Here is a 57,671-nt window from a genome sequence, read left to right as displayed (position 1 = left end):
GCATTGAGCGCTATTTGGCTTTGGCCAATGAAGCAGGCGCTCAGCCCGTGATTGTGCTGACAAAAGCCGATTTATGCCCTGATCCTGATGATATTCGTGAGCAAGTACAAAAGCTTGACCCGTTATTGAGCGTTCACTGTGTTAACGCGTTGGATAGCCAAGACGTTTCTGTATTGGAAAATTACTGTCAGAAAGGCAAGACCATTGCGTTTCTCGGCTCCTCAGGTGTCGGGAAATCAACACTGGTCAATAGCTTACTTGGCCACCATGAAATGGAAACTGGCCATATTCGTGAACAAGACAGCAAAGGTCGCCATACCACTACCCATCGTGCGATTAAATGGTTACCCAGAGGTGGTCTGTTAATGGACACGCCAGGAATGCGAGAATTACAACTGAGCGATGTCAAAGAAGGGATTCAACTCACCTTTGCCGATATTGAATCCCTCGCATCTCAATGTCGTTTTAGTGACTGCCTGCATGAGAATGAACCAAGTTGTGCGGTCAGAGAAGCAGTAGAAAGCGGAGAGCTATCCTCTAGGCGATTAGACAACTACAAAAAGCTACTGCGCGAAGAAGCCCATAACAGTGCGACATTGGCGGAGAGAAGAGCGAAAGATCGCGCGTTTACCAAGATGGTGAACTCCGTTCAAGAGAAAGCGCGATCGGCGAAAAAGTTTCGATAACCATTTAAAGAATCATCATTAATCACAAACCATTGGCTCTTTATTGATCATCTAATCAAAGTACTTCTATATACAGAAAAATATTACTTTTAGTAAGGCAAAATCGTATTAACAAAGTGTGAATGAGTATTTACCCTAAACAGCAACGGGGCACTTTTGAGTTAAGAAGTGCCAACTGTTAAAGTTCTTGATGTAATTATTTCAGCGCTTTTACTAAATTAGTAAATTATGAATAACTAAAGGTATGGATAATCGACAGAGATGAACAGTATTAGTGATACGAATCAATACTGCCTGTGAGCGCTTTAAAACGCTCACAGGATAATTGTATCTTGAATTAAGACATAACCCTTTAATCTAATATTTTAGCGCCAAGCTTAAGCGTGGCGGCGATATTGCGAGCGGTACGAGTCAGATTGTTACTCGCCTCGTTCAATACTTGTTCTAGAGACTGTGGTGATCGAACGGTTCCGAATGTGCTTGTGATGGTGCTGTATAAGTCTTCGATTTCATGACCAAGGGAACCTGCAATACCAATGGTTGGAATACCTTTGCTTTGTGCAAGCTTAGCAATACCAAAAGGCGTTTTACCTTGTAAAGTTTGGTTATCCATCTGACCTTCACCAGTAATCACAAGATCTGCTCCTTCTAGTACTTTGTCTGCCTCTAACACATCCAATACCATTTCAATGCCTCGTTTGATTTGAATATCAAACACCAGAGATAATCCCAACGGCGAACCTCCAGCCGCACCAAAACCTTGGGAATCTGATTGATTAATCTGAGTATGACTAGCGCTCACAGAGGCAAAATGAGAAATTGCGCTATCGAGTGATTGAACCAACTCAAGCGTAGCGCCTTTCTGCGGGCCGAAGACATAACTAGCTCCGTTCTCACCCACTAGCGGGTTTACCACATCACACGCCACGATAAACTCAACGTCTTTGCTACGTGGGTGGATGTCGGATAAATCAATAGTCGCGATTTCTGCTAGCGCTGCGCCACCACGATTAACTTCATTTCCTAGACTATCAAGCAGTTTAGCTCCAAGAGCTTGTGCAATACCCGCTCCTGCATCATTGGTTGCACTGCCACCTAAACCTAAGAGAACCTTAGTCACACCGAGATTTAAAGCCTCTTTAATCAGCTCACCGGTACCAAAACTGGTGGCAATAGCAGGGTTACGATCTTCTGAAGTGATCAAATCTAGACCAGATGCGGCGGCAAACTCAATCAATGCCGTTTGACCATTGTCCAAAAGCGCCCAAGTAGCCATAACAGACTCACCCAATGGCCCCATCACTTGTGATTGGCGTACTTCGCCTTCAAGCCCTTGCAGTAGCACTTCTACGGTACCTTCACCGCCATCTGCCAGTGGCAGATGAACATACTCAGCGTCAGGTAGCACCTGAGCAAAACCAGCCTCAATGCTTTCACATACTTGCTTGGCCGTTAGGGACTCTTTAAATGAATCAGGAGCAATAACAATCTTCATTGTTGTTCACCTTGTCCGTCCTATTGCGAAGACGGAACTCAGAATAATTAAAACTTAGCCTGAAATGACGTCACCAGACATAATGAATGCTCGTTGCCCCGTATATAAAAATACCCAAACGAATAAAGTACGTTTGGGTATTCGGAGCGAGTCAATGCGCTAACCGTAAGGGGGAAGTGAGCACATTGAGGAACTAATTACTAATACCAGTTTGTCTTATGCAAGTTCTGGCCAGTAACCTTTGTTTGCTTCAATCAGCGCATCGAGTACTTTACGTGCTTTTTTCGCATCGCCAACCGTGCGGTTTAGCGTTAGAGCTTGTAGTGCTTTGGTGTAAGAACCTTCAAACCAAGCTTCTACCGTTAGACGCTCGTAAGCGAATTGGTTTTCAATCATACCTTTGTAGAATGTAGGGATCTTACCCACACCGTATGGGCGAGGACCGTTGATGCCAAGCTCAGCAGTCACTTCAACCATAACATCGTTGTCTAGGTTTGCTACTAAACCGTTATTCTCAAGGATCACCACGAACTTACGCTTTTGGTTGAATGCGATTGACTCTGCGACTTCCACGATCATATCGCCGTGCGCATCGTTATGTACCACACTAGAGTTTTTGGTTGTACCATCAAGCACAGCTTGACGACACTCTTCAAATACACGCTTTTCACGACCATTCATTACTTCGTTTGCTCGAGTAAATTCAGGATCCAGTTTAGATAGCTTATACTCTGGGTATAGGTAGTACTGCAGGTATGTATTCGGTAGATAATCTGGGAAATCACGTAGCATGTCAGCAACTGCTGCGTAAGTGTCTAGCCAAGATTGATCGCGTTGCTCTGCATCAACAGGAATGAAGCCATTCTCTGCAATGTAGGCTTTTAGTTTAGGCGCAAGATCTTCACCTTGTTGATTGTATAGGTGAGTAAACCAACCAAAGTGGTTCAGGCCAAAGTACACTGGATCAAATTCGTTTGGATCAACGTTGAGTAGGCGACCGTATGAGCGCAGCAAGTTTACTGGTTGGTCACAGATGTTTAGAATGCGATCATCATGTGGGAAACGTTTTTTCAGTGCATCTGCAACGATAGCCGCTGGGTTGGTGTAGTTTAAGATCCAAGCCTGTGGTGAACGCTCACGTACATCTTCAACCATTTGGATCATGTCGCCAATCGAACGCATACCGTAAGCAAAGCCACCAGGACCACACGTTTCTTGACCGATAATGCCCATTGATAGTGGAATTTTTTCATCTTTCTCGCGCATTTCGTAGCCGCCTGTACGCATTTGGCAAAGTACGAAGTCAACATCTTTATACGCCACGTTCACATCAGTTGTGTATTCAAACTCTAACTCTGGGTAATCCTCAGAGAAAAGTAGTTTCGCATATTCACCAATCGTTTCTTGACGTTCTGCGTTTACATCAAACATGACTAGACGGTTTAATGGGAAGGTGTCTTTACGTTTACATAGTGCTTTTAATAGACCTGGAGTCCAAGTTGAACCACCACCGACAAGAACAATATTGAATGCTTTTTTCATCTTACTTCTACCTAAATCAAATCTGGGAAATGGCCCCTGCCATCAGGAGCGATAATTAAAATGGATTAAATTGCGAGCGCTTTTTTCACATTGTTAGCGATGCTTTCCACTTGTGGACCGTAGATAACTTGCACATCCACATCGCTTGCTCGCTTAACGCCTGATGCGCCGGTTGTTTTTAAAAAGTCATCTTGAACTTTGCTGATATCGTTCACTTTGACGCGTAGGCGAGTGAAGCAGTTATCAACCAGTTGGATGTTGCTTGAACCACCTAGACCTTCGATGATACGTGTCGCTTGTTCTGATGCATTACCCACTACTTCCGTGCTGCTTTCTTCTTTTTCACGACCTGGTGTCGCGACATTGAAGCGCGTGATCACCATGCGGAACACGAAGTAGTAAATTGGGAAGTAACAAGCGCCTACAAGTACTGCGAACCACCATTGAGTTTGCGCACCACCAAGAACACCGAATACAAATAGGTCAATCACACCACCTTGCACATTACCTATCATCACGCCAAAGAGATGCATCAGGGCGAAAGACAAACCCGTCATGATGGCGTGAAAAACAAACAGTAGTGGGCTAACAAAGATAAAGCTGAACTCTAATGGCTCGGTGATACCTGTTGTAAAAGAAGCTAGAGCGCCTGCAATCACTAGGGCTTTAACACGAGTTTTGTGTTCATCACGTGCGCAGTGGTACATCGCAAGCGCCGCACCCGGTAGAGCGAACATCATCACAGGGATCTTACCTTGTGCAAGGAAACGTGTTGCTTCTTTAACAATCTCATTGTCAATACTGCCTGGATGAGTTAAGGCATAGTTAAAGATGCTCAATGCACCTACTACGCTTTCACCGTCTGCGTTAGCAATACCACCGATAGGCGTAAAGCGTACCGTTTCATTTAGAATGTGGTGTAAGCCTGTCGGGATCAGTAAGCGCTCAGTAAAGGCAAATAAGAAAGTACCAAAACTGCCTGCTTGACCAATGAACTCACCAATTTTTGCAATTGCCGCACCAATGGTTGGCCAAATTAACGACATGGCAACACCAACAAGAGGTAGAACAACGACGGTAATGATCGGTACAAAGCGGCGACCACCAAAGAAGTTAATCGCCGTTGGTAACACAATGGTGTAGAAACGGTTATGCAGAGCGACAGTAACGAGACCTGCAATCACACCACCAAGAACGCTCATGTGGTAAGAAAAGATACCCAGTGTGTTACCAAATTCAGCGGCAAACATCATCGCAGCCGTCTTATCCATGCCTTGCGAGACAAGATAAGCAACAGATGTGGTTTGTGGTGTTAATCCCTGAGCCAATAGTGAGTAGTTCACCCCTACGTGCATTGAGATAAAACCAATAATTGCAGCAAATGCTGCGGTTGGTTTCTCTTGTTTCGCTAAGCCGATAGCAGCGGCTACAGCAAAGAAGAGTGGAAGGTTGCCGAACAGTGAGCCGGCAACCTTACGGATAAACCCCAATATCAATTGAACAACTTCAAGTTGGTTGAATGATTGTCCAGTGATGTTTGGGTTCTGTAAGGCGGCGGCTAAACCAAGGAAAATACCTGCGGCGGCGATAACCGAAATCGGCATCATCAACGCTTTTCCTAGGTCTTGTAGCTTAGGACCTAAGTGTTTCATCGTGTGATATCTCCATATCAACATTTTTATTATGGTGTTGATTAGATGTCCTTTATGTATAGTTGTCTATACAACCATGCCTTTTATGTGAGGTTAATCACTAACCATCTTTCAAGTGTCGATAATCACTAAATGATTAAGCTGTTATTAACATTTTCATTAATAGCAGTTGTATAGTTGTGTATTCAAGTTCAGCGAGATAGGATAAGCCGTCTTCAAACAAGGGGGAACGCATGATAGACAAAGAATCTCATGTTCCTATCTATCTACAAATTGAGCGCATTCTCACGCAGCAGATTGAACAAGGCATCTTACATACCGGAGATTCCATTCCATCGGAAACGGTACTCGCTGAGCAATACAAAGTATCACGAATGACAGCACGTAAAGCAGTCGACTATTTGGTTCGACAGGGCGTGGTTGAAAGGCAGCGTGGACGTGGCACATTTATTTGTCAGCCAACCCAAGAGCTTAAGATGGCTCTGCCACTAGATAGGCACTTAACCTCTAGTGAAGTTGCTACCTCGCTTAACTCACCGATTAGTAACAAACTGCTGCATCTTGAGAAGATTGAAGCGCCTAATCATATTGCCCAAGAGCTTGGTTTAGAGCCTGGTAGTTTGGTTTGGTATATGAAACGGTTGCGTTTGGTGGGGGAGATCCCTTTTGTATTTGAATCATCTTATATGCTCGCAGAACCCATGTTTGCCGATCTAGAATCGCGTCATTTAAATAGCTCTAAATACAGCTATCTTGCAGAGAAAGGGCAAAAGGTCGGCGGTAGCCAAAAACGTATTCGAGCCGAGTTACCATCTGAAGAAGTGCGCATGCTATTGGGATTGAAACGAGATGAGCCAGTGCTGTGCGCTCATAGTATTGCGCGCCTAGAATCAGGCCAAGTGTTTGAAGCTTCCGATATCTATTATAATCAAGAGCATTATACGTTTACTTTAGAAGCAACAAGATAACGAATAGCCCTTAAAACATTCTGTCAAAAATAAATCGCGAGATGAGACTGACCTATCCTAAAGATACTATTAGCTTACGAGGGCATAACATAACTCAAAGGTGATCAATTTGACCTTCCATGGATCACAACGAGTTGCCTGAGGTCGAGATATCCTTGAAAGCGCAGGCACAGACGTAAACTAATTGAATTGCCGCCGACTTGATAGACACGTTTTAGCTAGATGGATGTAAAAGGATTACTTTTAGTAGGGCAAGCACATATGATCAGCATGTGAATGAGTATTTACTCTGGCTGATAATGGGGCACTTCTGAGTTACGAAGTGCCAACCATGAAGGTTCTGGACAATTCCGAGTTACGACCCATTGAGCACTCTGTCTTAACAAATAATTGCTGGTATAGCAAAAATTTGCCAAATCAAATTTTAGTTAATGATCATATCTCGTTGACTAACTTCTACCAAATTATCAAACTCTGATACTCGTGCCAAAAATGCGGGTTTCTGGATGCTAGGAAGCGACTTCGCGATAGGTAAATCGGCTTTCATTGCATCCACAGGACGATTGCGAACTAAAACTTCAAAGTGTAAATGTGGTCCGGTTAAGCGGCCTGTCGCCCCGGCAAGAGCGATTTTTTGCCCACGTTTTACACGTTGACCTTTTTTCACCAAGATTTTATCCAAGTGTAAGTAACGCGTTTTGTACACGCTGTTATGTTCAATCACTAAATAGTTGCCGGCATAAGGGTGTTTACGAACCGCAATCACTTTTCCATCCCCTGTAGAATAAACCGGCGCACCAATTGGTGTCGCGAAATCCGTTCCGTTATGTGGAGCTATTCTTCCCGTTACTGGATGCTTACGCTTAGGATTAAATCCAGAGGTGACTCGGCGGTATGCCTTATCGACAGGATAGCGGTTAAATGCTCGCTCCAAACTGTTGCCAGCTCTATCATAGAACCGTCCATCCTCGGCTAAAAATGCGCTGACTTCACCCTTCGCTAACTTAAAAGAAATCGCCTTAATCTCACTGTTACCGGTGTTGTGTTCACCTAAATATTGCTGTTTCACTAATATATCGAAACGGTCACCGGCTCTAAGGGAACGAGAAAAATCAATCTTATCTTTCATCACCTGCGTGATATTTGCAACTTGGCTTGATGTCAATCCCACTCGATGGGCCGAAACCGAAAAGCTTCCGTTGATTTCTCCCGAAAATAAGATTTCACGCCATTCCCCTGAAATTTCCTGGAGTTCGTAAGAGAAGGAACCATCGTTTTCTCTAGTGTAGATAGCCTTCTCTACAAGACTCATATGATAAATTAGCTGGCTCAATTGCCCCATGTCATCCATCACTAATTCAAGTTCTTCTCCGGGCTGAATCATGTCTAGCTGGAGATGGTCAAGATCAACCGAGAGAATTTGCTGCAAAATACGATAAGGGACACCCAATTGAGCGAAGATATCACTAAGCGTGTCTCCCACTTTTACCATGTAGTGTATCCGTTTAGGTTGAGGTAACAGGGTCAAACTGGTATCTGAGGGCACTATCATCTCTGATGATGGCGGTTGCGATGTAGTAACGCTTTGATTGAGTGGAACGCTGTGACTATCTTGATTTGGCTCATACATGGTAGGGAGAAGCAAAGCGACCGAAAAACAAAGTACAGCAACGATTAAAGCAATAAATCTAAATTTACCCATGAGAAACTAAATATCAACACCTGTTTTGTTATGTTATAACATATCTCGTTTTAATTCTGCTTAGTTTTGTCAGCGTTTATTCAATTTATTCGATTGGCTTAGAACACACCTCAATCAACTCGTTCTCTTTGAAAGGGCTCAACAATGAACAAACTTAATTCAGTACTTATCGTTGCAGGAACACACGGAAACGAGCTTTCCGGTATCTATTTACATAAACTAATCAAAGAAAAACGTTACTCTGTCGAGAGATCAACTTTTTCTGCCGATTCGATCATCGCCAACTCCGAAGCGGTAAAGCGCAACGTTCGTTACATCGATACCGACTTAAATCGCGAGTTCTCAGTAACGAATAACAAATGTTGCTCCGATTTGCATGAAAGCAAGATTGCACATCAATTCATTGAGCAATACGCAAACCAAGAAAAACAGTTGATTGTTGACCTGCACAATACAACAAGCAATATGGGAGCGACGTTGATTCTGCTTTCTAACGATGTGTTCTATCGGAAATTGGGGGCGTACGTTAAACAGCGAATGCCGTCGGCACATATCCTTTTCGAAGAGCGAAAAGAATGGCAAGAGCAACCTTACCTTTGTACTGCTGGGCAATATGGGATAATGGTTGAAGTCGGGGCACAAGCACATGGTGCGCTAAAGTACGACACCTTAGAGTTGATGAAAAAGATGCTTACCGCAGTATTGGACTATGTTGAAAAACACAACCTCAACCAAATAGGCTTACTGAGCGAGTATGACGCCTTTTTTTACACCGAAGAAATCAAGATTCCACTTGACCAAGAGGGTATGCGACAAGCCTTAGTGCACCCTACTATTTGTGGCAGAGATTTTGAGGCGGTCAAGCCAGGAAACCCAATTTTAGCGACTTTCGCTGGTTACGATATTCATTGGAATGGACAAGGGGATATTTACCCGCACTTTATCAATGAGAGCGCCTACAACAAAGCCAACATTGCAATGGCTCTCGCGGAACAACGTCGTGTTTCTCCTGTATAACTCCAAGATGCATCTTGGCTGTTCTTGACTGTAGGTAGCGCCAACAAATTGAGTCTAGTGGGACGGTTCCTGAGCAACACCACAAACATGTAAGATAAGTAAATCCATGTAAGCAATACGGTTTTAAAACGTTCTTGCCTACATGGTCAAATTACAATATTGGAGAAATGCCGTAATATTGCCCACCAATAAATGTGAACCCCAGCATCATCAGCAATACACCACTGATAAATTGTAGAAAATAGCCTGCATTCGCCCAATTTGCTTTGTTATTCCCTTTCGATGGGGTCAAATAACGCTTGACCCATTGCTTACCGGTTAAGGTCATTACCGCAATGATGGATGTTGTAAATGCAGTACCTATTGCCATGACTATCGCGCTAGCAACTCCCATCCAGTACAACCCAACCATATTGGCAAACAGCAACACCATAATGGCGCCTGTACAAGGACGAATCCCAATACTTGCAACAATGCCAACATACTCTCGCCAAGTTGCAGCATTGTTGATCGCTTGTGCACTGGCAACATGTTTATGTCCACATCCACAACTTTCCAGAGTAGCTCTATGTGGATTGGTCAATGCAATCGGCGTTCGCAGAGTCGAAGAATAAACAACGGATTTTTTGTCGAGACGCGACTGTTCTGAAGAAGCACTCATCGTCAGTGGCATCATACGGACGAACTTAATTTTCGCAGGTCTCATCGTACGGTAAAGCTGGTTGGCAGCTTTCCAACAGATTGAACATCCAAGCATCACCACTAATGCAAAACTCAGTGACACAAAAAAATTTGCTTGTTGATTAACGACTCGCATTGAGGCATTGAAGCCCCACAACAGAATACTCACCAGCACAATCGCCACTAGTGCCTGACAAAATGCAGAGAGGATGGTTAAGGCTAAGCTAGTTTTGACTTTTGTGGGGTGGGTCGCTAAGTAAGTCGTGACAATCACTTTGCCATGCCCAGGGCCTAACGAATGAAGCATTCCATACAGAAAACTCACGCCAACCAAATAACCTCCGGCCAGCCACGGTTGAGTTTGTGCATCGTATAATAAATCTGCAAGTTCGCTATTCACTTCCCGTTGCCACTGTAAACTCGCTATTATCAGTGAAGGCCACGCTAGCCAGAATTGATACCCACTGATCATCACCAAGGCACAAGCCAAAAAGGAAAGAAGATAGCGGCGTCGGTTTCGCGTTAAACGGTTCATTTCATTACGCTGTGAATGTGAATTCATCAGTATCATTCCTATCTCTGATAGTTTATTGGTCATTGCGTTTAGGGGACACTTGTGCAGTGAAGGTTCGCTGTTTGAGTAAAGAGTTGACCCAACGCATAATCAGGATCTGCATCTGCTGGGAGAGACATCGCGTAGTTCATTTGCTCTGGCGTTGGATTGGGTTGTGCCAGAGTCAATCGGCATTGCCGCGAAAGCTCGTCAGACAATTGAATATCGCTGACAGATGTCCAAGCCATATCAACGTAATAACTCGGGTCAAAAATCAGTAAACGTAATGAATCGCTTGTAACGGGTTGGGGCTTGGAAAGTGGTAACTCAAAGTTCAGCACTAACTTTGCTCGATTACGCGTGAGCTTTTCACTGTGTGCGATACTATATTTGACAGGCGTATCCCCATCATAAAAATAAGTGAAGTAATGCTCATACAACATATTATCCAGTACCGAGACGGCTAACTTGCGCAGTGTCTCCTGTGCATGGTTAGGTGACATATCTTCACCATCAAGCATATAGGCGGATGTCATCGGGTCAAAAGTCCACTCCATCTTAAAACCCGTAATCATCCCATCGCGGCCTTGGATGTATGTTTTCATCTCAACCCATGAGTGAGGATGAGCCTGAACTGTACAGGCATAAAATGCGGTGACTAACCCTAGAAGGCGACATAAGTACCGTAAGCGCAGATCTAAAAGAAATCCCATTAACATATTTAGAAAGTAAGGCATGGTGGGTAGCAGGGATGTTTTTTCTTCTGGGTCATGATGTCTTCTCTAAACATCGAAATAATCGATCTTCAAATTGGTCATCTAGACCGGAAGAAATCAGTTCAATTCGGCTTTCTGAACACTCGTCTAGTTCAAACTCTGTGAGTCCATCTGAGGTTAGGTTGTAACCAAAAATACCGCTTCCCGTGATAAAAACCGCTTTCATTCGTTCGAGCTTGAGGTCGAGCAGCAACAATCTCAGCTTTTGATGATCAAACACTTTTTCAGCGGAGATACGCCAACCGATACTGTAGAAACCCTCTCCCTGGTTGGTTGCTTTTAGAATGCCGCTCTCGGGTATAAGCAACTCAGGAACAAGCGACTTTTTCTCTCGTTCACGGTAAACAACAGAGGGCGTTTTTTTCACATCAATACGAGTCGCTCCCTCAAATTCATGAAAAGGGATAGCGCCATGTTCAGCGAAAATCACTTTTGTTTCCCGCAGACCGAGCTTTGCTATATAAGCCGTCAGCTTTTGCTCATCTTCATCTTGATAGAGATCGCGCTTATTACCTACCACTGTATCTGCGATAGCGATTTGCTGGTTAAACGTTTCATACTCAGTGTACTTAGGATCCGATAGTTTACGTGCATCGACTAAAGTAATGTTTTTTTGCAACGCGAGAATTTGGCGATAGTACTCTGTCGATAGCACTTGAAGCACTTCTTTAGGATGACCAAGGCCTGTAGGCTCAATCAACAATCGATCTGGCCTTGCTTCAGACAATAATTGATTTAAGGCAATTTGCATCGGAAGACCTGCTGCACAGCACATACATCCCCCGGGGACCTCTCGAATAAACACTTGGTCTTGTTGTTTTTTTTGGCCTTGTAACAAGCTGCCATCAATACCAACTTCGCCAAATTCATTGACTAATACAGCCCAACGTTCATGACTTGGTTTATGGGCCAATAAGTGCATGATTGCCGATGTTTTCCCCACCCCGAGAAAGCCTGTGATGATGTTCGTCGGCACTCGCGAAATTAGAGGCTTATTAAAGTTCATTGGCAATTCTCCGATAGCCTTGGACTAGCTCATGGTTGGCAGAAACGACGGATTCGGAAAAAGCTGAATATTCTGGTGGCACTTTAGAGATACTCTCTAAATCAAAACCGACACCAATGTTGGTCATCGGCGGCACATGGAAACAAGCGGGTAAATCGAGGCCATCAACGACACAGTTATGACGAATAACGCACCTCTCACCGATGATGCTATTGAACACGACGGAGTTGAAGCCAATGAACACATCATCACAAACCTGGCAAGGACCATGAATAATCGAACGATGAGCGATGGATGAGCGCTCGCCAATGGTCACCGCAGCCCCTGCCTTAGAATGAATAACGACACCATCTTGGATATTGGTATCACGTTTGATGACGATAGCTTCCATGTCTCCATGGTTATTAACTTCGTCAGCTCGGATAACGGCATACGGTCCAATAAAAACGTTATCCTCAATAATGACTTTGCCACAGATAATAGCGGTTGGATCAATAAAGGCTGTTGAGGACACCTGTGGCATATGGCCCGTTGGGTTTCTTCTTAACATAGTGCTTCCAGTTTGTTCATGGTTCTTGCTTTGCGATAAGCCACTTAACGATTGAAGGATAAACGCATCGCTGCGGCTGGTTTATCGATGACTTTGTTATTGGCATAAACTAGCGCGCCATTGACCCAAGTCTTTTGAATTTGAGCTGAAAATTCATGTCCAGCAAAAGGCGACCAGCCACAGTGATATAAACTGTTTTCGTGGCTAACTCGTGTTGGGGTATGAGCATCAACTAACACCAAATCAGCGTAGTAACCTTCGCGAATAAAGCCTCTGCCTTGAATGCCATAGCGAATGGCTGGATTGTGCGCGGTTTTTTCGACGACTTGAGTCAAACTCATATGGCCCAAAAGAACATGATCGAAGAGTGTAAGTAACGCATGCTGAACCAACGGCAACCCCGCAGGCGCCTGCTCGTAAGGCACTTGTTTTTCTTGCCAAGTGTGAGGCGCGTGATCTGTTGCAATGATATCTATTAGACCTGTATTTAACGCTGCCAATAGCGCGTCGCGGTCATTAGGGGATTTGATTGAGGGATTGCATTTGATCAGGTTACCGAGCTGCGCATAATCTTTGCTACTGAACCAGAGGTGATGGACACAAGCTTCCGCGGTGATTGATTTGTCTCGAATATCACCCGCGTCAAACAGCGCCAGCTCCTTCGCCGTTGTGATGTGCAGCACATGCAGTTGGCTGTGGTATTTTTTGGCAAGTTCTACCGCATAAGAAGATGAGACGTAACACGCCTCTTCGTCACGCAAAATGGGATGGTCTTCAATGGTGAACTCTGACTTATTAAGTCGTTGCTTTTGCTGATTTTGTTTAATAACAGTCCCACTTTCACAGTGAGTAACAATGAGTACTGGAGAATCACGAAAAATTGGCTCTAAGGCTTGCGGGTCTTCGACCAGCAAATTTCCCGTCGATGCCCCCATAAACACTTTCACACCACAATGCTGTTTAGGGTTAAGCTGTTTGATTTGTTCTAGATTGTCTTCGGTTGCACCAAGGTAGAAAGAATAATTCGCAAACGAGCTGTCTTTAGCGAGAGCAAACTTGCGCTCTAACGCATCAATAGTCGTCGTGGCAGGACTAACATTAGGCATTTCCATGTAGCTTGTGATACCACCTGCTACCGCTGCCCGCGACTCGCTTGCAATTGTGCCTTTATGCGTCAGCCCTGGCTCTCGGAAATGCACCTGATCGTCAATCATGCCTGGCAGTAAATAAGCCCCTTGAGCATCAATGATGACGCCCCCTGACTGTGAGGTGATGTCGCGGCCAATGCGTTCGATATGCTCATCAACAATACGTAAGTCGGCTTCAATGATGGCACCCTCATTGACTATTCGGGCATTTTTAATCAATGTCGTTGGCATAAGTCCTCAAGCTTCCGGAATATTAGGGAAATAAAAGAAAGGGCATAAATGGTCGTCGTGAAAATGTCATTCACAACCAAGTTCCCTAGATTGTTTTATGGAACAGTCGTCGCAGACACAGGTAATTTCAAATTGAGGGTTGATGACGGTGTAGCCTTCTTGCCTTGCGTTTGCTCGTATGCTGGAAATAACCCGAGCATTAATTATTACTTCTCTGACCTTGCCACATTCCGCGCAGATCAAGAACTGAGTAGCACTATGCTCATGATTACGTTCGATATGAGAACAGACTATGTATTTGTTAGAGATATTGAGCTTATGAACGAAATGTTCAGCCACAAGAAAGTCCAATATCCGATAAACCGACATCGCTTGGATCTGCTGCGAAAAATGACAATTGCAATAATCAACTATTTCATAGGCGGAAAGCGGCTTATTAGCATGCAGCAATACGCTCAAGACCAACCTCCGTTTGGTCGTAAGTTGCTTACCTCGGACTAGGCAGATTTTCTCTGCCTGCTCCATAACGCCTTCGATATCTCGCATTTTTCTAGATAAAGTCCAGTGTAAGCAATAATCGCCGCTCGTCCTGTCCGACATGTGGAGAACGATGTATCAGCCCGCCATTTTCGTTGCCTTCCCAGCCACTGCCTTTGAGTAAGGCGACATCACCGGGCTGCATTTGTCGTATTGACCTGTCAGAATCGTACAGACCCGACAGATGATCAGGTTGACCAAGACTACCTGCACCAAGTTTAGTGCGATCAATAACGTCGTTAGTCAGCCACTCCGTCGCTCGGCCGGTATAAGTGGTGACCAGTCTGCAAGGCACGCGATCAAAGTGAAATTTCGGGCACATTGGGCTGTCTAAACGAGTTAACCTCAAACCGGCTTCTTTCACATCAAACAAACAGCAGAACATATCGACGATTAAGGCAATATCTTCACTCAATGCATCCGCGCACACATAGCCCTCTAACTTGCTTCGCACCCATTGTGCAGCATCATCTGGCGTGACACTTTGTACCAGTGCCAATCGAGGCTCCTGAGCCAACATCAGATCAATGTTTTTCGTCAGCTCTTTTGAGAGCGTTCGCTGCCATATGGCAATATTGTGCTCTGGTCTGTAGATGTCGCTAAGTATGTGCGCTGATGTTGATATCGCTATCGATGACGCACCTTGGACAGTGGCCGGATCCTCAAAGATATCAATGCTCATACCTCTTCCTCCCAGGCACTAAAAGGATCCGGTAAGGTTTGCCACAATGCTTTACCCGCAAGCAGTTCTTCTTCTGTCAGCAGGCATTGATCAAGTGCTTCAATCATGGCGGCCTTGTCTAGGCCTTGACCAATAAACACCAGTTCTTGGCGCATATCACCAAATGGCTCAACCCAGTTTTCTTCTATGGCTTTGAGATATTCAGGGTCAGTCGGCCATTGCTCTTTAGGGATGGCTTTCCAAAACATTCCGGCAAAACCATAATGAGCAATACCGCCCGCTTGATTCCACTGCCCGGCAAACTCAGGGCGAGAAGCCAACCAGAAATATCCTTTTGAGCGGATCAGCTTTCCAAAATGAGTGGTACTGTGTAGAAACTGATAAAATTTTTCAGGGTGAAATGGACGTCGTGCCTGATAGCTAAAACTGCTGATACCATACTCTTCGGTCTCCGGAACGTGTTCACCTCGCAGTTCTTTTAGCCAACCCGGTGCTTGCTGTGCGCGTTCAAAATTAAATAAGCCCGTATCCAATACATCAGATATATCCACTTGCCCATTTTGTATGGAAATAATGCGAGCATGTGTATTTAGCGTTCTCAAAATTGCTTTCAAACGCTCGACTTCTTCGGTAGGAGCGAGATCGGTTTTACTGATCAAAATGACATCCGCAAACTCAACTTGATCTATCAATAAGTCAGAAACACTGCGATGGTCTTCTTCGCCTAAATGCTCACCGGTCTCTTGAAGAGATTGCGCGGCTTCGTAGTCACGCAAAAAGTTCACTGCATCTACGACTGTCACCATGGTATCTAATGTGGCCACATCAGACAGTGATACGCCATTTTCGTCAGCAAAGGTAAAAGTTTCAGCCACGGGGAGTGGCTCAGAAATACCGGTAGATTCAATAACGAGATTATCGAAGCGGCCTTCTTGGGCCAGTTTGGTCACTTCTATCAACAGATCTTCACGAAGCGTGCAGCAAATACAGCCATTACTCATTTCCACCAATTTTTCTTCTTTGTGATTAAGCGATACTTCGTTTTTCACCGTCGCGGAATCAATATTGATTTCACTCATATCGTTAACAATCACCGCGACTCTCTTGCCTTCGCGATTATTGAGAATATGACTGAGCACAGTCGTTTTTCCTGCCCCAAGAAAGCCGGAAAGTACAGTCACAGTGATTTTTTTCTGACTCATTTTGCTCACTCCAAAATTGATATAATTATTTTATGTTTCTTGTCGACGCTCTGTGTTTGCTCGCAACTTATGGCGGACGATCCAAATAGTGCTCGATAAAATAAATAACACAGTTGCGACACAAACCATTGTTGGTCCCGTCGGGGTATCTAGAAGATAAGAGGCGCGTAGACCAATCACACTGGCACTACTGCCAATCAGCGCAGCCAGTATCACCATCATTTCAGGCGTTTGACTAAATGGCCGAGCTGTCGCTGCTGGAATGATAAGCATGGCGACAATCAGCAATACGCCCACTACTTTAATAGCCACAGCGACCACAATGGCGAGCGCGATAGTGAGAATCAGTTGCTCTCGTTTTGGTGAAAAACCACTCGCCAATGCCAGATCTTTATTTAGCGTCGATAGAAGAAGCCCAGACCAACGCAATCGAATCAAGCCAATCACTAATACCGTGCCTGTCCAGATAATCAGTAAATCCGTTTTACTCACGGCCAGAATGTCGCCAAACAAGTAGGCCATCAGATCCATTCGAATACCGGAGAGAAAAGAAACAGCCACCAGGCCAAACGCCAGTGCCGAATGCGCCATTACTCCTAACAGCGTATCCATCGCGAACCCTCGACCCGTGAATGAAGAAACCGTGATAGCCATGAGTAACGCAATAAACAATACGCCAGGGAAAATCGGCAGCGAAAAAGAGAGCGACAATGCGACACCCAGCATCGAAGCATGAGCCGTTGCATCACCGAAATAAGCCATGCGGCGCCAAACAATAAAGCACCCTAAAGGCGCCGCGGCCAACGCTACACCCACACCAGCCAAACCTGCGCGCCAAACAAAATCATCCAACATGTAATGAGCCTCTGCGAGAGGGGGGGGCGAAGTTCTGATGTCGATAGACGCCAAGGACATCATCGTCGTCTAGGCCAAAAAGTGCTTTGTATTCTGAAGATTGACTAACCGTTTCCGGAACGCCTTCACAACATACACGGCCGTTTAAACAGATAACGCGGTCGGTTCGTTTCATCACTACATGCAGATCATGGCTGACCATAATGACAGCGCAGCCGCTCTCCTGACGAATGGCATCGATTTGTTGATAAAAGCCCACAGTTCCACGTTGGTCGAGCCCTTGTGTCGCTTCATCCAGCAGCAGTAGAGACGGTTTATCTAGCAATGCTCTAGCTAGTAAAACTCTTTGTAATTGTCCGCCGGATAAGGAGATCAGTTGCTGTTTTTCTAAATCTTCGGCGCCTGCTTGTACTAGCGCCTCCTTAATAGCCTGTTTTGAATGACGCAATGGTAATGTTAAAAATCGGTTCACCGTCATCGGCAAAGTTTCATCAATGTGAAGTCTTTGTGGTACGTAACCTATCTTCAAGTTGTCAGCACGAATCACGTGACCACTCATTGGTAGCACTGACCCAATCAAAGTTTTCAATAACGTTGATTTCCCAGAACCATTGGGCCCTACAATCGTTACGATTTCGCCCTGAGTCACCGACATATTGACACTATCCAAAATCAGGTGTTGCCCAAACCGGACAGACAACGCTTGTGAAGAAATCAACATCTACTTTCTCTCATTGTGATGACTACTCGCTGCGCGATAAATTTTTAAACAGCAAAGTATAGGTTTCTCAAACCCACGGATACGTTATAACATAACAATTAATGTTTTCAATATGTACCATGTTTGATTAAAAATAATCAGGAGAAAATCATGCTCAAACAAGCCTTGTCTGGAATTGTCATCGCTTTAGCAACGGCCTCTCAGACTTATGCTCAAGTCCCGAAAGTGGCCGTAGACATCGCACCGTTACATTCTCTAGTGACACAAGTAATGTACGGTGTGGGTGAACCCGACTTGCTTATTCGTCCAGAAGCATCACCTCATGACTATCATCTACGCCCATCAGAAGCCAAAGCGCTTTCACAGGCAGACGTCGTGTTTTGGGTTGGAGAAGGGCTAACACCTTGGTTAGCAAAACCACTTTCAAGCCTAGCAAGTTCAGCGACTAAGGTTGAAATGATGGAAGTCGAAGGAACCACACTGTATGGCTTCCGAGAAGGTGCAACATTCGAAGCGCATGTACATAGCGAAGAGGGACACGACGAACACAATGAACATGAAGAACATGATCATGGCGCACATCATGATCACCATCATCATGGTGACCATGACCCACACGTCTGGCTAGACCCTAAAAATGCTGAGGTTTGGGTAGAAGCCATCGCCAGTATATTGTCTAACGTTGATGCTGAACATGCGCATGTGTATAAAGACAATGCAAAAGAAACTATCATTCGTTTACAGCAATTGAATGCTGAGATTAAAAAACAGGCCCAGTCACTCAATGGTATCAAGTTTATTGTATTTCACGATGCTTACCAATATTTTGAGCAGCGGTTCCAACTACTAGCATCTGGCGCGATTTCTATTTCTGATGCATCAAAACCGAGTCCGGCACGCATCTCAGAAATTCGTCAAACAGTGAAAGATTTAGGTGTTACATGCGTGTTTACCGAACCTCAATTTAACCCTGAATTGGTTAACACTGTGTTTGAGAAATCTACAGTAACCACAATAGGTACAATGGATCCTATTGGTGCGAACATCGCTCCAGGTAAGGATCAATACCGATCTTTACTGATGGCGATGATAAGTAGCCTTAAGCAATGCCATCGTTGATAGAGCATTCGGAATTCTTTGATACCGCATTATTTTCAACGATAACAATCTCTTCTACTCGAAACAATTACCACCTTCAGGAGAAGGTGGTTTACCCCTCTTACGAAAGCTATTTGTTGAGCACAGAAACTTTTCACTTTATCAGTGTATTCGAGGACAGTGAGCTGCACCAGCAGGGCTGGGCACTTCAATTGAATAAGTATGAATAGGGTAAACAAAATATAAATGAGTAAAAGCTCTAACGCATAAAGGGGCAAAAGCGTGTTTTGGGTTTTAGCAACAAGAGTCAGTACCACTTACACTGACTCGATATTGAGGTAGCGTTACTTGGTCGAGGATTTGCTTGGCTTTAAGCTCGGGGTGTTGCCTGGAGTTTTTTTGTTGTCACGTCGACGTTGATCTGGCTTGCCGGTCGACTTGGCTATTGGTTTTGGCCCTGGTTTCAAACCCATGATTTGATCCTTTTATTTAACGAGGTTATTCCTCGTGTATAATCTTTGGGCAGTGTTGATGGCTTTCAAGATGTGTATGAAAAACAATCTAAAAGTATCCCCAATATTTCTTGCTGGTAACTCATGTTTTGATGCGTTTTAAAATGTACTGCGACAAGTTGGAGGCACAAGATGGATAGAATTACCTCGGGGCCACGGCGGCTTAGTGTTGAAGAGATACAAGAGCTTCGTCGCGATATGCAAGAATCCTCAGCTTGGGGTAAAGCCGAATTAAAACGTCGACGGGCCGCAAAAAATCAAAAAAATTCTGTGCATGGTATAAATGATGGTATCGAGAAAGCTCGCCTTTCTAACTAGCTGTTATTTAGGTTGATTTTCTGCTCGTTGATATTCGAGTGGGAAAATTTCAATAGCATGGATTAATATTCCGGAGAAAGTATATAAAACCTCAGGCATTGCCTGAGGTTTTTTTATTTGCAACAGAATCTGTTGTTTTTGTATTTCCGTTCAAAAACTCACTGTAGCAAGCAGGTGTACGATTTACATCGCTCTGAAATGGCTCGCATTTCTAGCTTATTTCTTTATTTTTTCTATTAAAAAAGTTATCGCTAGGCCTACTCTCAAATGGATTTCCAACTTGAGAGAAGGACTTTCACCTATGTTTAAACTGAAACACACGGCGTGGTGGGTAGCCATTGCTTGCGCATTACCCGCACAAGCGGCAATGAACATTCAACCTGACCCACTCAATCCGGGTGGCTATGTGGTAGCCAAAGCAGATGTTGCTGCGGCCGAGCAAGCAAAAACCGCGAATCCTATGTATGCCATATGGTCCAGTGCATTAGCTACTAGACCGAATACGGTTGTTGATGCGATTGAACCGGGGCTGGCGACAAACCCTGATAACGTGAAACGGGTTGAACGCGTATTTCCTGAGTCTGAGTGGAATTTCCTCACTCACATGGCGGCGCCTGAATATACCTATACCCGTTTTTTGCGTGCGATTGGTAAATTCCCAGCATTTTGTGCTGAATATACCGATGGCCGCAATTCTGACGCGATTTGTAAAAAATCCATCGTGACCGCTTTTGCTCACTTTGCTCAGGAAACTGGTGGACATATCGCGAAAGACAACATTTCTGATAACCCATTAGCTTTGGAAGAATGGCAGCAGGCCTTGGTGCATGTGCGGGAGATGGGCTGGTCTGAAGGACAAACGGGCTATACCACAGGGTGTGGCCAGAATGATTGGCAGAATAAGAAGTGGCCTTGTGCAACGGGTCAGGGATACTTTGGCCGTGGTGCAAAACAGCTTTCTTACCACTTTAACTATGGTGCTTTCTCTGAAGCCATGTTTGATGGTGATGCGACCGTATTACTTAATAACCCCGGTTTAGTGGCGGATTCATGGTTGAACCTTGCCTCTGCAATCTGGTTTTTCTTGACTCCTCAAGCACCGAAACCGGCGATGTTGCACGTGATCGATCGTACTTGGGTTCCTTCACAACGTGAAATTGATGCAGGGATTGGCTACGGTTTCGGTACCACAATCAATATTATTAACGGTGGTATTGAGTGCGGCGAGCAGAACAAAGACAAAGGTCAGCCGGTTAACCGTATTCGTTACTGGGAAGGCTTAGCGGCGCACTATCAAATTCCTATCGAAGCGGATGAGAAGAATACCTGCTGGCAGCAACTGCCTTACGGCAGCCTTAACCTCAATGGTGCGACCGATGTGCTTTACACCAACTGGGATGGTAACTGGAAATATTACCCAGATCGTCCGGGTGGTTACTCGTTTGAGTGTGAGTTGGTCGGTTTCCAAACTGCGTATTCTGCTTTAGTGAAAGGGGATTACGAGAAGTGTGTGACTAACCTGTATGGCTCACATGCGAGCTGGCCCAAAGTTCGTGTAGTGGAAAAACTCGATCCATTACCGACCGATCCAACCGAGCCACCCGTGGGCGGAGCACCTGCGTGGGATGCGAGTAAGGTATACACGGGTGGAGAAAAAGTGAGTTACAAAGGCGCGATTTATCAAGCCAGATGGTGGACACAAGGTAATGCTCCAACTTTAGGTGGTCCTTGGGAACTCGTTTCTGGTGAGTCAACTCCACCAACGGAACCAACACCTCCGCCGACCGAGCCGGTACCGCCAACTGAACCTGTGCCACCAACCGAGCCAACCCCTCCAACTCCGATTCCACCAACAGAACCTTCGGATGCGATTGTGTGGCAGCCAGGAGTAACCAAGGTCGCGAATGGCGATAAAGTGACCTACAACGGCCAATGCTTTATTGCTAAGAACAACCCAGGCGTTTGGGAGTCACCCACTCAGTCTAACTGGTTCTGGGATAAGGCATCCTGCTAACTTATTGTATTGAATATATTTATTGCATCGCTCAATTTAGGTTGGGCGATTTTTTATCCGCATCTGTAACTAGCTGTTTCAACAATCTAAGTTTCCAATAAGATCTTTTTTCTTTTATCTGCCTGTTGATTAAAATCCGCGCGTAATTTTTACAAACATTTTTGAATTCACACTCTGAAGGTAAGTTCACATGTCAACTAAGCTAGCCAACCCAGCACCTCTTGGTCTGATGGGTTTCGGTATGACAACCATTCTGCTTAATATCCATAATGCAGGCTTTTTCCCAATCGACTCAATGATTCTGGCCATGGGTATTTTCTACGGCGGTCTGAGTCAAGTTATCGTCGGCATCATGTGCTTTAAACGTGGTGACACCTTCGGTACAACCGCATTTACTTCTTACGGTCTATTCTGGCTGACGTTGGTTGGCTTGATCGTAATGCCACACATGGGTCTGCCTGCAAGCCCTGCTCCTTTCATGGGGTGGTACTTGGCTCTGTGGGGGATTTTCACTGGCTTCATGTTCATTGGTTCTCTGTGCTACCCAACGGCGAAGCAAGTGGTGTTTGGCTCTCTGACCATCTTGTTTGCTCTGCTGGCTGCTCGTGATTTTACAGGCAGTGAACTGATTGGCACTATCGCGGGTTTTGAAGGCATCTTCTGTGGCGCGAGCGCTATCTACTTCGCTATGGCACAAGTACTCAATAATGAATACGGCCGTGTTGTTCTGCCAATCGGCGAAAAAACGTGTGCAGCCAGTGAAAGCGCAAGAGCTTGCTGCATAAGTTGATATTCTGGGAACGCATAAAGGGTTAGCCATCGGCTAGCCCTTTTTTTTGCTTTGTTACCCGTGAGTCCACGCTACGTTGCTACGTGTTGGGTGAGTGAACAAAGCCGGCTAAAAAGTTAACTCAGTAGCAAGACGTCACAAAGTTGCGGGGCAGGGGAAGGTGAGATCGAGTAAGATCGCTCAAGTGTGATCAGGATAAAAACGGATGAGATAATGCTGCGAGATTACGACCTAAACCTACTGACAGTGTTTGATGCTGTGATGACGCTAGGCTCAGTGAACAGATCGGCAGAAAAGTTGAACATGACTTCCGCTGCGGTTAGCCAAAATTTGACTCGTTTACGTGAACAAGTGGGGGAGCCTCTGTTTGTCCGGCAAGGGCGTGGATTGCAGCCGACTCAGCACGCACTCAATATGCACAAACACATTTCCGAAGGTTTAAGTGCGATTCGTTTTGGCCTTGAAGCGGATGCGAGTTTTGACCCTGCAACTAGCACTCGCGAATTTATCATCGGTGGACAGGCGTATTTTGATTTGGTCGTGTTGCCGCAACTGCTGCAAAAAATCAGCGACATCGCTCCGCATATCACGGTCAATTTAAAATCCTATGAAGATGACCATTTCACTCCCAGTCAGGTGCTGAGTGAGCGAGAAGCCGATCTATTTTTAGCCTTACTTCCCATCAGCCATCCTTCGATTATCACCACTCAGATCACCGAAGAAGCTTTAGTAGTGGTGTACTCCAAAAATCATCCTCGGCTAGGGAACTCCTTAAGCTTTGAGCAGTTTTTTGCTGAAAAACACACGGCATTAACCAGTCGCCGTTTTGGGAACTATTTGTTTTCCAGCTTGGTGGATCAAGCACTGCCAGCGCGTAGAATCCATTATCAAAGTGATTCGATGTTGAACCTTATGGCGACCGCATCGGTGACGGATCTGCTGTGTTTTACGCCTAAGCGTTTGGCCGATATGTGGGCAGAAAAACTGGGGTTATCTATTCAGCCGTTACCGTTTGACATTCGTGCCGTTCCAACGTTTATCTGTTGGCACAAAGCCAAACAACAAGACAAAGGCTTGATCTGGTTGCGTGAGCAAATTGAGGCTGTGCTCTGTTAATAGTTAAGCAATGCTTAACTATTGATTATCGTTTGGCGAATCGTTCTGAAGCAATTTCTCTCATATTCTTGTCCCTGTTCCCTAATGACTCAGAAAGAGAGATATCCAATGAAAACAGTCTGTAAACCTACCTTGTTGGCTGTATTGGTTGCCACCTCAGCACCAGTTTTGGCCCATTCTTTTACTGCAGAAACCAAAGCGCCGAGTGCAACCACACAGGCTTTTGCTGCAGAGCAACGCAGCACGCTGCCATTTGCTGATCAAGAAGATTTCAAACTGGTCGAGAAAGGTTTGATCGCACAGCAAAAAGATCTCCAAATCAAAGATGCCAGCGGCAAGGTGGTTTGGGAACTCGGTAATTACAGCTTCCTATTGGATGGGCGTGACTACGACAGTATTCACCCAAGTTTACAACGCCAAGCTCAACTCAATATGCACCACGGTCTGTATAAAGTAACTGATCGCATTTATCAGGTTCGTGGTTACGATTTGGCGAACATCACCTTTGTGAAAGGGGATACCGGTTGGATTGTGTTTGATCCTCTGACGGTTCCTGCGACATCAAAAGCCGCTCTGGATTTTGTGAATCAAGAGTTGGGTGAGCGTCCGGTGAAAGCCGTAGTTTACAGCCATGCGCATGCTGACCATTTTGGTGGCGTGAAAGGGATTGTGAGCCAAGAGCAAGTGGATCGTGGTGAAGTGCCGATCATCGCGCCAAAAGGTTTCTTAGATCATGCAGTTGCAGAGAACGTATTGGCGGGGAACGCCATGTCGCGTCGTACCACGTACCAATATGGTAACGTGTTGCCGAAAGGTGCCACGGGGCAAGTCGATGCTGCGATTGGTAAAAACGTAGCACAAGGTGAAGTTAGCCTGATTGCACCAACGAAAGTGATCACTGAACAAACGGAAACAGTGGTGATCGATGGTGTGACCATGGAGTTCCAGAACACGCCGGGAACCGAATCGCCAGCGGAAATGAACACCTACTTCCCACAGTTTAAAGCCTTGTGGATGGCAGAAAACACCGTGGGTGGTTTACACAACGTCTACACCTTACGTGGTGCGGAAGTGCGTGATGCGCAAGCATGGAGTAAATACATCAATCAATCGATTCATATGTACGCGAAAAAGGCGGATGTAATGTTCGCTTCACATTCTTGGCCACGTTGGGGCAATGACAACATCAACTATTTCCTACGTAAACAGCGTGATATGTACGGTTACATTAACGATCAGGCGCTGCGTTTGGCTAACCATGGTGTCACCATCAATGAGATTCAGGATGAATTCCATGTTCCTGATGTGCTAGCGAAAGAATGGTATAACCGCGGTTATCACGGTAGCTACCATCGCAATGCCAAAGCGGTGATCAACAAATATCTGGGTTACTTTGATATGAATCCAGCGACCTTGCGCCCGCTATCACCTACCGATGCGGCACCGAAATACGTGGCGGCAATGGGCGGCATGGCCAATGTTCTCAAGCAAGGACAGGCTGCGTTTGATCAAGGTGAGTACCGTTGGTGTGCGGAGATTGTCGATAAAGCCGTGTTTGCAGAGCCGAGCAATAAGCAAGCGCGTTACTTGCAAGCCGACTGCTTAGAGCAATTGGGTTACCAGAGTGAATCTGCTGGTGAGCGTAACACCTATTTGATGGGTGCTTATGAGCTGCGCAATGGTCTACCAACCGTCTCAGCGACGAAAACGGCCAGTGCGGATATGGTGGTGGCGATGGATACCGAACTGTTCCTTGATTACCTCGGCGTACGTCTCAATGGTGATAAAGCTGCGGGAGTGGATTACACCATTAACTTCGTTCTGCCGGACGTGAACGAGAAATTCTTGGTTGAACTGGAAAACGCCCATTTGAATAACTTAAAAGGTATTCAATCGGATAAGCCAGATATGACATTGACGCTGAATCGTTCTGAATTGAATCAGGTGTTGATGGGCAAAACGACCATTCAACAGTTAGCTAAAGAAGGCAAAGCGACGATAGAAGGCAACGCCAAAGCGCTGACCGATATTGCTGGAATGCTAGATAACTTCGAGTTCTGGTTCAATATTATCGAACCGAAAACGAAGTAACCTTCACCTTGAGTTGAAAAATAAAGGGTTAGCGAATGCTAACCCTTTGACTTATTTATGTTGTGTTCACTGCTTTTTCTTATAGTGAGCTAGTTTGCTCTACCCTTTGGGTCTCTTTCACTTCCGCGGTCGGTGCTTTGCCCGTTTTGCGAAGGTATTTTCCTTCCCAGTATGTCGCCCCCTTGATGCCAAGCTTCACTGGGTTGAAGGTAAATTCGGTCACGCCTTGTTTTTGTTGGTCTTCATAATCCTTTAGTGCTGCCATGGTTGGCTTAGACATAAAGAAGATAATGATGATGCCGACGATGTTGAGCCATGCCATCAAGCCGACGCCCACATCACCTAAAGCCCACGCCAAGTTGGCGGTTTTGACCGTACCGTAGAACACGGCGGCCATGAGTACGATTTTGAGCACAAACATCAAGCCATCGACTTTGAAGGTACGGCGGATATAGGCCACGTTAGTTTCGGCGATGTAGTAGTAAGCCAAAATCGTAGTGAAAGCGAAGAAGAACAGCGCAAAGGCCACGAAAGGCTTACCAATGCCGGGTAAGGCACTATCTACGGCAATTTGGGTAAAGGCTGGGCTGCTGGCAATGATGTCCGCTGGCAGGTTTTGCACAAGGAACATGCCTTCACCCGCGCCGTGTACGTTGTAGGCACCCGTGATCAAAATCATGAACGCGGTGGCTGAACAGACCATCAAGGTATCAATGTAGATAGAGAAAGATTGTACTAAACCTTGCTGTGCTGGGTGCTCTACACTGGCTGCCGCTGCCGCGTGTGGACCAGTACCTTGACCTGCTTCGTTAGAGTAAACCCCACGTTTTACCCCCCAACCAATCGCGGCACCTACGCCCGCCATGGGTGAGAATGCATCGCCCACGATCATCGCAACAATGCGTGGCACTTCACCGATATTGAGCAGGATGATCACGAACGCAGTGATGATGTACGCCAGCGCCATAAAAGGCACCACGATCTGGGTAAAGCTTGCGATACGTTTTACGCCACCAAAGATAATGAAGCCAAGTAGGATTGAAATCACCGTACCGGTGAAAATTTTGGCAAAACTAAAGGTGCCGAGTGCGGTTTCAATCATTGGACCTGAGCCAAATGCTGACTCAACGGCGTTGCCGATACTGTTAGATTGCACGCCAGGCAGCAACACCCCACAAGCAAAGATGGTCGCAATGGCGAAGACCCAAGCGTACCATTTTTGACCCATGGCTTTTTCGATGTAGTAAGCGGGGCCACCACGGAATTCACCGTTGTCTTCTTCTTTATAAATTTGCGCCAGTGTGGATTCTGCATAAGCGGTGGCGGCACCAAAAAACGCGACGGTCCACATCCAGAATACCGCACCTGGGCCACCGAAACCGATAGCGGCGGCAACCCCAGCAATGTTACCCGTACCCACACGGCCTGAGAGTGATACGGCGAGCGCTTGGAAAGAGGAGATCCCTTTTGAGGATTCTTTATTATTCAGAAGTAGGCGCCACATTTCGAAGAAGTGACGAACCTGTACGAAACGAGTCAGAATGGAATAAAACAAACCAGCGCCAAGGCAGAGATAAATCAGCGCCGGACTCCAGATGATTCCATTCAGAAAATCAACAAATGACTGCATAAGTAGTTTCCCTGTAGATGAGTTGTTGTGTTTATTGTGTCTGTTGTGTGTTCGATATATTAAACTTTTTGTAACTTAAATGTTAATTTTTTTATCTGGCAAAGAATGGATGCGTGACGCTGAACACAAAAACTGTTTATTCGTTGTACAACGGGCTGAGTATTGGAGGGGGTGTGAATTTTTGGTCAATCTGGTGGGTGATATGTGCTAGATAAAAATTTTATGCTTTGGTTAAGTCGGATAAAAATAAATAAGAAATGACCATAATTTAGTCAGCCTATTGGAGTTTTACACTGTGGGTGGTATGCGGATTGTGAGAGATGGCTCTGCCATGCTCGTGCAGGCAGAGCCAAAAAAGCCGCGTATTTAAGATGCTTTCGGATAACGGAACAGATCTAGCCCCAAACGGCTGAGCGGGCTTTCGCCATGGGTGAGCACATCGGCCAGAATACTGGCGGAGCCGCAAGCCATGGTCCATCCCAGTGTGCCATGCCCAGTATTGGTATAGAGATTGGTATAGGGAGTGGCACCGATGATTGGTGTGCCATCGGGGGTCATGGGGCGAAAACCGGTCCAGAATTGCCCTTTTGCAAAATCGCCGCCGTGCGGAAACAAATCACGCGCGACCATCTCAATCGTCGCTTTACGTGCTTCTGGAATCGCTGGATCAAAACCCGCTAACTCAGCCGTTCCCGCCACGCGGATCCGATCGGAAAATCGAGTCAGCGCAACCTTATAGGTTTCATCCATCACGGTCGACTGTGGCGCAAATTTTTCATCAATAATCGGTAAGGTTAACGAGTATCCTTTTACTGGGTAGACTGGAATTTCAATCCCCAGCGGTTTAAGCAATGAGGTCGAATAACTGCCCAGTGCGACTACATAAGCGTCCGCTTTGAGCAAGCCTAAATCGGTTTGGACACCGATGATCTTTTTGCCTTCATAGACCAGTTGCTGAATGTGGCAGTCAAAATGAAAACGTACACCCTGTTGCTTGGCCAGCTCGGTTAGCTGTTGGCAAAACAAGTAACAATCGCCCGTTTCGTCATCCGGCAGCCATAGGCCGCCCACCAGTTTTTCCTGCACAGGGGCGAGCCCCGGTTCATGAGTCAGACACTGGGCGACATTCAGCAATTCAAAACGTACGCCACTTTGCGCAAGAAGCTGCATGTCTTTTTCAATCGTAGCTAACTGCTTTTCATCACGAAATACCTGCAAAGTGCCGCGTTGGCGACCTTGGTAATCGAGCGAATAGGTTTGATTGAGCGCTTTTAAACACTCGCGGCTATAGTTGGCAATCGCCAACATCCGCGATTTGTTAATTTGGTAGCGCGACAACTGGCAGTTGAGCAGCATCTTGCCCATCCAGCTCAGTAACGCAGGATCAAGCGAGGGTTGGATTTTGAGTGGTGCGTGTTCTTCCAGCATCCATTTCAGTGCTTTTTGCGGAATGCCCGGCGCAGCCCAAGGGGAAGAGTAGCCATAGGAGATTTGCCCTGCGTTCGCAAAGCTGGTTTCTTCGGCGCTACGTGGTTGGCGATCGACGACGGTGACATCATGGCCTGCCTGCGCAAGATACCAAGCGCTGGTTAATCCGACCACACCACTACCTAAAACCAAAACTTCCATCATTGACTCCTCGCTTAATTTTCGGCTCAGTGTCTAAGGTTTACTTTTCATTAACAATCGATAAAATCTATCACCACCCTTTAGTTAAACTAAAAGCAGCGCCATGTTAAAAAGCCCGCAAGTCGCCAGTTTGCATACTTTTATGCTGGTCGCCCAATACCCAAGTTTTAGCTTAGCCGCCGCAGCTTTACACCTTACGACGGGAGCAATCAGCCAACAAATGTTGCAGTTGGAAGCGCTGCTTGGTTTTAGCTTGTTTGAACGGCACTCGCGCGGGGTGCGTTTAACCGAGGCGGGGCGAATCCTGCTGACGACGGTGCAACGTAACTACCAAGATATCGAGCAGACGATCCGCAGTTTAGTGCCATCAACGGAGCGAAAAGAGATCCGGCTGAAACTGACGCCGTCATTTGCGTTTAAGTGGCTAGTTCCGCGGCTAGAAGATTTTTATCGTCGGCATCCGGAGATTCAGATTCAGACGTTTGCTGAAGGCGCGTTGGTGGATAGTGATCGACGTGATTACGATCTGGCGATTGATTATGGTGCGTTACCTTACCCGAGGCGAGAAGCGCAGTTATTGATGGAGGAGTGGTTATTGCCCGTGATGAACGCGAACTATCTCGCTGCCCATTCTTGGTTGCAACAGGATTGGGCAAACGCAGAAAATTGGCAGCAGGTCGTGCTACTGCATGATGCGATGCCGTGGGCGAATGCGGCACGCGACCAAGAGTGGCACTACTGGGCTCATCAGATGGGAATTACCTTGCCTGAGCGGCGTGATCACTACTTCAACCGCACGGATATGGCGATGTCAGCTGCAGAGGCCGGGGTAGGGATTGCAATGGCGCGTACTGCCTTACTTTCAAACGAACTCGATACAGGGCGTTTGGTTACCCCCTTTGCTCCCATTCGAGCCAAGGCTGGCTACTTTTTGATTACTCACCAAGCCACTGACGCGACGCAAGTTTTTTGCCAGTGGCTACAAGCGCAAATTCCCTCCACACTTACCCAAAACGATGTTAACCAACCTTGATTGTGTGCGTGGCGACTCGGAATGGTTCATTTTTTTAAGGGCGAAGTTGTTCGAAGAAATCGACCTTATTGTGCAAATTCACGAGCTGATATTCTGCACTTCTCAGCGCTATGCTGACCACATTATCCATTATCTTGTTAGGAGTGATTATGTTCCATGCCCATGTTTATTTTGATCCAGACCAAGCGATCGTCGCTGAACGTTTTCGCCAACAAATTGCCCGTGAACGCCATGATGTGATCGCTTTATTTGGTTTAGTGCCGCGTCGCGTTGGTCCGCATGTTAAGCCGATGTTTGAACTGCATTTTCGTGATAACCAACACGGCCTACTGGAATGGCTAGAGGAAAATCGTGGTGCGCTGAGCGTACTGATCCATCCGGTATCGGGCGATGATATCTATGATCATCAAGACGATCGCATCCACTGGCTTGGCGAGCCGTTGGGTTTAAATCGTACGATTTTCCGTTACCTCCAATGAGAGAGTTTGTTTGTCAGATTCAAGGGAAGGATTTTCCCCTTCCCAAGTACCGATCACCAAATGAGTTAAGAAATCATCCATTGGCATTGGCCGGGCATAAAAGAAACCCTGCATATAATCCACCCCTCGTGTTGCAAAGTAGTCGACTTGTTCTGCTGTCTCAATGCCTTCGGCAACGGTTTTCATTTTTAAACGATGAGCTAAGTCCAATAAGGTATCCACAATGTGGCTGGAGACGGCATTGGAGCCGATCATCCGTACGAAACTCTGGTCGATTTTGAGTACATCAAACTGAAACTTCTGCAAATAATTCAAGCTTGAATGTCCTGTTCCAAAGTCATCAATGGCGATCCTAACGCCAATTTGGTTCAACTTCGCAAATAGCTTATGTGCTTCTGCAGTATCTTCGATTAACTCCCTCTCTGTTAACTCTAATGCAAGCAAAGAAGGGTTATCGAAGGCACTCAAAAAATTCTGGCAATCTTTGACTAGATTGGAACTTACGCAATGTTTGGCAGAAATATTGAAACTGATATGGAAATCAGACGGAATTTTCGATTGGTACGGAGCCAATTGATCTCGCACTTTAGACATCAATTGAGAAGTCATCGGGACGATGAGTCCAGACTCTTCGGCTAATGGGATAAAAAGATCCGGACGAATCAAACCCGATGTCGGATGATGCCAGCGCATTAACACTTCAGCACTTGCTAAGCGGCCATGGATATCCATGATAGGTTGGATATAAGGCTCAAATTCTTGTGCCTGTATTGCACGACGAATCTCTGGATCGAGAGCATTAATTTGCCCTTGTCTCCAAAAGGTGTAAACGCTGGAACTAAAAGACATCAAGAGCAATAACCATAAACTGGTGTGTTTTGCGTCAATGAAATAGTTCCAGTAGTCCTGCTTGGTGAGAAAAGTACTCAGTGAATATGGATATTTCCGAGATGTTTGCTCAATGGTTGTGGGCACAGAACTATCTGTGATGACGCCTTTATCGTTAAACCAGCGCTCACCTATATGTAGGCTTGTACTGCCGTAGCTTTTGATGAGCGACAAAATATTCCGGATGTAGTAACTACTGACACCAGAAAAAACGGTACCCTCAGGATAGTCGCGGTAAAAAATTAAAGCCGAGTGGTTAGGTGAGAGTCTGTCACCTTGTAGCAATAATAATTCATCATTAAGGCCAATCGGTTCATTGATTGGGCGCACCCCTTTTCCTCCTAGTGAATCGCAGTAAATATGATTGCTTTCACTTAAATGGATGCTACGCACATCAGGCGTAATGGTCACTAAATCGGCCAAGTAGGGTTGAGCATCGTTGCAGGACATTCGCAAGTAGGGCGCTGCACGCTCGGTGGCGATTTCGGCATGTTGTACCAGAGAATCCAGCAGAGTATTCCCAGCTTTTAAACTGTTACGAATATCATTTTTGAGGTCATGGCTAGTTTGCCAAGTGATCAGTAGTAAACCAATCATTAAAGGTAATACAAAGGCCCCAAAGGAGTGAATGCTACGTCTAATGAAGGTTTTATCGAAAAAATCCTGCATGTTAGGACTCGCTTATTTATTCGGTTTGCGCTGTTCCTTGGCAGTGAGATAGGCTTTGTTTTCAAAATTTATTGTTACTTATGTCTAGGTTTTATTCAATTTATTGCATTTTGTTTTGACAGAAAATTAACCGACCAATTATCGGTATATAACGGTTAAAACAAGATGCCAAGGGCATGAAAACAAGATAACCACATAAAAACCAATAAGATTTTTTCCGCTACGGCGAATTTTGAATCGCTTCATGCTTAGACAAGCCAAAATCCATTGTAATAGAGCGACTCAATAGCCACAGTGGTGATGCGATGTTAGTAAGAAAGGTTTCTAAAGATTTAGCTTCCGCCGAAGCGCGCCAAAATTGGTTGGCGTATTGGCAACATTTTAGCCGTGATAGCCAGGCATTTTGTGCTGAGATTAACTGCTTAATTCCATCTTCTCAGGCGATGTTGGTGAAACGTGATAAGGATGAAGAAGGAGTATTTGTGATTCCACTTTGTCAGTGCCATAGCAACAACTTAGAAGGAATTTTGGAAATAGGGGATACGACCGAAGTGATCCCCTTCCATTACACCTTATAGCTCATGCCATATAAATCCGGCATAGTGGCGGGTAGGTTAGCGCTTTTGGTAAAGCCGCTCAGGACGACCTACCCGACCATGTTGAATACAGGCCTCCAGAAAACCGCTGGCCACACAGTATTCTAGATAACGTCTAGCCGTGGTTTTGCTAATTCCAATCGCTTGTCCTAACAATTCTGCGGTATAGGCGGCTTGCGGTTCATGGTGATAAATCTCTTGGATTTTAATCAAAGTCAGCTCATCAATGCCTTTGGGTAATCCATCGAGTTGCTCGGTTTTGGCTTGAAAATTAAACAGCTCATCGACGTGTCGCTGATTGACGCTGTCATTGGCGCGCAAAGAACTGGTATATTTCAGATAACGTTCGAGAGAGTTTTGTACTCGATCATAAGCAATCGGTTTTAACAGATAATCAAATACCCCGCAGCGTACCGCTTCGCGTACTGTCTCCATATCGGAAGCGGCGGTGATAAAAATCACATCTGGCGCTTGAGGTTGGTGAGTCAGCTCCTTTAAAAGCTCAATGCCTCGTCCATCGGGCAGGTAGTTATCCAAGAAGATCAGTTTCGGCTTAAGAATGCGCACCATATTGCGTGCTTCGCTAATATTTTGCGCAACGCCCACAGGACGAAAGCGAGCCGTCTGCTTGAGATAAAAACTATGTACGTCGGCAATGCTTGTTTCATCCTCTACGATTAGTACGTCGATTAATTCCATCATAATCAAACTCTTATTATGCCCTTTCTGCAAGTGGCGGAAGGTTTTCCGCCGCAAGCGTTTGGGGGCGATTGGGAATAAAAATAGAAAAAATAGTCCCTTTAGGCTCTGCACTGTCGATAAGTATCGATCCATGAGCCTGAGTGACAAATTGGTGAACAAGGTAAAGTCCGATACCGTGTCCTTCTTGGTTCTTGCTACTCACTCCCTTGAGAAACAAAGTTTGGGCGATGTCGGCCGAGATGCCGTTGCCGTTGTCCGCCACTTCAATCACCAGCTCCTCACCGTTATCGGTCAGTAGCAGGGAAATGATCTTATTGCTGTCTGGATTTTTAAGCGTGGCTTCAAACGCGTTATCCAGCAGATTACCGAGTACCGCCGCGAGTTCATCTGATGTCATGCACTGTGGTTCTTGATGCAGATGCGACATAGGGTCGAACTCTAAACAAAGCCCGAGTTCTCTGGCGCGGCAGTATTTACCCAGCAGTAAACCGGCGATCACTTTGGGATGAAACGTCTGCGCGATGAAATCAATCAATTGCTGCTGCTCTGCGGTTTCACGGCGAATGGTTTTGACTGCTTCATCGTACGCACCAATTTGAATTAAGCCGCCGATGGTGGAGAGGCGGTTGGCAAACTCGTGACTCATCACGCGCAGGTTATCGTTATGCTGGCGGATCTGGGTGAGCTGCGAGGTCAATGTATTGAAATCGTTGCGGCGGCGAAAGCTCACCACCCAACCAATTTGTTGTTGCCCTGAATTAATCGGCACGCGGTTTGCCACCAAGGTTTCACCATTGCAACTGATCAGTTCATCCTGCTGGTTAGCACTGTTTTGTTGTGCCAATTTTCCAAACGGGCTCGCGCCCATAAAAAAGCAAGTCGGAGTAATGAACTCTTGAACATTACGGCCAATCAAATGATTCGGTTGGTGGGCAATACCTAAAATATTCAGTGCCTTAGCATTTACGGAAAGGATTTCCCCTTTCAAACTAATCGCCACGATACCTTCATACACACTTTGTAAAATCGATTGTTGTAGGTTGAGGTTCATGGCGATCTCTTCCGGCTCCATATTGAACATCTGTTGTTTGATATGACGGGTAAACACCCATGCACCTAAGGCCGAGAGCAGCATTAAAATCAACAGGGTCAAAATGACCGGATAAGAATAAAACATCAACCAACTGCTGATGTTATCCAGCAGATAGCCGACGGAAACGACACCAAGAATTTCTCCTGAGGGGGCAACAATCGCGGCTTTACCACGAATAGCCCAACCTAAGCTGCCTTTTTGAGTGGAGGTGTAGTGTTTGCCCTCCTTCAATGCACGGATGTTATCGCCCCCTCGCATTGGTTGTCCGACTTTACGAACATCTGGGTGCGTAATACGAATACCTTGAGAATCGCCAACCACAATAAAATCGGCATCTGAAATGCGCTGTAGCCGATTAATCTTGTGCTGTACTTCGCTAAAGCGATTTTCTTGGATAAGTGCGATGATGCTGGGGTCGGTTGCAATTTCACGTGCTTGAATTAATGCCTTGGTGCTGATCTGATCTTCTAAAGTCTCACTTAATGTTTGATGAAAAAAACCGGCAACCAGCGAAAGCTGGATCACCACCATAGCCACCAAGAGTGCGCAGACCCTTTGTTGAAACGAAAGTGTCTGGCAGACCTTGGTGTGTAAAAATTGCGTGATGGATATGTTCATGCCGGTGAGTCTATCCCTGCTATAAATGAGGCTTATTGATTGGGGTCTAATAAACCCCAACCAATTATGTTTACCCCATCACATATTTGATCATAACCCCAGCGGCGACCGCTGAACCAATCACCCCTGCGACGTTAGGCCCCATGGCATGCATCAGCAAAAAGTTCTGCGCGTTGGCTTCAAGCCCGACCTTGTTGGAGACTCGCGCTGCCATCGGTACGGCCGAAACCCCAGCCGAACCAATCAACGGATTGAGTTTGGTGGTGGTGAAACGGTTCATCAGTTTCGCCATCAAAACCCCAGCCGCCGTGCCCACACAAAACGCTACAATACCGAGCACTAAAATGCCGATGGTTTGTGGTTGCAGGAACTTATCTGCCATCAGCTTAGAACCGACGGATAAGCCAAGGAAAATGGTCACTATGTTGATCAGTGCATTTTGCGCAGTGTCGGATAAACGTTCCACCACACCACATTCACGCATCAAGTTACCAAAGCAGAACATACCCAGTAGTGGCGTTGCCGAAGGCAGCAAGAAGGCAATCAAAATCAGCAGTAGAAGTGGAAAGCCGATTTTTTCCAGCTTGTGTACCTGACGCAGCTGCTGCATCTGAATTTTGCGCTCTTCTTGCGTGGTCAGCGCACGCATGATCGGCGGCTGAATCATCGGCACTAACGCCATGTAGGAGTAAGCGGCGACGGCAATCGCTCCCAATAATTCTGGTGCGAGCATACTCGATACGTAAATCGCAGTTGGACCATCAGCGCCACCTATGATGCCAATTGCGGCGGCTTGCGCCACGCTAAAATCCATCACCCCTAAACTGCTTAATGCCAATGCGCCCAATACGGTAGTGAAAATACCAAACTGAGCCGCCGCACCGAGCAGCAGGGTTTTAGGGTTAGCGAGCAGAGGACCAAAGTCGGTCATCGCCCCCACACCCATAAAGATGATTAATGGGCCAGCGCCAGAAGCAATCGCAATGCTGTAAAACAGATAGAGCATGCCATCGCTGTATTGGTACTGTTCGGCGAGCAAATGCAAGGTGGTCATCTGCAGTGGTGTTGCGCTACTCAAGGCTTGCTTGATGTCTGCTGGCATGTACGAGCTGAGTTGCAGCACTTCTGAAAAGGCTGCCATCACTTCTGGTTTGGCCGCATACACGGCATTCTCCACAGCTGACATGGCAAGCCCGGCATCGGGAAGATTCGAGAGGATTCCCCCAAAACCGATAGGTACCAGCAACAATGGCTCAAAGCGTTTGACGATGGCGAGATAGAGCAGCACTAACCCAACAAGGATCATGATGCCCTGTCCCCATTGAAGGTGGAACAGGCCAAAATCACGCACCATGGCTAAAATATTTTCCATACTTTCTGCCTCTGATTACGCCAGTACCAACAAGGCATCGCCGACTTGCACCGCATCGCCTTCATTGACTTCGATGGCACTGATCACTCCGGCACGTGGTGCGCGGATTTCGGTTTCCATCTTCATTGCTTCTAAGATCAGCAAGACATCGCCTTCGGCCACTTCATCGCCCGCTGCAGCATGAATTTTCCAGATGTTGCCAGAGAGCGGTGCCGCGAGATTTTCACCTTCTGCTGCACTCGGTGCTGGTGCGTGGCTAGCCTGCGCTGCTTGCGCGACATGCGTCAGGTCGCCGCCTTCATCTACCTTAACTACATAGCTTTGGTTGTTGACGGTAATGGTGTAGACGCCGTTGCTTTCCACAGGCTGTACTTTGCTTTTTTCTGTTGGCGTTTTAGTTGTGCTGGCTGGACTTGTCGCTTGTGGCGCAGGTTCAAATGCATCAGGGTTATGACGATTCGCGAGGAATTTCCAACCCACTTGATCAAACAGCGCAATCGTTAGTACATCATCAATCGCATTGTCGGCGAGTGTGATGTGTTGCTCTTTGGCTTTCTGCAACACACTCTCTTGCAAAGTGGGCATTTCTGCAGCAATCAAATCAGCAGGGCGGCAAGTTATGGCTTCTGCGCCCGCAAGCACGCGAGCTTGTAGTTCTGTGTTAACCGGTGCTGGCGTTTTGCCGTATTCGCCTTTCAGTACTCCGCTGGTTTCTTTAGTGATGGTTTTGTAACGCTCGCCCATCACCACGTTGATCACCGCTTGTGTACCCACGATTTGTGAGGTTGGGGTCACCAAAGGCAAGAAGCCGAGTTCTTCACGTACGCGTGGGATCTCTTCGAGCACTAAATCGAGTTTATCCAGCGCGTTTTGTTGCTTGAGCTGGCTTTCCATATTGGTCAGCATGCCCCCAGGGACTTGTGCTACCAAAATGCGCGCATCACTGCCTTTCATCATGCCTTCAAAGGCGTGGTATTTTTTGCGTACATCACGGAAATAATCCGCAATCTGTTCGAGCTTAGCGATATCCAATCCGGTGTCGTAGCCAGTGCCTTGTAAGGTGGCGACCAGTGATTCGGTCGCAGGATGACCATAAGTGCCACTCATGCTGGAAATCGCGGTATCAACCCGATCCACGCCCGCTTCAATCGCTTTAAGTAAAGTCATATCAGCAAGGCCGGCGGTGGAGTGGCAGTGCAGATGCAGCTCGACATCCACTTGTTTTTTCAGGGTAGAAACTAATTCTTCAGCGGCATACGGGGTCAAAATGCCAGCCATATCTTTCAGGGCAATCGAGTCGACACCCAGCTCCGCCAGTTGCTGCGCCACATCGACCCAAGTTTGTAAGTTGTGTACAGGGCTGGTGGTGTAGCAGAGCGTGCCTTGCGCATGTGCGCCCATCTTTTTCACCGCTTGCAGCGCTTGTTGCATGTTACGCACATCGTTCATCGCATCGAACACGCGAAATACATCCATGCCGTTTTTCACCGCACGCTCAACAAAGGTGTCCACCACATCATCCGCATAGTGACGATAGCCAAGCAGGTTTTGCCCACGCAGCAGCATTTGCAGAGGTGTATTGGGCATAGCTTGTTTGAGCAAGCGTAGGCGTTGCCATGGGTCTTCGCCTAAAAAGCGGATACAGCTGTCAAAGGTCGCGCCTCCCCAACATTCCAAAGACCAATAGCCGATTTGATCTAACTGCTGCGCAATCGGCAACATGTCGTCAATCCGTAAACGGGTGGCAAAAAGAGATTGGTGAGCATCGCGCAATACGACATCCGTAACACCAACGCGTTTGATCGCCTGAGTCATCTGTAGTTTCTCCTTCACTTAAGATAGTTTTTGTTGTGTTTTATGGTGATGGACGGCGGCAGTGAGCACCGCGAGCAATTCACCTGGGTTTTTGTCTAGGTTTGGTTTGGCCTTGTTGGCCGAGGCTTTTTTGTTGGTGGTTTTGGCTGGCACTTCAGGCGGGGCAAAACGCACAATCAAATGCGACATCGAACGGGTGGCATACACCAAGAAAATCAGAAAGATGAACACAAAGCCCATCCCCAGCGTCAGTAAATTAATCCCTTCGAGGAACAGTGAGGTTGATTGCATGGTCACTTCCAGTGGTAAAAACAGGGTTGAAAACGGAGATAAAAAAAGAGGCGCGCTAAGCGCGCCAAATAATCCCAAGGAGCAGGGGGGTTAAACAAACATACCGAACACCACGCTGGCGATAACGAGCACAATGCCACCACCCAGACGTGAAGAGATTTGTGCGTAAGAGAGCAAGCTCATACGGTTAGAAGCTGCAAGCACTTCAAGGTCACCTGAACCACCGCGGTTCGCCATACATAGGCCTGCAGTGATAGAAGCTTCAACAGGGTAGAAGCCCATTGCCCAGCCACCTAATGCCGCACCGACAATCGCACCAAGTACAATCACACTAGCAATGATCACGTTAGCAAAAGTGAGTGCGTTGATGATTTCAGCCAGATCGGTGTAAGCAATACCAACGCCGACCATCAATAGCCACAGCATCTGTTTTGAGAAGAAATTCGACAGACGTTTCGCACCTTCTTTGATTTCATCACTGCACAAACCCGCCGCGTTAAGGATGGCGATGATCACCACCATGTAAGCAAAGGTGTGGATTTGGATGGTGCCAAAACCAGGCAGAATCTCTTTCGATAGCGCATAAGAGAAGGTGTACACACAGGCTGCCAACATCAAGCCGATAGCAATTTCACGGTGAGTGACGTTGAGGGTTTTCGCTTCTTCGCTCACATCCAGCTTGGTGCGACGTACCAGCTCACCATTACCAGTCAGTGAAGGCATTTTTTCGCCGATGATATTGATCACCGCTGCGGCGACGATGGCGACAATGTTGGCAATGGTCAGAATCGCGATTGCAACCGAGTAGTACTGCTCTTTAGATCCACCCGTGACCGATTCATAAATTTCGGAAAGAGGGATAGCGCCCGCACCATTACCACCACCCATAATCGGTAGCACGTACAGCATCATGATGCGATCCGGAGAGATTCCAAATACTAGGCCGATAGCGATACCAAACATTGCTGCACCAGCAACCGCGGCGAGAATGGTTGGAATGTAGCCAGCCAGAGAACGGATCAGCAGTTTACGGTTGACCGCCAGAATAGAACCAGTGATCAGCACTGCGATGAACAGATCCAAGAACTTGCTCTTATCCATCACTTCGGTCACGGTTTTGATTTCTCGGTCACTGAGCCAGCCCATATGGACGAACCAAGCGGCAACCAAGAAAATCATTACCGGCGCACCGCCGATGTATTTATTAAAAATCGGTAGACGTTTGCCGACTTCGCCAAATATCGCGCCGATGACAAACATAAAAGCAAAACCACCAACCAGACCGCTAGGTAAAGTGTCAGTAAAATGAGCGGCTAATACAGTGACCAGTAAAAATAAAAATAAAGGGAGTGGGGTGCCAAATATTTTGGTTTGGCTTAGATTAAATCCACCTACTGTTGCGGACTTTTTATCTAAATGTAGAGTTTTCTCGTTCATAATTCCATGTCCAATGAGGTTATTAAGACGTTTACTACATTAAATAAAATATCCATTAATAATTGTGAAAATAGTCATTCAAACCAGTGGCTTTTAAAATCTCAATGGTTTTTATGATTTAAATTTAAAATGGTGTATAAAATCAATGAGATAGGAATTAAATTCATTAAAACCATAAAGAGCGTTAACGGCGGGAAATAAAGTGATTGCCTTCATTAAACCTTTTCGTCTGAATTTAGATAATAAAGCCAGAAAAAATAGGTGAGGAAGCCGACCATGGTGGATATTTATACCTTCTCGCGAGTTTCAACCAAGAATAAAACCAAGCTATTGCAGATTAAAGAGTTCCTTTGCCAACATCAGCTCACGGTAGATGAGGATGTCGAACATTTTGTAGTGGCTTATGGCACAAGCCAAATCATCGCTTGCGGTGGAATTGCTGGGCATGTGTTGAAATCCATTGCGGTTTCTCCTGCGCTGCAAGGTACTGGTTTTGCGCTCAAACTGATGACGGAATTAACTAACTTCGCTTATGAAATGGGGCGATTTTCATTATTTCTGTTTACTAAACCAGAAAATATTGATTTATTCAGACAGTGTGGTTTCTTCTTGGTTGATAAAGTAGAACCTCATATTGCTTTATTAGAAAATAGCCCAAACCGCCTTTCAGTTTATTGCAAGCAGTTGCAGTTATTAAAAATGTCTGGCCGTAAGATTGGCAGCATTGTGATGAATGCGAATCCATTTACTTTAGGTCATCAATATTTAATTGAACAAGCCTGTGAGCAATGTGATTGGGTGCATTTATTTGTCGTGAAAGCAGAGAATAAAGATTTTTCTTACGCTGATCGCATGGCCATGATTAAGGCGGGTAGTAAGCATTTATTGAATTTAACTATTCATTCTGGCTCAGATTATATTATTTCACGCGCGACCTTCCCCAGTTATTTTATTAAAGATCAGCAAGTCGTGAATCAATCACATACAGCGCTGGATTTAAGTATATTCCGCCATTCAATCGCGCCAGCCCTTGGTATTACTCATCGTTTTGTTGGCAGTGAGCCGATTTGTACGGTGACGCGTCACTACAACCAAGCGATGCGCCGCTGGTTGGAAGAAGAGCACGATTTAAGTGCCCCGATCACCGTGGTGGAAATTGAGCGTAGTCAGCAAGCTTCGCAGCCGATTTCAGCATCGCGCGTGCGTTACTTGCTCAAACAATTTGGCGTTGCCGCGATTGCGGATCTCGTGCCGAAAACGACCTATTCCTACCTTTGTCAGCACTATGTGGAACATTCGCTACAGGCAGCTCCACAACTGTTAGCAGTATGAGCACAGTGTTGACATTGTTTTATCCAATAACTCATTAACAAGGTTGTACCCATGAAAATTGCCCATCCCGCCTTTGCGGGAACACTGGAATCCAGTGATCTTCAGGTTCGGATTGAACCCAATAACGATGGCGGTATTGAACTGGTGTTAGACAGTACCGTAGAGCAGCAATTTGGTCATGCGATTCGTCAGGTCGTACTGCACACCCTCGAAGCGATGGAGGTGCACGATGCTCTGGTCACCATCGAAGACAAAGGCGCGCTGGATTGTGTGATCCGCGCGCGCGTACAGGCCGCAGTGATGCGCGCTTGTGATGTTCAGAACATTGAATGGAGCCAGCTATCATGACCAAACTTCGTCGCAGTATGTTATTTGTGCCGGGCGCGAATGCCGCCATGCTCAGCAATACCTTTATTTATCAACCGGATTCGATCATGTTCGATCTGGAAGACTCGGTCGCGCTGCGTGAAAAAGACACCGCGCGGATGTTGGTGTTCCATGCGCTTCAACACCCTATGTATCAAGAGATAGAAACCGTGGTGCGGGTCAATCCGCTCGATTCTGAATTCGGTATCAAAGATCTCAATGCCGTGGTGCGCGGCGGAGCCAAAGTGGTACGTCTGCCGAAAACCGATAACGCGAACGATGTGATTGAGATGGAAAAAGTCATCGAACAGATCGAACGTGAATGCGGACGTGAAGTGGGCAGCACGCGCATGCTGGCCGCGATTGAAACCGCGCAAGGCATTAACAATGCGGTCGAGATTGCTTTTAGCTCACGCCGCCTGATTGGGATTGCGCTCGGTGCGGAAGACTATGTGCGTGATTTACGTACGCAGCGTTCAGCGGAAGGGATTGAGCTGCTGTTTGCGCGCTGCTCGATTTTGCAAGCGGCGCGTGCAGCAGGGATCATGGCGTTTGATACCGTGTATTCCGATGCCAATAACGAAGAGGGATTCCTGCGTGAAGCGGAGCACATCAAGCAGCTTGGTTTTGATGGCAAGTCACTGATTAACCCGCGCCAGATTGACCTGCTGCACAACGTGTTTGCCCCAACGCAAAAAGAGGTCGATCACGCCATCGCGGTGATTGAAGCGGCAGAAGAAGCGGCTGCGAAAGGGCTGGGCGTGGTTTCTCTCAACGGCAAAATGGTCGATGGACCCATCATCGAACGCGCACGTTGGACACTGCAACGTGCTGAATCCGGCATCAAACACTAAAGGTCATCTCATGAGTATCAATACATTAAATAACCCTCTGTCTGTGCTGGAAGTGGAACGCTACGCGTTGACACCTTACACCCAAGCGCACGCGATCACGCCGCATCTGCTGGATGAGCCAACCAAAAAAAGCCGTAAGGTGAAAAGTTCGATCCGTGAAGCGATTGTCGATCTTGGCTTAAAAGATGGCATGACCATCTCTTTCCACCATGCGTTTCGTGGCGGTGATAAAACCGTCAATCTGGTGATGGAGGTGATTGCTGAACTGGGGATTAAAAACCTCACGCTCGCCTCAAGCTCGCTCACGTCTTGTCACTCGCCTTTGATTGAACACATCAAAAACGGCGTAGTGAGCAAGATTTACACCTCAGGGATCCGCGGAGCGTTAGCCGACAGCATTTCTAACGGCCTGCTTGATGAACCAGTACATATTCACTCGCACGGTGGTCGTGTACATCTAATCCAAAGTGGTGAGCTGTACATCGACATGGCGTTTATTGGTGTGCCTTGTTGTGATGAGTTTGGTAACGCCAACGGTTTTAAAGGCAAATCCAATTGCGGTTCACTTGGCTATGCCAAAGTCGATGCCGAGCACGCTGAAAAAGTGGTGATGCTGACTGAAGCGATCGTCGGCTTCCCGAATTTCCCTGCATCTATTACTCAAGACCGTGTTGATGCGGTGGTGGAAGTGGCGGAAGTGGGCGATCCAAGCAAAATCGGTGGGGATGCCACGCGAATGACCACTAACCCGCGCGAGCTGCTCATTGCCAAACATGCCGCAGAAGTCATCGAACATTCGGGCTATTTCTATGATGGATTTTCGATGCAGACAGGCTCGGGTGGTGCATCGCTCGCGGTTGCGCGCTTTTTGAAAGAGAAGATGCTGCGCCAAGACATTCGCGCTTCTTTCGCCCTAGGTGGCATTACCGCAACCATGGTGGAAATGCATGAGCAGGGGCTGATTGATTATTTGCTCGATGTGCAGTGTTTCGATTCCGTGGCGGCGGGTTCGTTAGCGCGCAATCCGCATCATCTGGAAATTTCCGCTAACGAGTACGCCAACCCAAGCTCGAAAGGGGCGGCGGTGGATCGACTGGATGTGGTTATCCTAAGCGCACTGGAAATTGATACCCAGTTTAACGTCAACGTCATTACTGGATCTGATGGGGTAATTCGCGGCGCTTCTGGCGGCCACTGTGACACGGCGGCCGCGGCAAGTTTGTCCATCATTGTGGCGCCTTTGGTGCGTGGCCGCATTCCGACCGTGGTCGACAAAGTCACCAACGTCATCACACCAGGGTCCACCATCGATGTGCTGGTGACGGATCAAGGTATCGCGGTCAACCCGAGTCGTCCCGAGTTGAAAGAGCGTTTCATCGCGGCGCAACTGCCAGTGGTGGAGATTGAAGCGTTGCAACAGCGCGCCGAGTTGCTGACGGGCAAACCGCAAGCGTTGCAATTTGAAGACAAAACCGTTGCCTTTGTTCACTACCGTGACGGTTCGATCATTGATGTCATCAAACAGGTAAAAAGCCTATGAGTTACCATCCGGATCTTTCAGTCAGTCTGGACCAGTTACTTCTGCGTAAAGAAGTGCGGGTTCGGCAGCAAAGTGAGTGGCTAAAACGCCATTCACTGCCTCTGGTTTCTTTCACGGTTAACATGCCGGGCGCAGTAAAACTGTGCCCAGCGAGCCAAACCGTGATGGATGCAGGTATTCGTGCCATTCAAGAGCTCTGTCAGAAAACGGGCTGGCGGCAAGTGGCTTGTCAGTTGTTGGTGGAAAAAACCGGACCGGAAGCCTTTGTGGTGATTCAGGCTCCGTCAGCCAGCATGCTGAAAAAAGCCATGATGAAGATTGAACGCGAACACCCGCTGGGGCGACTGATGGATCTGGATGTACTTGATGTCGATGGACATATTATCTCGCGCCAAGGTGCGCAGCTGCCAAGACGGCGCTGCCTGCTGTGTGAACGAGATGCCGTGATCTGTGCTCGCTCGCGGCAGCACAGTGTCGAGGCTTTGCTGGCGAAAATTGAGGAGATGACTCATGACTATACCTGCTGCGCTTGATCTTCTGTTCGAACTCCCCAGCCAAGCCTCAACGGCTTGCGGCGAGAAAACCTTCAGCTTGCCCCGCTTAGTGGGGCATCTGGCCTACCATGCCATGATGTTGGAGGTGCATCTCACCCCTAAACCGGGTTTGGTGGATACCGCCAATAATGGTGCACACCGCGATATGGATCTCAACACTTTTATCGCCAGTGCCGAGGCGATTGCGCCATATCTACAATCTTTTGTCAGTGCAGGTTGGGAGTGTGCGGGAAATCCAGCCGCCCAGTTGTTGACTGCGTTGCGACCCATTGGCATAGAAGCTGAGCAAGCTATGTTTGCAGCGACTCAAGGGGTGAATACCCATAAAGGGATGATTTTTATTTTGGGGCTCATTTGTGGCTCGGTAGGATGGCTCAAAGCCAATCAACTCAAAATCGATGCGCAGCATATTGGCGAAACCATTCGTCAAGCGTGCCAGTTTTTGGTTATCGATGAGCTAAAAGCGAAGCGTGAATCGTCTCCTGAAACCGCAGGCGAGCGGATTTATCGCCAATACGGTTTAACCGGTGCACGTGGAGAAGCCGCTTCTGGCCTTGCGATGGTGATGCGACATGCGCTGCCAGCCTATCAAACCTGTTTAAACCAAGGGGCAAGCACCGAGCAAGCCTTGTGGCATACCTTATTGGTGCTGATGGCCAATAATAACGACAGTAACCTCGCCGCCCGGGGTGGCTTAGAAGGGCTACGTTTTGTGCAAGAACAAGCCCAGCAACTGCTCGGCAAAGGCGGTTTCTTGTATCAAGAAATCGAACAAGCTCTTACGGCGCTCGATAGTGCGCTGATTGAAAAACATTTAAGCCCCGGCGGTAGCGCAGATTTACTGGCCGCCACTTGGCTTATTAACGAGTTAGTGCAGCTATTTAAAGTGCGCCATTGATCTCTCTCGCTCATTTCTGAGCTACGCCCTGTTAAAAGCAGGGCGTTTTTGATCCCACTGAATATCCCACATGTTTTGCTGTACCCACTGGTTGGTTCCCTTACGCGCCCCTTTAGCTCGTGAGGGCTTTGCACTATAATTCGCCGGCATTTATCTCGGACAGCACCATGATTTCGAAAACCCAACTCAAATTAATTCGCGCTTTAGGGCAGAAGAAACAGCGCAAAGCGCACGGCTTATTTCTGGTTCAGGGCGAGAAAAACGTCCTAGAGCTGACCAACAGCACGCTGAACGTACAACACATTTTTGCGACCGCCGAGTTTCTCGCCGAGCACGCACAAGCCTTAGCCGGTTTCGAGAGTATTGAGGCAACCTTGGATGATTTAACCAAAGTCAGCACCTTGGTGAGCAACAACGCCGCGATTGCGGTGGTGGCGATCCCACATATTGAGGTGCCTAAAGCACAAGGGTTGATGATTGCGTTGGATGGCGTTTCCGATCCCGGTAATTTGGGCACCATTATTCGTGTGGCGGATTGGTATGGCATTTCGCACATCATCGCCAGCCAAGATTGCGCCGACCCGTATAACCCGAAAACCATCAGCGCCACGATGGGCAGTTTTGGCCGCGTGCAAGTCAGCCAAGTGGATTTACCTGACTACCTAGCCAAGGCGAATTTGCCAGTGTACGGTGCATTTTTGGAAGGGGTGAGCGTGCATCAAACCGCCTTTAAAGCGGAAGGAATTTTGCTGATGGGCAGTGAATCTCACGGTATTCGCGAGCAAGCGGCGCAGTACGTGACGGATAAGATCACCATACCAGCCTTTGGTGGAGCTGAATCACTCAATGTCGCGATGGCAACGGGGATCATTATCGATAATATTCGCCGTCAGCATAGTTAATACATTTACCTAAAACGAATATACCTAAAACAAAAAAGCGTCGGATCATCCGACGCTTTTTTCATCTCTAGGCTTTTTGTCTTAAGGCGCTATGGTCTTAAGGTAATGCGGTCTTAAGGGATTGCGCGCTCAAGCTCGCGGCTGGTTTTACTTCTCCAGCATATCCAGTTTGTTCGGCACACCATCCCACTTTGCGGCGTCTTCCATCGCCGGCTTCACTTCGGTCAGATTTGGCCAATGCTCCGCCAACTCGGCGTTGAGCTCGATAAAAATCCGTTGGTCACCCACCAATTCGTCTTCCTGAAAAATGGCTTGCGCGGTACATTCCGGCACACACAGCCCACAGTCGATGCACTCAATCGGGTTGATCACCATAAAGTTCGGCCCTTCATGGAACGCATCCGCGGGGCATACCGCCACACAGTCGGTGTATTTACATTGGATACAGTTATCGGTGACGACAAAAGCCATGACAATTCGCTCTATCTAGTTAGCCGTTTCGCACACCTACAGTGTACGCAAAAATCAAGAACGGGGATGATACTGCGCCGCCGCTAAAATTCAACCCAAGCCGTTTCGATGGTGGGCGTTTCCTGCCCGAATCTTAAGACAAAGCTTTTAATATGACAGTGGAGGCGAATTCTCGTAAAATGCGCGCCATTGTGAGCCGCCACGCCAGTGGTGAGGCTAAGACACCCATGACCCACGAGACATCCCATGATACGTTTAACTGAACTTAAGCTGCCTCTCAACCATGAGGAAGGCGCGCTGCTTGATGCCATTGCTGCCAAGTTGAAAATTCCTGCTCAGCAAGTCCTCTCTTTCACTCTGTTTAGACGTGGCTACGATGCTCGTAAAAAAAGCGATATCCAACTGATTTACACCGTTGATGTGGAAGTGGCGAACCCAGAAAAACTGCTCGCCAAGTTCAGCAAAGATCAGCACGTGCGCCCAACGCCGGATATGTCCTACAAATTTGTCGCCAAAGCACCTGAGAACCTACCTGAGCGTCCACTGGTGATTGGTTTTGGTCCTTGTGGCCTGTTTGCTGGCTTAGTGCTGGCGCAAATGGGCTTTAACCCGATCATCGTTGAGCGCGGCAAAGAGGTGCGTGAGCGTACCAAAGATACCTTCGGATTTTGGCGTAAGCGTACTTTGAATACCGAATCGAACGTGCAGTTTGGTGAAGGTGGTGCAGGTACGTTTTCCGATGGTAAGTTGTACAGCCAAGTGAAAGATCCTAACTTCTACGGCCGTAAAGTGATCACCGAGTTTGTTGAAGCGGGCGCGCCAGAAGAGATTTTGTATGTGAGTAAGCCGCACATCGGCACCTTTAAACTGGTGACCATGATTGAAAAAATGCGCGCGAAAATCATCGAATTGGGTGGTGAAATTCGTTTTAGCACCCGCGTTGACGATATCCACATGCAAGATGGGCAAATCACCGGCGTGACACTCTCCAACGGCGAAGAGATCCAATCTCGTCACGTGGTGCTCGCGGTCGGCCACAGTGCGCGTGATACCTTTGAGATGCTGCATGCGTGTGGTGTGTACATGGAAGCCAAGCCATTCTCAGTCGGTTTCCGCATTGAACACAAGCAATCCATGATTGATGAAGCGCGCTTTGGTCCAAGTGCGGGGCACCCGATTTTGGGCGCGGCAGACTACAAACTGGTACACCATTGTAAAAATGGCCGCACCGTGTACAGCTTCTGTATGTGTCCGGGTGGCACGGTAGTGGCAGCAACCTCTGAAGAAGGTCGAGTCGTCACCAACGGCATGAGCCAATATTCGCGTGCCGAACGTAACGCCAACAGCGCAATTGTGGTGGGCATTTCGCCAGAGCAAGATTACCCAGGCGATCCGCTGGCGGGCATTCGTCTGCAACGTGAACTGGAAGCTAACGCTTATAAACTGGGCGGCGAAACTTATGATGCGCCTGCGCAGAAAATCGGTGATTTCCTGAAAGGCCGTAACCCAAGTGAACTGGGCGATGTACAGCCTTCTTTCACTCCGGGCATCAAGCTTACCGACCTTTCCAAAGCGCTGCCTGCCTTTGCTGTAGAAGCGATTCGTGAAGCGATCCCTGAGTTTGATCGCCAAATCAAAGGCTTTGCTTCTGAAGATGGCTTGCTGACTGGCGTGGAAACGCGTACTTCATCTCCGGTGTGCATCAAGCGCGGCAAAGATTTCCAAAGCATCAACCTGAAAGGCTTCTACCCAGCCGGTGAAGGCGCCGGTTATGCGGGCGGCATTTTGTCAGCAGGGATTGACGGCATCAAAGTCGCGGAAGCAGTCGCACGCGACATGATGGCGCAGTTCGCAGGCGAGTAAGACTTACAAATAAAACTAAAGGGCTCAGTTGAGCCCTTTTTTGATCTTGATGGATTAAAGCGAAGCGATTACTTGCTGCGCAGAAAATCTTCCATCTTATGACCTGTGATGCTGGAAAGGCTTCTAAACAGATAGAACAGCGCGCCCATCATCAAAATCGTCACCGGCAGTGAAATCACCGGAAAGCTCAGCGCCGTCATTTTACCGATCTCTTCGTTAAACGCTTCCGTACCCGCAGGGCTTTTGACAATCCACTTTGCCAAGCCATAGTTGAGCACGGCTGAAACAAAAAACGAGAACGCAATCAGATAAGAGCTGACATTCAGCCGACGCTCAAATTCCGCCTTCTTCTCTGGCGTGCTTAACGCGCTGTGTAGCTTGTCGTGATCGACAATATCTTCATTGAGCAGCATTTTACGCACTAGCGGATAACCAATCAGATTACTGACCACCAGAATCACAAAAATCAGCCCCGGAATCGCCGCTTCTTTAATCGCAATATAAGCAGGGTCGAGTTGCAGCAGGCCAATGCCACCGGTGAGCAACACGCTAATCATGCCGAGCGCTGAGTAAAAATTGACTTTGCGCTCTTGAATAAAGCTGTAAACCCCAAACAGCAGGGGAAAGGCTAACGCGGCCACCAATGCCCACGTTGGGCCAAGGTTATCTTCACCGCTCATTTTGCTCAAAATCACCACTGGAATAACAATGTTGATCAGAACATTACTGAGTAAGCTTTGGTTGGATTTCATACAAACAACTTCCTAGTGATTGAGCGCACAGTATACGAATGAAGCGGTTTGACTCAAGCCCATTGATGGCGGCGGGTTGGGTTAATTGTAAGCAGGTGTTGGGCAGGTTTACGATAGAGGGAAAATCATCTAGTTCCATAATTCTTGGTTGATAAGCTGGTTGACTATGTTCAAACACAGTTGTTTATGAAAGCCACTCAGAGATAAGAATGGACATTGCTAAGCCAAAACATTGTGTGATTGATTTGGTATTCGTGGATCTGTTGCTGAATGAGTTAAGCTAGCGAGGCTAATGCGTAGAGATCATTGAAAACATGAGATAAATACAACCTAGCAGAAATGTAAAAACACAAAATGGATTAATGGAAAGGCGTAATATTAATCAATATTGATGTTAATTCAGCTTTGAGAATAAAGGAGTAGCATGCAACAAGTCGGAATTTATGAGCAGCTTATAACGCAGCTTATCGAGAGTCGCATTGACCGAGAGCGATTCTATGTCGGTGAACGTGAGCTCAATAGTAGTGAAGCATCGACGTGGTTATCTCGTTTCCTATCACACATTCTTGAGTATGCGATTGAGTCTGTCCCCTCAAGTGATGATCGTCTGCAACAGCAAATTGCTTTATCCAATCAATTGTTACTGTGGCTAAAAACACAAATTCAAGATAACGATTTTATCGAAGACAATTTGCTTGCCAGTCAGGGTAAAATTCTGACCGCGCTCTATGAGCTCGAAAATCCTGTCTCAGCCGATTTAAAAAATTATATTAACGACATTTTTCCGTTAACAGGCTTAAGCCAAAGCGAGCTGTTTTGTGGCAGTAATGCTGGATTGTCGCTTGAATCTGAATTGAAGCGAGAGATTCTGTCTGCGGATAAGATTTACTGGTTAGTGTCATTTATTAAGTGGGCAGGAATACGGATTTTTCGTAAAGAATTAGAAGAGTTTACGTCTAGTGGCCGCGAGCTAAAAATCATTACTACCTCATATATGGGGGCGACAGATGCTAAAGCGGTAGAATATCTGGCGAGCTTACCTAATACCGAAGTGAAGCTGAGTTACAACACTGAGCGTGAACGTTTACATGCAAAGAGCTATCTATTTTTACGCAACACGGGTTATCACACTGGTTATATCGGATCTTCCAATCTTTCCCATTCGGCGTTAACCAATGGCTTAGAGTGGAATTTAAAAATTACTTCGCAAGAAATCCCACACATTATCAATAAATCATTGAGCACCTTTGAAACCTATTGGGCTTCTCATGATTTTGAACATTTCAATGGTGATGCGAAAAGCAGTGAAAAGCTCAAAAAAGCCTTGAACCAGCAGCGCAGAGATTTTGAGGCTAGTCCCACGCATTTCTTTGATATTTCGCCGTTTCCGCACCAGAGTGACATATTGGAGCAATTGGCTGTAGAGCGTAGTGTTCACCAACGATTTCGCAATTTAGTGGTTGCGGCAACTGGCACCGGAAAAACCTTGATTTCAGCTTTTGATTTTGCTCGTTTTATTAAAGCAAAGCCGCAAGCTAATTTCTTGTTTGTCGCTCACCGAGAAGAAATATTAAAACAAGCCAGATCTGCGTATCGTGGGGTATTGCGTAATGGTGCATTTGGTGAACTTTGGGTTGGCGGACATACCCCAGAGCACTATCGACAACTGTTTGTTTCTATCCAAACCATGAACAATCAGCTGGATCAGCTTAATCTAACCGCTGACTATTATGACTACATTGTGATTGATGAGGTGCATCATATTGCTGCGACTAGCTATCGCGCGCTGCTGGAGCATTTTTCCCCCAATATATTGCTCGGCTTGACTGCAACACCAGAGCGTCATGATGGCGGTGATATTTTAGCGGACTTTGGTGGTGTGATTGCCGCTGAGATCCGTTTGCCGGAAGCCATTAATCGTCGTCACCTTTGCCCATTTCAGTATTTTGGTATCGATGATGATACCGACCTTCGTACCATTCCTTGGAGCCGTGGACGCTATGATATTGGGCAACTAACCAACCTTTATACTCACAACCAAGTTCGTTTTAACAAAATCTTACTCAGTATGCAGGAAATCCTGACAGATATTAGCAAAATGAAAGCGCTAGCTTTTTGTGTGAGTAAAGAGCATGCCCAGTACATGACGCAGCAACTCTTATTAAAAGGCATTAAAACGGATGTGTTGACCAGTGATAACTCCCACGAGCGGCAACAAAAGCAGCAGGCCATTCGTTCTGGCGACATAAACGTGCTTTGTGTGGTCGATATCTTCAATGAAGGTGTCGATATTCCCGAAGTCGATACGTTATTGTTTTTGCGCCCGACAGAAAGCCTCACGATTTTCTTGCAACAGCTTGGCCGAGGTTTGCGTTTAGCTGACGGAAAAGAGTGCTGTACCGTGTTGGATTTTGTTGGCAATTCACGCCCTGAATATGATTTTGCCAATAAATTTAGGGCTTTAGTGGGTAAAAGTCATCGCGCGATCAGTGAAGAGATTAAACAAGGGTTCCCCCACGCGCCACTGGGTTGCCGCATTGAGTTGAGTAAGCGCACTCAAGAAATGGTACTGAGCAATATTCGTCAAGCCTCATTAACGTTGAAACGCCTAGTCGCGATGATCCGCCAATATCCTCAGCATTCCACACTGCCGTTAACGTTGTCGAATTTCTTAACTTTAAATCCTCACATCGACTTGAATGAGCTTTATAAGCGAGGGAGTTGGTCGCAGCTAGTTCAGCAAGCTAAAGATGAAATCAACGAAAATTCAGTTGAAGAAGAACTGTTGAAAATGCTTAGAAAGTCCATTCATAACCGAATTTTAACCTGCGATGATCATGCCTATTTAAGTTTCTTAAAACAGCTTTGCCATAACAACTTCGCAATAGAAGATTCGAGTCATCGTTATGCTTTGATGTGTCATTACGATTTCTGGCAGAAAACGGGACCTGAATGTTGTTTTGATTCGATTGAGCAGAGCTTAGCAAAACTGAATGCCTGCGAGTTAAAAGCAGAACTATTGGACGTTGTTAACTGGCAGAACGCTCAAATCAAGCATGAACAACCAGCAATGCAGGCTTTGCCTGAGGTTTCATTGAGGCTGCATGCGCGTTATGCACGTGAGCAAATATTGGTAGCATTTGGTGCGACCACGTTTGAGCTCCAGCCGCCAGCACGCGAAGGTGTGTTTGTGCTCAAGGATCAAAATATTGAACTGATGTTTGTCACTTTAGACAAAAATGAAAAGCAATTTTCGCCAACCACTATGTATCACGATTACGCGATAAACGAACACCTCTTTCACTGGCAGTCGCAAAACAGTGCAAGACCTGATAGAGGGCGCGGTTTGGAGTACATCCTGCATCAAACAATGAGTAAGCGTCTGTTTTTATTTGTGCGTGAACGAACCAAAGATGAATACGGTCGCACTATGGGTTTTGTTAATTATGGTGAAGTGGACTATGTATCGCATACAGGTTCACAACCGATGAGCATTACTTGGCAGTTGAGAGAGCCTATGCCTCACTTTATGTGGCAACAAGCGGCTAAGTTAGCTATCGGATAACTGTCATATTGATTGAGTCATTGATTAGAATTACCAAACGAGGTTCATCCAAGTTCAAATATCATTTAGATCAAGATGAGCAAAATAGCTTGTCGGATTCATTTCAAAAGCAAATTTCTGATTGGTATCACTCGGTCAGTCAAGCGCTCAAATACCCACTCTGGCGCGAAGTTGGAGAGTTAGCCGGCGGTGTGCAATTGGCAGTGAGATCGCTTGCTTATGTTTTTTTGCAATGATGGGTACACCAGACTAACACGATAAAATCAGTGTACCTTTTAGTGTACCTAAAAATCAAAGCTGTCATGGAATAGCCATAAATGCTAAGTGATTGATTTTTTGATGTTTCAGATAAGAAAAAAGACGTCCGGAGACGTCTTTAAACTATGATTTGGTGGGCTGGGGGCGTTGAAGTGGTTTATCATTTTTCATAAATTCAGTGACTTATATCGATGTTACCAATTTGGTGTTGCATAGGATGTTACATCAATTTCCTGCTTCAAAAGGAACTGAACCCGCGTCCATGTATTCCTAAATCATTTAAAAATGCTAGCTTGTTATCGCAATTCAATCTAAATAAATAGAGCTGACATGGAGCAATTTACCCATCCTCACCATCCATTAAGAGCGATTTTAACGCATCGGGAGAAGAAGGCAGTAGCCCGATTTTTAAGCTAAATGGTTTGAATACCTTGTTGAGAATCTCTGTATTGTAGCTGCCCCGATCATTCTCTATGTCTGAGAGTGTTTTTCTTGAGACATCGACAAGTCTTGCGAATACATCCTGTTTGAGTCCCAGTATATTAATGCGTAGACTTTTCAGCGCTTGGCCCTGTGTTAGCTCTCCAAGCAACAAGTGTCTGATGATTTTGTTTGCCTCGGTTTTGCGCTCTGCTGCACTTACTGCTTTGGCGTTTTTTGAGGCTTTCGATCTCGTTGGAGTATCGAGTGGTGTTTGCTCTTTGATCGAATGAGTTGCATTCTTCCCAACCTTGGGCTGCTGTTGATTTCGGTTTGCTCTTAGACGAGCTATCGTATCTTGTACGGACTCTTTATTGCTTGGCTTCATAGTAGCCCCCATTTAGTGAGCTTTTCTGATAAATAATTAAGTCCAACGGCTGGCATCTCCAAGATTTGTTCTGGTACTCCTCGTAAAGCGAGTCTCTGCTTTAGGCCTACGCATTTACTTGCAGTAATTGCTAGCTCTTTTAATAACACTTCCTTTGGCACCAGATCAGATAAGGTGTCTGCAATGCCGACAAAGTCGTAAGTTCCACCAACCTCTAGTGGGGCTTTCCATTTTGTTGTTCTTGGAATTCCTGCAGGATCGGCTTTCATTGGTGCGAAATCGTAAATGGGAGCAAGCTTTATGACTCCATCACCCTTTAAGAATGAAGTATTTCTGCCATGGTTATCACTATTACCAAACAAGATGTTGAGTAGATCTCTCTTCACCCATTCAATAACGAAAGCTTGGGTATCGAACCTATACCCTTGGTGTTTAACCATATTACTTTCAGTAATTTTTTCTATGAGAGTTCGGATTGTTGTTTCGTGATCAAGAGTGACCCCAGCGCCTTTGTTCAAAATGGAATACACAGATTCCATGCCAAATCTCTCTATTTGTTGATCAATAATTTGAACATCAAATCGAGGAAGCCATAAGGAAGGGTAGTTTAATCCTTCCTCCAAGCGCATACCGTCGGTGGAGATCGTTTCAACTCCCATTTCAGTTAGCTCGTGGTAGAAGTAGAACTCAGCTCTTAGAATATTACAGTCGATGGTGCTTCTTGAGCCTCTAGGGTACTTTACTAAGTAATGTAAGTCGTGGTTGCTATTGTCATCTTGGTATGGATCAATCCATATTTTTTCGCTGCCAGATCCATGATCGAAACTACATCGGAGGATCAGTTTTGGCGCTTCACCTCCAGCCCCAGTTGCACCACCTGCGGCTGCCCCTCTTTGTTGTGCGTAGTCGAGGAAATCACCAGCTCGATTTTTAACATCATCAACAGAGAAGTAGAGGTTGTCTGCGACTTCGTAGCGTTCAGGAAGGGAGTCTTTTATTCTTAAGTTACCAATAGGCGACATCGTGCCAAACTTGAGCAAAACATAGTCTTGTTCATCAGAACTAAGATCTTCAATATCTAGGTGTTTGACCCAGTATCGTCTACTAGCGCCACTAGGCATAATATCGTCTAGAAACTTTAACCATCTAGGCTTACCCATGTCATCAAAAAAGAATGAGACAGGGTGGTTTAGTGAAACAGCGTGAAAGTCATCTTTATCGTAATGTTCTAGCGCATAGTCGCTGAGGTAGTTGAGTTCAGTCACTCGGAAATTATGTTGGCTACTTTTAGGGAATGAGATGATACCAATATCTATCCATTCACCTCTGATAAAAGCTTGTACGGTTAGCTCTTCCATCGACAACACCTCTACTTATCAATGAGTAAAACTTTACTCTTAAAGCCATTTTATTTCAAGTTGTGAGTAAAAAATTACTCATTAATGTGTATGGATACTATTTATGAGTAAATTATTACTCATGACTTGTGAGTCAAAATTTGTTGATGAACAGGATGGATTGTTTTAGCTATGTAAAGCTGCGATAGGGAGCGGGGCGTTAATTGTTTGTTCAGTGATGCAGGTTGTTCGTAATAAATGAACAGTTGCCTTAAATGAACAAAGTGAATGAGGAGATTGAGAATGGCTGCTACATACAAAAATACAGTTTATACACTTTAATGCGCGTAAAAGTGTTGCTGGCTGTGCAGATAGATGATGAATCTGTTCATAATTCCTAGTGCCTTATTCACAAGGTGATCAATACCTTCAGCGACATGTTGGCGCATTTCTCTTGTTTTCTCTCTCGCAGATGCGAGAGTAATGTCAGGAAAAGCACCAAGGCTGATGTTCTTGCGTTTTTTAGTTACTGGGTGGATGTAGTTGAAAATCCAAAGTTTTGCGCCATTCGGCTTTATACGTAAGTACAGACCGTTGCCATCGGCAAGCGAATATTCTTTTTCTAAGGGCTTAGCTTTGGTTACTTGAGTTGGTGATAAGGGCTTGATTTGCTTAGCCATTTTAATGGTTCCTTTCTGATGTAACACCAATTTGTGTTGTTATTGGTTAGTGTTACGCAGAATGTTACTAAATGACTGAGATTAAGTGAATCTCGATGAGACGCCCTGAACCACTTAAAGCTAGATAGGACAAGGGTTTAGAAAAGAAAACGGGACGTCCTGAGACGTCCCGTTACTAGTGATTGGTGGAGCTGGGGGGAGTTGAACCCCCGTCCGAAAACCATTCATCTTTGGTACTACATGCTTAGTCGATCTTTAATTTCACCACCGCCTGCGAACCGACACGCTAACGAATGGCTAACCTGAATTGGATCTCGCGCTTCATCCCTCAGGTGGGGGAATCCACGCCAGCTTGATTTGGTTTGACCTTCCTGATTTCCCCGTCTTACAAGCGGAAGCTAGGGAGGAAGGGCTCTGAGCAGGGTATTAAGCTGCTAGTGCGTAGTTTTCGTCGTTTGCGACTATTTTTTTGCGGTTTGTTAACGAGGCCTACCGCACCTCGGCATGCACCTCAGACTGCAAAATTCCCGTCGAATCCTGAATCAGCCCCAGAGGTAACGGGTGCATAGTACCAGAATAAGTGCTTCTGTCTAGCTCCCATTTTTCAAGTGGTTACTATTAGCGCAACGCGCTCTTCATCACTCGATCTTTTTGGCGTTGCCACTCTTTTTCTTTCAGATCTTCACGTTTGTCGTGCAGTTTCTTACCTTTCGCAACGCCAATTTTGATTTTGACCCACGAACGAGACCAGTAGAGTGACAATGCGGTTAGTGTCATCCCTTCACGGTTGATACGGCCAAACAGGTTGTCCAGCTCGCGGCGTGAAAGTAGCAGCTTGCGGATACGGGTAGGGTTGGCTACCACGTGAGTGGAGGCTTGCTGCAACGGAATGATAGTCATACCGGAAATGAACGCTTCGCCATCTTTGATGTAGACGTAGCTTTCTGCAATGTTGGCTTTACCTTGGCGAAGTGATTTGACTTCCCAGCCTTGTAGCTCCATGCCAGCTTCAAATTCATCTTCGATGAAGTATTCGTGGCGAGCTTTTTTGTTCAGCGCGATAGTGTTGCTACCCGCTTTGGTATTGGTTTTCTTTTTTGTCATAGTGGGCGCATTATACGGATTGGTCAGCGGTTAGGAAACGCTTTTGTTTGCCGTAGCATACGGTTATCTGCGCGATGACTCAAGCGCTGTATTGTGTTGTGCGAGCCTGATGGCTTGAGGTGCTGGGGGGATGAAAGTACAATCCGTTTTCCCAAGCTGTTTGAGTCGTGGTAAGGAGTGAAAATGAAACAA

Annotated in this window: 50 protein-coding genes, 1 other RNA gene and 1 pseudogene (2 of these 52 running past the window's edge); 22 read left to right on the top strand and 30 right to left on the bottom strand. The window is 46.4% G+C overall.

What is annotated here, in order from left to right:
• Positions 1 to 686 carry the 3' portion of a ribosome small subunit-dependent GTPase A gene (gene rsgA, locus CEQ48_RS14945; RefSeq protein ID WP_089071800.1) on the top strand. 352 nt of this gene lie to the left of the window's left edge, so only the last 686 of its 1,038 coding nucleotides appear in the window; its start codon lies beyond the left edge, outside the window; it ends in the stop codon at positions 684 to 686.
• A 352-nt stretch (positions 687 to 1,038) separates the two neighbouring features.
• Here the strand turns inward: rsgA and CEQ48_RS14940 are convergent, their stop codons facing one another.
• The 3 genes from CEQ48_RS14940 to CEQ48_RS14930 all read right to left on the bottom strand — a co-directional run bounded on the left by CEQ48_RS14940 (position 1,039) and on the right by CEQ48_RS14930 (position 5,375).
• A complete protein-coding gene (locus tag CEQ48_RS14940) occupies positions 1,039 to 2,181 on the bottom strand; it encodes a glycerate kinase (RefSeq protein WP_089071799.1) in 1,143 nt (380 codons plus the stop codon).
• Positions 2,182 to 2,397: 216 nt separating this feature from the next.
• Positions 2,398 to 3,723 carry a 6-phospho-alpha-glucosidase gene (locus tag CEQ48_RS14935; protein WP_039985577.1) on the bottom strand — a complete coding sequence of 442 codons (1,326 nt, stop codon included), beginning with the start codon at positions 3,721 to 3,723 and terminating at the stop codon, positions 2,398 to 2,400.
• 65 nt (positions 3,724 to 3,788) lie between these two features.
• Positions 3,789 to 5,375, bottom strand: coding sequence for a PTS transporter subunit EIIC (locus CEQ48_RS14930; protein ID WP_089071798.1), 1,587 nt, complete (start codon positions 5,373 to 5,375; stop codon positions 3,789 to 3,791).
• Positions 5,376 to 5,608: 233 nt separating this feature from the next.
• On the opposite strand from CEQ48_RS14930, the gene CEQ48_RS14925 reads away from it, so the two are divergent.
• Entirely contained in the window at positions 5,609 to 6,343 is a 735-nt protein-coding gene (locus tag CEQ48_RS14925; protein ID WP_039985575.1) for a GntR family transcriptional regulator, read from the top strand.
• A 424-nt stretch (positions 6,344 to 6,767) separates the two neighbouring features.
• Here the strand turns inward: CEQ48_RS14925 and CEQ48_RS14920 are convergent, their stop codons facing one another.
• Entirely contained in the window at positions 6,768 to 8,045 is a 1,278-nt protein-coding gene (locus tag CEQ48_RS14920) for a peptidoglycan DD-metalloendopeptidase family protein (RefSeq protein ID WP_089071797.1), read from the bottom strand.
• A 144-nt stretch (positions 8,046 to 8,189) separates the two neighbouring features.
• On the opposite strand from CEQ48_RS14920, the gene CEQ48_RS14915 reads away from it, so the two are divergent.
• The gene (locus tag CEQ48_RS14915) at positions 8,190 to 9,062 is read left to right on the top strand and encodes an aspartoacylase (protein ID WP_089071796.1); all 873 of its coding nucleotides are present in this window, start codon (positions 8,190 to 8,192) and stop codon (positions 9,060 to 9,062) included.
• Positions 9,063 to 9,213: 151 nt separating this feature from the next.
• Here CEQ48_RS14915 and CEQ48_RS14910 read toward each other — a convergent pair whose 3' ends face one another.
• The 10 genes from CEQ48_RS14910 to CEQ48_RS14865 all read right to left on the bottom strand — a co-directional run bounded on the left by CEQ48_RS14910 (position 9,214) and on the right by CEQ48_RS14865 (position 18,004).
• Complete coding sequence (locus tag CEQ48_RS14910; RefSeq protein ID WP_373419687.1) at positions 9,214 to 10,278, bottom strand: nickel/cobalt transporter; 1,065 nt, start codon at positions 10,276 to 10,278, stop codon at positions 9,214 to 9,216.
• Between the two features lie 68 nt (positions 10,279 to 10,346).
• A complete protein-coding gene (locus CEQ48_RS14905; protein WP_089071794.1) occupies positions 10,347 to 11,033 on the bottom strand; it encodes a DUF1007 family protein in 687 nt (228 codons plus the stop codon).
• Positions 11,034 to 11,064: 31 nt separating this feature from the next.
• A complete protein-coding gene (locus tag CEQ48_RS14900) occupies positions 11,065 to 12,078 on the bottom strand; it encodes a CobW family GTP-binding protein (RefSeq protein ID WP_089071793.1) in 1,014 nt (337 codons plus the stop codon).
• Positions 12,068 to 12,628: an LbetaH domain-containing protein gene (locus tag CEQ48_RS14895; protein ID WP_089071792.1), complete on the bottom strand. Its 561-nt coding sequence runs from the start codon at positions 12,626 to 12,628 to the stop codon at positions 12,068 to 12,070. The genes CEQ48_RS14900 and CEQ48_RS14895 overlap by 11 nt, the downstream gene beginning before the upstream one ends.
• Positions 12,629 to 12,672: 44 nt before the next feature.
• A complete protein-coding gene (locus CEQ48_RS14890; protein WP_089071791.1) occupies positions 12,673 to 14,007 on the bottom strand; it encodes a dihydroorotase in 1,335 nt (444 codons plus the stop codon).
• A gap of 66 nt (positions 14,008 to 14,073) precedes the next feature.
• Positions 14,074 to 14,553, bottom strand: coding sequence for a Fur family transcriptional regulator (locus CEQ48_RS14885; protein ID WP_089071790.1), 480 nt, complete (start codon positions 14,551 to 14,553; stop codon positions 14,074 to 14,076).
• Positions 14,554 to 14,557: 4 nt separating this feature from the next.
• Positions 14,558 to 15,226, bottom strand: a complete 669-nt coding sequence (locus CEQ48_RS14880; protein ID WP_089071789.1) for a DUF1826 domain-containing protein — start codon at positions 15,224 to 15,226, stop codon at positions 14,558 to 14,560.
• A complete protein-coding gene (zigA, locus tag CEQ48_RS14875; protein ID WP_089071788.1) occupies positions 15,223 to 16,428 on the bottom strand; it encodes a zinc metallochaperone GTPase ZigA in 1,206 nt (401 codons plus the stop codon). Before zigA ends, CEQ48_RS14880 begins: the two co-directional genes overlap by 4 nt.
• Positions 16,429 to 16,458: 30 nt before the next feature.
• Positions 16,459 to 17,283 (bottom strand): metal ABC transporter permease, encoded by an 825-nt coding sequence (locus tag CEQ48_RS14870; RefSeq protein WP_089071787.1) that lies wholly within the window; start codon positions 17,281 to 17,283, stop codon positions 16,459 to 16,461.
• Positions 17,273 to 18,004 (bottom strand): ATP-binding cassette domain-containing protein, encoded by a 732-nt coding sequence (locus tag CEQ48_RS14865; RefSeq protein WP_089071786.1) that lies wholly within the window; start codon positions 18,002 to 18,004, stop codon positions 17,273 to 17,275. Before CEQ48_RS14865 ends, CEQ48_RS14870 begins: the two co-directional genes overlap by 11 nt.
• A gap of 150 nt (positions 18,005 to 18,154) precedes the next feature.
• Between CEQ48_RS14865 and CEQ48_RS14860 the strand changes: the two genes are divergently transcribed.
• The 6 genes from CEQ48_RS14860 to CEQ48_RS14835 all read left to right on the top strand — a co-directional run bounded on the left by CEQ48_RS14860 (position 18,155) and on the right by CEQ48_RS14835 (position 25,943).
• The gene (locus CEQ48_RS14860; protein WP_089071785.1) at positions 18,155 to 19,123 is read left to right on the top strand and encodes a zinc ABC transporter substrate-binding protein; all 969 of its coding nucleotides are present in this window, start codon (positions 18,155 to 18,157) and stop codon (positions 19,121 to 19,123) included.
• 623 nt (positions 19,124 to 19,746) lie between these two features.
• A complete protein-coding gene (locus tag CEQ48_RS14855; protein WP_089071784.1) occupies positions 19,747 to 19,932 on the top strand; it encodes a hypothetical protein in 186 nt (61 codons plus the stop codon).
• A gap of 301 nt (positions 19,933 to 20,233) precedes the next feature.
• Positions 20,234 to 21,946, top strand: coding sequence for a chitinase (locus CEQ48_RS14850; protein ID WP_157724696.1), 1,713 nt, complete (start codon positions 20,234 to 20,236; stop codon positions 21,944 to 21,946).
• A 190-nt stretch (positions 21,947 to 22,136) separates the two neighbouring features.
• Positions 22,137 to 22,736, top strand: a complete 600-nt coding sequence (locus tag CEQ48_RS14845; protein WP_089071782.1) for an acetate uptake transporter — start codon at positions 22,137 to 22,139, stop codon at positions 22,734 to 22,736.
• Between the two features lie 213 nt (positions 22,737 to 22,949).
• Positions 22,950 to 23,852 carry a LysR family transcriptional regulator gene (locus CEQ48_RS14840; RefSeq protein ID WP_089071781.1) on the top strand — a complete coding sequence of 301 codons (903 nt, stop codon included), beginning with the start codon at positions 22,950 to 22,952 and terminating at the stop codon, positions 23,850 to 23,852.
• Between the two features lie 108 nt (positions 23,853 to 23,960).
• Positions 23,961 to 25,943: an alkyl/aryl-sulfatase gene (locus CEQ48_RS14835; RefSeq protein ID WP_089071780.1), complete on the top strand. Its 1,983-nt coding sequence runs from the start codon at positions 23,961 to 23,963 to the stop codon at positions 25,941 to 25,943.
• Positions 25,944 to 26,022: 79 nt separating this feature from the next.
• Here CEQ48_RS14835 and CEQ48_RS14830 read toward each other — a convergent pair whose 3' ends face one another.
• Positions 26,023 to 27,573, bottom strand: a complete 1,551-nt coding sequence (locus CEQ48_RS14830; RefSeq protein ID WP_089071779.1) for an alanine/glycine:cation symporter family protein — start codon at positions 27,571 to 27,573, stop codon at positions 26,023 to 26,025.
• A gap of 366 nt (positions 27,574 to 27,939) precedes the next feature.
• Positions 27,940 to 29,202 (bottom strand): D-amino acid dehydrogenase, encoded by a 1,263-nt coding sequence (locus CEQ48_RS14825; RefSeq protein WP_198301302.1) that lies wholly within the window; start codon positions 29,200 to 29,202, stop codon positions 27,940 to 27,942.
• A gap of 103 nt (positions 29,203 to 29,305) precedes the next feature.
• On the opposite strand from CEQ48_RS14825, the gene CEQ48_RS14820 reads away from it, so the two are divergent.
• Complete coding sequence (locus tag CEQ48_RS14820) at positions 29,306 to 30,235, top strand: LysR substrate-binding domain-containing protein (protein ID WP_089071777.1); 930 nt, start codon at positions 29,306 to 29,308, stop codon at positions 30,233 to 30,235.
• Positions 30,236 to 30,384: 149 nt separating this feature from the next.
• The gene (locus CEQ48_RS14815) at positions 30,385 to 30,714 is read left to right on the top strand and encodes a DOPA 4,5-dioxygenase family protein (RefSeq protein WP_089071776.1); all 330 of its coding nucleotides are present in this window, start codon (positions 30,385 to 30,387) and stop codon (positions 30,712 to 30,714) included.
• Here the strand turns inward: CEQ48_RS14815 and CEQ48_RS14810 are convergent.
• Positions 30,682 to 32,271 carry an EAL domain-containing protein gene (locus CEQ48_RS14810; protein WP_089071775.1) on the bottom strand — a complete coding sequence of 530 codons (1,590 nt, stop codon included), beginning with the start codon at positions 32,269 to 32,271 and terminating at the stop codon, positions 30,682 to 30,684. The two genes, CEQ48_RS14815 and CEQ48_RS14810, sit on opposite strands and share 33 nt — an antisense overlap.
• A 305-nt stretch (positions 32,272 to 32,576) precedes the next feature.
• On the opposite strand from CEQ48_RS14810, the gene CEQ48_RS14805 reads away from it, so the two are divergent.
• A complete protein-coding gene (locus CEQ48_RS14805; RefSeq protein WP_089071774.1) occupies positions 32,577 to 32,849 on the top strand; it encodes a hypothetical protein in 273 nt (90 codons plus the stop codon).
• Positions 32,850 to 32,885: 36 nt separating this feature from the next.
• On the opposite strand, the gene CEQ48_RS14800 is transcribed toward CEQ48_RS14805, so the two are convergent.
• The 6 genes from CEQ48_RS14800 to citS all read right to left on the bottom strand — a co-directional run bounded on the left by CEQ48_RS14800 (position 32,886) and on the right by citS (position 40,195).
• Positions 32,886 to 33,569, bottom strand: coding sequence for a response regulator (locus CEQ48_RS14800; protein WP_089071773.1), 684 nt, complete (start codon positions 33,567 to 33,569; stop codon positions 32,886 to 32,888).
• Positions 33,570 to 33,582: 13 nt separating this feature from the next.
• The gene (locus CEQ48_RS14795; RefSeq protein ID WP_089071772.1) at positions 33,583 to 35,280 is read right to left on the bottom strand and encodes an ATP-binding protein; all 1,698 of its coding nucleotides are present in this window, start codon (positions 35,278 to 35,280) and stop codon (positions 33,583 to 33,585) included.
• A 70-nt stretch (positions 35,281 to 35,350) separates the two neighbouring features.
• Positions 35,351 to 36,652 (bottom strand): sodium ion-translocating decarboxylase subunit beta, encoded by a 1,302-nt coding sequence (locus tag CEQ48_RS14790; RefSeq protein WP_089071771.1) that lies wholly within the window; start codon positions 36,650 to 36,652, stop codon positions 35,351 to 35,353.
• Between the two features lie 15 nt (positions 36,653 to 36,667).
• Positions 36,668 to 38,467: a sodium-extruding oxaloacetate decarboxylase subunit alpha gene (gene oadA, locus CEQ48_RS14785; RefSeq protein WP_089071770.1), complete on the bottom strand. Its 1,800-nt coding sequence runs from the start codon at positions 38,465 to 38,467 to the stop codon at positions 36,668 to 36,670.
• A gap of 18 nt (positions 38,468 to 38,485) precedes the next feature.
• Positions 38,486 to 38,758 (bottom strand): OadG family protein, encoded by a 273-nt coding sequence (locus tag CEQ48_RS14780; RefSeq protein WP_032470114.1) that lies wholly within the window; start codon positions 38,756 to 38,758, stop codon positions 38,486 to 38,488.
• A gap of 90 nt (positions 38,759 to 38,848) precedes the next feature.
• A complete protein-coding gene (gene citS, locus CEQ48_RS14775) occupies positions 38,849 to 40,195 on the bottom strand; it encodes a citrate/sodium symporter CitS (RefSeq protein WP_089071769.1) in 1,347 nt (448 codons plus the stop codon).
• A gap of 276 nt (positions 40,196 to 40,471) precedes the next feature.
• Between citS and citC the strand changes: the two genes are divergently transcribed.
• The 7 genes from citC to CEQ48_RS14740 all read left to right on the top strand — a co-directional run bounded on the left by citC (position 40,472) and on the right by CEQ48_RS14740 (position 46,641).
• The gene (gene citC, locus CEQ48_RS14770) at positions 40,472 to 41,527 is read left to right on the top strand and encodes a [citrate (pro-3S)-lyase] ligase (RefSeq protein WP_181710968.1); all 1,056 of its coding nucleotides are present in this window, start codon (positions 40,472 to 40,474) and stop codon (positions 41,525 to 41,527) included.
• A 51-nt stretch (positions 41,528 to 41,578) separates the two neighbouring features.
• Positions 41,579 to 41,875: a citrate lyase acyl carrier protein gene (gene citD / locus CEQ48_RS14765; RefSeq protein WP_089071767.1), complete on the top strand. Its 297-nt coding sequence runs from the start codon at positions 41,579 to 41,581 to the stop codon at positions 41,873 to 41,875.
• The gene (citE, locus tag CEQ48_RS14760) at positions 41,872 to 42,747 is read left to right on the top strand and encodes a citrate (pro-3S)-lyase subunit beta (protein WP_000164132.1); all 876 of its coding nucleotides are present in this window, start codon (positions 41,872 to 41,874) and stop codon (positions 42,745 to 42,747) included. Before citD ends, citE begins: the two co-directional genes overlap by 4 nt.
• A 10-nt stretch (positions 42,748 to 42,757) precedes the next feature.
• Positions 42,758 to 44,287, top strand: coding sequence for a citrate lyase subunit alpha (gene citF, locus CEQ48_RS14755; RefSeq protein ID WP_000026592.1), 1,530 nt, complete (start codon positions 42,758 to 42,760; stop codon positions 44,285 to 44,287).
• A complete protein-coding gene (citX, locus tag CEQ48_RS14750) occupies positions 44,284 to 44,820 on the top strand; it encodes a citrate lyase holo-[acyl-carrier protein] synthase (protein ID WP_055027517.1) in 537 nt (178 codons plus the stop codon). The genes citF and citX overlap by 4 nt, the downstream gene beginning before the upstream one ends.
• Positions 44,798 to 45,739 carry a triphosphoribosyl-dephospho-CoA synthase CitG gene (gene citG, locus CEQ48_RS14745; protein ID WP_055027516.1) on the top strand — a complete coding sequence of 314 codons (942 nt, stop codon included), beginning with the start codon at positions 44,798 to 44,800 and terminating at the stop codon, positions 45,737 to 45,739. Before citX ends, citG begins: the two co-directional genes overlap by 23 nt.
• A gap of 167 nt (positions 45,740 to 45,906) precedes the next feature.
• Positions 45,907 to 46,641 (top strand): RNA methyltransferase, encoded by a 735-nt coding sequence (locus tag CEQ48_RS14740; RefSeq protein ID WP_198301169.1) that lies wholly within the window; start codon positions 45,907 to 45,909, stop codon positions 46,639 to 46,641.
• 147 nt (positions 46,642 to 46,788) lie between these two features.
• On the opposite strand, the gene fdxA is transcribed toward CEQ48_RS14740, so the two are convergent.
• A complete protein-coding gene (gene fdxA / locus CEQ48_RS14735) occupies positions 46,789 to 47,112 on the bottom strand; it encodes a ferredoxin FdxA (protein WP_000896327.1) in 324 nt (107 codons plus the stop codon).
• A 246-nt stretch (positions 47,113 to 47,358) separates the two neighbouring features.
• On the opposite strand from fdxA, the gene CEQ48_RS14730 reads away from it, so the two are divergent.
• On the top strand, positions 47,359 to 48,975 hold the full coding sequence (locus CEQ48_RS14730) for an NAD(P)/FAD-dependent oxidoreductase (RefSeq protein WP_089071764.1): 1,617 nt from the start codon (positions 47,359 to 47,361) through the stop codon (positions 48,973 to 48,975).
• A gap of 68 nt (positions 48,976 to 49,043) precedes the next feature.
• On the opposite strand, the gene CEQ48_RS14725 is transcribed toward CEQ48_RS14730, so the two are convergent.
• Complete coding sequence (locus CEQ48_RS14725; RefSeq protein WP_089071763.1) at positions 49,044 to 49,727, bottom strand: VC0807 family protein; 684 nt, start codon at positions 49,725 to 49,727, stop codon at positions 49,044 to 49,046.
• Between the two features lie 424 nt (positions 49,728 to 50,151).
• Here CEQ48_RS14725 and CEQ48_RS14715 point away from each other — a divergent pair, with 424 nt between their 5' ends.
• Entirely contained in the window at positions 50,152 to 53,292 is a 3,141-nt protein-coding gene (locus CEQ48_RS14715; protein ID WP_089071761.1) for a DEAD/DEAH box helicase, read from the top strand.
• A 598-nt stretch (positions 53,293 to 53,890) separates the two neighbouring features.
• Here CEQ48_RS14715 and CEQ48_RS14705 read toward each other — a convergent pair.
• The 5 genes and pseudogenes from CEQ48_RS14705 to smpB all read right to left on the bottom strand — a co-directional run bounded on the left by CEQ48_RS14705 (position 53,891) and on the right by smpB (position 57,479).
• Positions 53,891 to 54,358: a helix-turn-helix transcriptional regulator gene (locus CEQ48_RS14705; RefSeq protein ID WP_198301168.1), complete on the bottom strand. Its 468-nt coding sequence runs from the start codon at positions 54,356 to 54,358 to the stop codon at positions 53,891 to 53,893.
• Positions 54,355 to 55,716: a type II toxin-antitoxin system HipA family toxin gene (locus tag CEQ48_RS14700; protein ID WP_198301167.1), complete on the bottom strand. Its 1,362-nt coding sequence runs from the start codon at positions 55,714 to 55,716 to the stop codon at positions 54,355 to 54,357. Before CEQ48_RS14700 ends, CEQ48_RS14705 begins: the two co-directional genes overlap by 4 nt.
• Before the next feature lie 398 nt (positions 55,717 to 56,114).
• Positions 56,115 to 56,375, bottom strand: a pseudogene (locus CEQ48_RS14690) (Arm DNA-binding domain-containing protein); the annotation flags it as partial.
• 183 nt (positions 56,376 to 56,558) lie between these two features.
• Positions 56,559 to 56,925, bottom strand: a transfer-messenger RNA (tmRNA) gene (gene ssrA, locus CEQ48_RS14685).
• Between the two features lie 68 nt (positions 56,926 to 56,993).
• Complete coding sequence (gene smpB, locus CEQ48_RS14680) at positions 56,994 to 57,479, bottom strand: SsrA-binding protein SmpB (RefSeq protein WP_000162689.1); 486 nt, start codon at positions 57,477 to 57,479, stop codon at positions 56,994 to 56,996.
• A gap of 183 nt (positions 57,480 to 57,662) precedes the next feature.
• On the opposite strand from smpB, the gene CEQ48_RS14675 reads away from it, so the two are divergent.
• Positions 57,663 to 57,671 carry the 5' end (the start) of an SRPBCC family protein gene (locus CEQ48_RS14675; protein ID WP_089071757.1) on the top strand. Its footprint extends 426 nt past the window's final position, so 9 of the gene's 435 nt are visible here — the first part of the coding sequence; its start codon is at positions 57,663 to 57,665; the stop codon falls past the right edge of the window.

The sequence above is a fragment of the Vibrio tarriae genome (assembly GCF_002216685.1).
In the GTDB taxonomy this organism is placed as follows: Bacteria; Pseudomonadota; Gammaproteobacteria; order Enterobacterales; family Vibrionaceae; genus Vibrio; species Vibrio tarriae.
This window is presented reverse-complemented; position numbering and strand designations above follow the sequence as displayed.

Excerpts from the sequence above, each read along its gene's own strand:
- CEQ48_RS14940 (WP_089071799.1), bottom strand. The coding sequence starts at position 2,181 with ATGAAGATTGTTATTGCTCCTGATTCATTTAAAGAGTCCCTAACGGCC.
- CEQ48_RS14935 (WP_039985577.1), bottom strand. The coding sequence starts at position 3,723 with ATGAAAAAAGCATTCAATATTGTTCTTGTCGGTGGTGGTTCAACTTGG.
- CEQ48_RS14930 (WP_089071798.1), bottom strand. The coding sequence starts at position 5,375 with ATGAAACACTTAGGTCCTAAGCTACAAGACCTAGGAAAAGCGTTGATG.
- CEQ48_RS14925 (WP_039985575.1), top strand. The coding sequence starts at position 5,609 with ATGATAGACAAAGAATCTCATGTTCCTATCTATCTACAAATTGAGCGC.
- CEQ48_RS14920 (WP_089071797.1), bottom strand. The coding sequence starts at position 8,045 with ATGGGTAAATTTAGATTTATTGCTTTAATCGTTGCTGTACTTTGTTTT.
- CEQ48_RS14915 (WP_089071796.1), top strand. The coding sequence starts at position 8,190 with ATGAACAAACTTAATTCAGTACTTATCGTTGCAGGAACACACGGAAAC.
- CEQ48_RS14910 (WP_373419687.1), bottom strand. The coding sequence starts at position 10,278 with ATGAACCGTTTAACGCGAAACCGACGCCGCTATCTTCTTTCCTTTTTG.
- CEQ48_RS14905 (WP_089071794.1), bottom strand. The coding sequence starts at position 11,033 with ATGCCTTACTTTCTAAATATGTTAATGGGATTTCTTTTAGATCTGCGC.
- CEQ48_RS14900 (WP_089071793.1), bottom strand. The coding sequence starts at position 12,078 with ATGAACTTTAATAAGCCTCTAATTTCGCGAGTGCCGACGAACATCATC.
- CEQ48_RS14895 (WP_089071792.1), bottom strand. The coding sequence starts at position 12,628 with ATGTTAAGAAGAAACCCAACGGGCCATATGCCACAGGTGTCCTCAACA.
- CEQ48_RS14890 (WP_089071791.1), bottom strand. The coding sequence starts at position 14,007 with ATGCCAACGACATTGATTAAAAATGCCCGAATAGTCAATGAGGGTGCC.
- CEQ48_RS14885 (WP_089071790.1), bottom strand. The coding sequence starts at position 14,553 with ATGCGAGATATCGAAGGCGTTATGGAGCAGGCAGAGAAAATCTGCCTA.
- CEQ48_RS14880 (WP_089071789.1), bottom strand. The coding sequence starts at position 15,226 with ATGAGCATTGATATCTTTGAGGATCCGGCCACTGTCCAAGGTGCGTCA.
- zigA (WP_089071788.1), bottom strand. The coding sequence starts at position 16,428 with ATGAGTCAGAAAAAAATCACTGTGACTGTACTTTCCGGCTTTCTTGGG.
- CEQ48_RS14870 (WP_089071787.1), bottom strand. The coding sequence starts at position 17,283 with ATGTTGGATGATTTTGTTTGGCGCGCAGGTTTGGCTGGTGTGGGTGTA.
- CEQ48_RS14865 (WP_089071786.1), bottom strand. The coding sequence starts at position 18,004 with ATGTTGATTTCTTCACAAGCGTTGTCTGTCCGGTTTGGGCAACACCTG.
- CEQ48_RS14860 (WP_089071785.1), top strand. The coding sequence starts at position 18,155 with ATGCTCAAACAAGCCTTGTCTGGAATTGTCATCGCTTTAGCAACGGCC.
- CEQ48_RS14855 (WP_089071784.1), top strand. The coding sequence starts at position 19,747 with ATGGATAGAATTACCTCGGGGCCACGGCGGCTTAGTGTTGAAGAGATA.
- CEQ48_RS14850 (WP_157724696.1), top strand. The coding sequence starts at position 20,234 with ATGTTTAAACTGAAACACACGGCGTGGTGGGTAGCCATTGCTTGCGCA.
- CEQ48_RS14845 (WP_089071782.1), top strand. The coding sequence starts at position 22,137 with ATGTCAACTAAGCTAGCCAACCCAGCACCTCTTGGTCTGATGGGTTTC.
- CEQ48_RS14840 (WP_089071781.1), top strand. The coding sequence starts at position 22,950 with ATGCTGCGAGATTACGACCTAAACCTACTGACAGTGTTTGATGCTGTG.
- CEQ48_RS14835 (WP_089071780.1), top strand. The coding sequence starts at position 23,961 with ATGAAAACAGTCTGTAAACCTACCTTGTTGGCTGTATTGGTTGCCACC.
- CEQ48_RS14830 (WP_089071779.1), bottom strand. The coding sequence starts at position 27,573 with ATGCAGTCATTTGTTGATTTTCTGAATGGAATCATCTGGAGTCCGGCG.
- CEQ48_RS14825 (WP_198301302.1), bottom strand. The coding sequence starts at position 29,202 with ATGGAAGTTTTGGTTTTAGGTAGTGGTGTGGTCGGATTAACCAGCGCT.
- CEQ48_RS14820 (WP_089071777.1), top strand. The coding sequence starts at position 29,306 with ATGTTAAAAAGCCCGCAAGTCGCCAGTTTGCATACTTTTATGCTGGTC.
- CEQ48_RS14815 (WP_089071776.1), top strand. The coding sequence starts at position 30,385 with ATGTTCCATGCCCATGTTTATTTTGATCCAGACCAAGCGATCGTCGCT.
- CEQ48_RS14810 (WP_089071775.1), bottom strand. The coding sequence starts at position 32,271 with ATGCAGGATTTTTTCGATAAAACCTTCATTAGACGTAGCATTCACTCC.
- CEQ48_RS14805 (WP_089071774.1), top strand. The coding sequence starts at position 32,577 with ATGTTAGTAAGAAAGGTTTCTAAAGATTTAGCTTCCGCCGAAGCGCGC.
- CEQ48_RS14800 (WP_089071773.1), bottom strand. The coding sequence starts at position 33,569 with ATGATGGAATTAATCGACGTACTAATCGTAGAGGATGAAACAAGCATT.
- CEQ48_RS14795 (WP_089071772.1), bottom strand. The coding sequence starts at position 35,280 with ATGAACATATCCATCACGCAATTTTTACACACCAAGGTCTGCCAGACA.
- CEQ48_RS14790 (WP_089071771.1), bottom strand. The coding sequence starts at position 36,652 with ATGGAAAATATTTTAGCCATGGTGCGTGATTTTGGCCTGTTCCACCTT.
- oadA (WP_089071770.1), bottom strand. The coding sequence starts at position 38,467 with ATGACTCAGGCGATCAAACGCGTTGGTGTTACGGATGTCGTATTGCGC.
- CEQ48_RS14780 (WP_032470114.1), bottom strand. The coding sequence starts at position 38,758 with ATGCAATCAACCTCACTGTTCCTCGAAGGGATTAATTTACTGACGCTG.
- citS (WP_089071769.1), bottom strand. The coding sequence starts at position 40,195 with ATGAACGAGAAAACTCTACATTTAGATAAAAAGTCCGCAACAGTAGGT.
- citC (WP_181710968.1), top strand. The coding sequence starts at position 40,472 with ATGGTGGATATTTATACCTTCTCGCGAGTTTCAACCAAGAATAAAACC.
- citD (WP_089071767.1), top strand. The coding sequence starts at position 41,579 with ATGAAAATTGCCCATCCCGCCTTTGCGGGAACACTGGAATCCAGTGAT.
- citE (WP_000164132.1), top strand. The coding sequence starts at position 41,872 with ATGACCAAACTTCGTCGCAGTATGTTATTTGTGCCGGGCGCGAATGCC.
- citF (WP_000026592.1), top strand. The coding sequence starts at position 42,758 with ATGAGTATCAATACATTAAATAACCCTCTGTCTGTGCTGGAAGTGGAA.
- citX (WP_055027517.1), top strand. The coding sequence starts at position 44,284 with ATGAGTTACCATCCGGATCTTTCAGTCAGTCTGGACCAGTTACTTCTG.
- citG (WP_055027516.1), top strand. The coding sequence starts at position 44,798 with ATGACTATACCTGCTGCGCTTGATCTTCTGTTCGAACTCCCCAGCCAA.
- CEQ48_RS14740 (WP_198301169.1), top strand. The coding sequence starts at position 45,907 with ATGATTTCGAAAACCCAACTCAAATTAATTCGCGCTTTAGGGCAGAAG.
- fdxA (WP_000896327.1), bottom strand. The coding sequence starts at position 47,112 with ATGGCTTTTGTCGTCACCGATAACTGTATCCAATGTAAATACACCGAC.
- CEQ48_RS14730 (WP_089071764.1), top strand. The coding sequence starts at position 47,359 with ATGATACGTTTAACTGAACTTAAGCTGCCTCTCAACCATGAGGAAGGC.
- CEQ48_RS14725 (WP_089071763.1), bottom strand. The coding sequence starts at position 49,727 with ATGAAATCCAACCAAAGCTTACTCAGTAATGTTCTGATCAACATTGTT.
- CEQ48_RS14715 (WP_089071761.1), top strand. The coding sequence starts at position 50,152 with ATGCAACAAGTCGGAATTTATGAGCAGCTTATAACGCAGCTTATCGAG.
- CEQ48_RS14705 (WP_198301168.1), bottom strand. The coding sequence starts at position 54,358 with ATGAAGCCAAGCAATAAAGAGTCCGTACAAGATACGATAGCTCGTCTA.
- CEQ48_RS14700 (WP_198301167.1), bottom strand. The coding sequence starts at position 55,716 with ATGGAAGAGCTAACCGTACAAGCTTTTATCAGAGGTGAATGGATAGAT.
- smpB (WP_000162689.1), bottom strand. The coding sequence starts at position 57,479 with ATGACAAAAAAGAAAACCAATACCAAAGCGGGTAGCAACACTATCGCG.